The organism is Bradyrhizobium sp. SSBR45G (assembly GCF_030159255.1).
Taxonomy (GTDB): domain Bacteria; phylum Pseudomonadota; class Alphaproteobacteria; order Rhizobiales; family Xanthobacteraceae; genus Bradyrhizobium.
Window position 1 is genome coordinate 57,672 of record NZ_BSCT01000030.1, and the last position, 52,749, is coordinate 110,420.

The following is a 52,749-nucleotide window of genomic DNA, read 5'->3' on the forward strand; positions in this document are numbered from 1 at the left end:
TTTGGATCAGGTCGCCTCGCTGGGCCCGCAGATCCTCGCCGGCCAGGTCCGCGGCCGCACGGTGGTAAGAATATCCTGAGGATGTTCAGACTTTTCAAACCATGATGCTCCATTGTTCCTTCCGTAGTCAAAAGAAGACTAGTAAGTGGTTGGTCTTCATAAGCTTTTTTTGACGGCGGGCCGCTGTGCCGTAACTTCCGTGGCTCCTTCTTACGGCACTCGTCTGAAACGTTCCGGACCTTTGGCGTAAACCATTGAATATCTTTTGTGCGAACATCGCACGGAGCCGCCGGAATCCTTGCCCAATTCCAATGATTTAAGCTATAGTAACGACACGGCGCGCCGTCGGCGGCTACCGACGACGCGCCACTTTCAAGCAATCACCTTGGTGGTTGCATGGTCATCACCTCCTAGGTCCGGGGCCTGCCGTGACTGCCCCGGTTTTAGACGACGGCCCAGCTAGACCATCATGACCGGCTTGCCCGGTCTGCCTCCTGCACCGGTGCCACGGCCCGAATGCAGAAAGGATGAGAGAGCGATCCTAGAACCGACCTAGGCCCTTCTTGGGTTGGCCCCCGGTGAGACGTTGGCCCAGATACCAAGATGTGCGTCCTTACACCTATCGCTCAAACTCTTTGCGGCGGGCTCTTTGTCCGCCGCAACTATTTCAACATGTCCTCCATCACGGACGAGGTGGGTCCGGAGCTTTTTTCGGGATTCCAATAGCGACTCTCGTCATCCTTTTTGAGATCGCCTTCGGCGACTAGACGAGCAATCGCGTTGTAGAAATTCCCTGACCTGCTTGAGATCAAGTCGGCATTGACTCCACGGTTGATGAGAGCCTGCCGGATGTCCCTGGGCTTACGGATCTGGCCGTCGGCCATCAGGGTCTTGATGAGCTTGCGAAGGTTCGCAGCGTCGCTGTCCGTTTCGGATGTACCTGTCGGGCCAAGCAGTACAGCAGCTGCGGTGACCTTCTTCTCCAGTTCTTCCAGCTCCTGATTGCTCTTGAAAATTAGCTCGTTCAATTCGGCAATGCGCTGCTTCCACCGAGTTACGTCGGCGGTGAGCATTGCGTGGTATCCACTTGAAGGTGTTTCGAGCATGGCCTTTTGATCTCTGGCTGCTACATCTACAACACCTCCTCTTTTTTGGGAAGGGGGGTGTGGGAAAAGAGAGGGAAATCCCTGGAAAAGTACCCGCTCTGTTCCTGCTTCTAGCGGTAAAACTACCGAAAAAATCTTAAAACGGCTGAATTTTTGGAAATGACAGAGCTGCTCCCTAAAACAAACTGTGCTTTCACATCGTGTGAACAGTGTGGGTCGTTAAGGGAAAATTAACCAATTTGTGCTAGCCGCCCACGCCTGTTCCACGTAAGGTCGTTGGAAGGGCGCTTTGGACACCGTCTACTTGGCGGCTTCGAGAGTGGAAGACGCCGGTGTCGTTGTGGCTTCAGTTCGATCATTTCAGCGGACATGGCCTGGAATCAAAGCGCTCCAAGCGAGCCGTTGTGCATTTGCATCACCCAGGCAAACGATGATGCTCAATCGCTCTTTTGGTTAGCGCATCGTTCATCGTTAACCGCTAGTTTCTATAGAGCTGAAAGAGCCTTCGTAACCGGGTCAGTTGTCCACCGGCCAAAGCTAACAGTCTCGTACTGTGTGGGCGCATTGTTGCCACGGTTGGTATGGTAAGCATGGGTTAAAGATACCGCCTTACCCGCTGCGTGGGGTCAAGTGGGAGTTGGAAGAATGCTCGCGCGTTTTCTGCTGGGGACCGTGACCGCCGGTGCCATGGTCGCTCCTGCGCTCGCGGGGTCGATGACGGCCGACGAGGCCCGCAAGTTCGTCTCCGGAAAGGTCTTCGCCTTCACCTGCGTCGACGGCACGCGCGGGGCTGGCCGTATTCTCGATGACATGGGCGCCACCGGTGCGGTGCAGTTCTCGGGCTCGGGCCCGGTTCGCCATATCCGTCTGCCGGGCAATACGCTGCAGATTCGCGGCCAGAACGTCTGTGCTTCGATCAAGGGCATGCCGTTCGAGCCCTGCTTCAACCTCGACAAGAAGGACGACCGCAGCTTCCGCGGCTCGGTCTCCGGCCTCGGCGCCTTTGCCTATTGTGACTTCCAGCATCAGGGCGGCGCGACCATGCTGATGGCCCGTGCGGTGGCGCGTCCGCGCACAGCCCGGGCTGCCGTCATGGCTGTGGATCCGTCGCACACCGAAGTGGCGGCGCGGGTCGAGACGCCGCGCGTGGAGCGCAGCAAGGTGGAACCCGTGAAGTCCGAGAGCGTGAAGTCGGAAAGCGCCAAGTCGGAAAGCGCCAAGGCTGAGAATACCAAATCTGAGAACGCCAAGCCTGAGAACACCAAGTCCGAAACTGCCAAGCCTGAAACTGCCAAGTCCGATGCGGCGGTCGAACTGCGTCGGTCGACCGAGTAGTTGTTAGTTACGTTTTTTGAAAAGCCGGGCTCTCATTAACATAGAGCAATATTTTAGTGCGAACCGCACGCTAGCGGTCATTGCGCCGTAGTCGTACGGTCGCTCAAATTCATGCCTCGGTAGCGACTCTCGAGCAGTGTGCACCAGGGGGGTGGCCCAATAGAAAGGGTCGGTAATGTCACTGTATTTCTTCCGTATCAGCCAGGGTCGCTATTCGGGCGCTGCTGATCAGCCTTATGAATTCGCCAACCGGGAGTCCGCCTGGAACGAGTTGACGGCCGTCTGCTCGGACCTCATCGGGGGCATCTCGAAGACGCTGCAGCAGGGCGCCGAGTGGCAGATGGAGCTGCTCGACGAAGCCAAGCAGCCGGTGTTCCGGATCCGCCTGGTCTCGGAAGCCGTCAGCTGAGCTCGGCTCATCGGGGGATGATCCGAGCCGCTGTCCGCCGGAAGCCGCAGCGCCGCTGCGGCTTGGGCACTCCACCGCTTCTGACCTGCTTCCTCGAGCCGCCCATGTTCGCTGACGCCAAAAGTCGGAGCGGCAATCGTCTTGTCGCGCCGAGCTCGCTCCGGCGTGGCATCGACGCCCGGGTTCCTTCTGTAAGTTGCAGCCGATTCGTCTCCGTCCTGGAGACGTGAGCGCCTGTGTGTTTCAGGCAATCTCCGGAGATGCTAGTTCAGGTTGTGGCATTAAGCCGTTTTTAAGCGGTTCTCTGGCATACCACAGGTTGAGACAGCCGCCGGCCGGGGAGCCTGAGATGTTCCCTCGTTGCGACCTCTCCGCGGTGCCGCGCGAGCCCGGTGTACGGATGCCGGTTTCATGACACCGCGCGAGAGCGATGGTGCGCATTTATTTTGCTTTCTCGGTAATGTTACGGGTTCCGCATTAACTTCTAAGAAGTCTGTTTCGCGCCCAATGACACCGTCAGAGCCGAAGTGAGGCTGCGGCGACTTCGCCGCCTCTCGATCCTCCGACCTCGACGCCGCACAGCAGCGCAGACCTGATTGGTCAGGCCTCCTTGACGCTGGAAGAATGCGGCGAACCGCGCAGTCAGCTGGGGTCATCGTGTCCAGAATGTCCATCCGTAAGAAGATCATCTCGGTCATCGCGTTCATGCTCGTCGCCATGTGCGGGCTTGGCGCGCTCGCCGTCACCAGTATGCAGTCGATCAACGCGAACACGGTCGACATCGCCAACAACTGGCTGCCCAGCGTGCGCGCGATCGGCGAGCTGCGCGCCGACATCAACCTGCTGCGCATCGCGCTGCGCGCGCATGTGATGGCCGACACCGCCGAGGCCAAGCAGGCCGGCGAGAAGCGGGTGAACGGCATCCTCGAAACGATCAACAAGGATCGCAAGACCTATGAGCCGATGATCACGTCGGCCGAGGAACGCGCGATCTACGACAGCTGGGTGCAGGCCTGGGAGAAGTACGTCGTCGTTGTCAAGCAGGTGGTCGAGGAATCCAACAAGAGCGTCGGGCGCGTGCCGCGCGAGGCCACGGAGCTACTTGAGAAGAATGCGGCCGCCATCGCGCGCGACGCCGACAAATATTTCATCCAGGACATCGAGTTCAACAACAAGGGCGCCGACAACGCAACCCGGCAGGCCGCCGATAGCTTTTCGCGTGCGATCTGGCTGGTCGTCCTGATCATCGCCGCCGCCGTGATTGCCGGCGTCGCGGTCGGCTTTTATCTCGTGCAGAACGTGTCGTCCGGCATCGCCTCGATCATCAAGCCGATGCAGGCGCTTGGCCAGGGCGACCTGAGTGCGGAGGTGACGCACCGCGGCGAGCCCACGGAAATCGGCGCCATGGCGGACACGCTGCAGGTGTTCAAGGAAGCGCTGATCGCCAAGAAGGAAGCTGACGAGCTCGCCTCGCGCGACGCCGAGGCCAAGATCGAGCGCGGCCGGCGCGTCGACAACATTACGCGCCAGTTCGAGGCGACGATCGGCGAGATCGTGCAGACGGTGTCGTCGGCATCGACCGAGCTCGAGCATTCCGCAGGCGCGCTGTCCTCGACCGCAACGCGGTCCCAGGAAATCTCGACGGCGGTTGCTGCCGCCTCCGAAGAGGCGTCGACCAACGTGCAGTCGGTTGCGTCCGCCACCGAGGAGCTGTCGTCGTCGATCACCGAGATCAGCCGCCAGGTGCAGGAATCGGCCCGCATGGCCACCGAGGCGGTGGACCAGGCGCGCCTGACCAACGATCGCGTCGGTGAGCTGAGCAAGGCCGCGGCGCGCATCGGCGACGTCGTCGAGCTGATCAACACGATCGCCGGCCAGACCAATCTGCTGGCGCTGAACGCCACCATCGAGGCGGCGCGGGCGGGCGAGGCCGGCCGCGGCTTTGCGGTCGTCGCCTCCGAGGTGAAGGCACTGGCCGAGCAGACCGCCAAGGCGACCGACGAGATCGGCCAGCAGGTGTCGGGCATCCAGGCGGCGACGCAGGAATCCGTCGGCGCCATCCGCGCGATCTCCACGACGATCGAGCGGCTGTCGGAGATCTCCTCGGCGATCGCCGCGGCGGTGGAAGAGCAGGGCGCCGCCACGCAGGAGATCTCGCGCAACGTTCAGCAGGCGTCGCAAGGCACGCAGGAGGTCTCGGCCAACGTTGTCGACGTGCAGCGCGGCGCGTCGGAGACGGGCCAGGCGTCGTCGCATGTTCTTTCCGCGGCGCAATCGCTGGCCGTCGACAGCGACCGGCTGAAGCGCGAGGTCGCCTCGTTCCTGCAATCGGTGCGCGCGGCCTGATCCCATGCGCCGGGCTTCGGCCTCCCCGATCCGTATTAGTACTTAGTTTATCATTAACGGAAGCTTGCGGGCAAAGCGGCACTCTGCGTCCAGCAGATGCCGCTTTTTCGTTTCGCAGCGGAACGCCGGCGGCCGCAATGGAGCGGTGGCCGGGCGGACATGATCGATGTTGCGAGACGCTCTTCTCGGAGGATCAGGACGTGTCCAAACTTTCCATCCGCTTCAAGGTCATTGCAGTCATCGTGTTTCTGCTCGTCGTCATGTCCGGCCTCGGCGTGCTGGCGCTGCGCAGCATGGGCGGCATCAACGCCCGGACGGTCGAGATCACCAGCAACTGGCTGCCGAGCGTGCGGGCGCTCGGGGCGCTTCGCGCCGACATCAACATGTACCGTCTCACTCTCCGCGTCCACGTCATGGCGCTGACGGCCGAGGCCAAGGCCGCTGCCGACAAGCGCATGGCCGACATGCTCGACAAGGTGAAGCAGGACATCCGGGTCTACCAGCCGCTGATCGCCAATGCCGACGAGCGCAACATCTACGAGGCGTGGACGCGCGCCTGGAGCAACTATCTGGTCGAGGCCGACAAGGTGCTCGATGTGTCGCGCAAGAGTGTCGGCCGGCTGCCGGATGACATCGATGGCCTGTTCAAGGGACCGGCCGTCGCGTCGGCCGCATCGGAAGAGCTCCTGGCAAAGGCCATCGACTTCAACGACAAGGGAGCCGAAGCCGCCACGCGCGATGCCGCCGACGGCTACAGCAGCACCTTCTGGATCGTGACGACGATCATTCTCGTCGCGGTCGCCGGCGGACTCGGCGTCGGCCTCTATCTCGTCCACGACGTCTCCTCGGGCATCGCCTCGATCATCAAGCCGATGCAGGAGCTCGCCAAGGGCGACCTCGACGCCGAGGTGCCGCACCGCGGTGAGCCGACCGAAATGGGCGCCATGGCCGATACCCTGCAGGTGTTCAAGGAAGCGTTGATTGCAAAGAAGGAGGCGGATGCGCTCGCCGCACGTGACGCCGAGGCCAAGATCGAGCGTGGCCGCCGCGTCGACAACATCACGCGGCAATTCGAAACGACCATCGGCGACATCGTCGGCACCGTCTCCAGCGCGTCGACGCAGCTCGAGAACTCCGCAACCACGCTCACATCCACGGCGAGCCGGGCCCAGGAGATATCGACCATGGTGGCCGCTGCCTCCGAGGAGGCGTCCACGAACGTGCAATCGGTGGCGTCGGCGACCGAGCAGCTGTCGTCGTCGATCACCGAGATCAGCCGCCAGGTACAGGAGTCCGCGCGCATGGCCTCGGAGGCCGTCTCGCAAGCGCGTCAGACCAATGACCGCGTCGGCGAATTGTCGAAGGCCGCGGCGCGCATCGGCGACGTCGTCGAGCTGATCAACTCCATCGCCGGCCAGACCAACCTGCTGGCGCTGAACGCCACCATCGAGGCGGCGCGTGCCGGCGAGGCCGGGCGCGGCTTCGCGGTGGTCGCCTCCGAGGTCAAGGCGCTGGCCGAGCAGACGTCGAAAGCGACCGGCGAGATCGGTCAGCAGATCTCAGGCATTCAGGCCGCGACCCAGGAGTCGGTCGGCGCCATCAGGGACATCTCCGGCACCATCGAGCGGCTGTCGGAAATTTCCTCTGCGATCGCGGCCGCGGTCGAAGAGCAGGGCGCCGCGACGCAGGAGATCTCGCGCAACGTCCAGCAGTCGTCGCATGCCACGCAACAGGTGTCGTCGAGCGTCGTCGACGTGCAGCGCGGCGCGACCGCCACGGGCTCGGCGTCGGCCCAGGTGCTGCACGCCGCCAAATCGCTTGCCACCGACAGCGACCGGCTGAAGCGGGAGGTTGCCTCGTTCCTGCAGTCGGTGCGTGTGGCATGATCTGCCACCAGCATTCGGCGCTCCCGATGCCGTACTAATACGTAGATCAGGATTAACGGAACTTTGCCGACAAAGCGGCAATCTGCGTCTCGGCAGTTGCCGCTTTTTTGCGTTTCGCAGCGGCCCGCTGGTCGCGCAATGGTGCTGTGGCCGGGGAGCCACGACCGGTGGCACGAGACGCTTGTCCTGGAGGACTATAGGACGTGTCCAAGCTTTCCATTCGCATCAAGATCATCGCCGTCATCGCCTTCATGCTCGTGGTGATGTCCTGCATGGGACTGCTGGCGCTGCGCAGCATGCGCGACATCAATGCGCGGACCGTCGACATCGCCACCAATTGGCTGCCCAGCGTGCGCGTGCTCGGCGCGCTGCGCGCGGACATCAACGTCTACCGGCTGACCCTGCGGGCCCATGTGATGGCGCTGACGCCGGAAGCGAAGGCCAACAACGACAAGCGCATGGCCGATACGTTGGACAAGGTGCGCAAGGACATCCAGGCCTATCAGCCGCTGATCTCGAACGCCGAGGAGCGTCGCATCTATGAGACCTGGACGCAGGCCTGGGACAAGTACACGGCCGAGGCCGACAAGGTCCTCGAAGTCTCGCGCAAGAGCATCGGGAAGCTGCCCGACGACGTCGACGCGCTGTTCAAGCCTGCCGGCGTGGCGGCGACCGCGTCGGAGGATATTCTGACCAAAGCGATCGAGTACAACGACAAGGGTGCGGAAGCAGCCACGCGCGATGCCGCCGATGGCTACAACAGCACCTTCTGGGTCGTGACCTCCATCATTCTCGCCGCGGTTGCCGCCGGCATCGGCGTGGGCTTCTATCTCGTCCAGGACGTCTCGTCGGGCATCGCCTCCATCATCAAGCCGATGCAGGCGCTCGGACGCGGCGATCTCTCCGCCGAGGTGCCGCACCGCGGCGAGCCCACGGAAATGGGCGCCATGGCGGACACGCTGCAGGTGTTCAAGGAGGCCCTGATCGCCAAGAAGGAAGCTGACGAGCGCGCGGCACACGACGCCGAGGCCAAGATCGAGCGCGGCCGGCGCGTCGACAACATCACCCGCCAGTTCGAGGCCACGATCGGCGAGATCGTGCAGACGGTGTCGTCGGCCTCGACCGAGCTCGAGCATTCGGCCGGCGCGCTGTCATCGACGGCGACGCGCTCGCAGGAGATCTCGACCCAGGTCGCGGCGGCCTCCGAGGAAGCCTCGACCAACGTGCAGTCGGTCGCCTCGGCCACCGAGGAGCTGTCGTCGTCGATCACCGAGATCAGCCGCCAGGTGCAGGAATCCGCGCGCATGGCCTCCGAGGCCGTGTCGCAGGCGCGCCAGACCAATGATCGCGTCGGCGAATTGTCGAAGGCCGCGGCCCGCATCGGCGACGTCGTCGAGCTGATCAACTCCATCGCCGGCCAGACCAACCTGCTTGCCTTGAATGCCACCATCGAAGCGGCGCGTGCCGGCGAGGCCGGCCGCGGCTTCGCGGTGGTCGCCTCCGAGGTGAAGGCATTGGCCGAGCAGACCTCCAAGGCGACCGGCGAGATCGGCCAGCAGATTTCCGGCATCCAGGCTGCGACGCAGGAATCCGTCGGCGCCATCCGCGACATCTCCGGCACGATCGAGCGGCTGTCGGAAATCTCCTCGGCGATCGCGGCCGCGGTGGAGGAGCAGGGCGCCGCGACGCAGGAGATCGCGCGCAACGTCCAGCAGGCCTCGCACGGCACGCAGCAGGTGTCGTCGAACGTCGTCGACGTGCAGCGCGGCGCATCGGAGACCGGCCAGGCGTCGACTCACGTCCTCGACGCCGCCAAGTCGCTGGCGACCGACAGCGACCGGCTCAAGCGCGAGGTGGCCTCGTTCCTGCAGTCGGTGCGTGCGGCTTAGCCGCTAGGCCGCCGGTGTGGCCGGCGGCGGCGCCTGCTGCTGCCGCCGGAACAGCACCTTCTGGTACAGCCAGCCGATCGCGACCAGCACGAGGCCAAGGCCGATGAAGGACAGCGCGCGCCAGACCCCGGTCAGCGCCGACATGTCGACCAGGAAGGCCTTGAGGATCGTCAGCGCGATCACGATCGCCGATGCGAGGCGCGCACGCTGCGACGACACGACGATGCCGATGCCGAGTAGCAGCACGCCAAAGGCGAGCCAGGCGATCGAGTAGGTGTACTGCTCGGCCGCGCTGGTCGGCCCGCTGCTCAGGTCCGGGCCGTGATAGATCCGGCGGATCTCCAGGCTGACATAGGACAGCACCAGGACAAGCGCGCCCGCGGCCAGCGTGTTGCCATAGGCCGGCGGGCGGCGGCCTGCGACCGCGTAGGACAGCAGCAGCATCAGCACGGCCGGGAACGCGTAGGCCAGGATCAGGATGTTGAGGAGGCCGCCCTTGATCGCGACGTCCGAGATCATCGGGTTCTCCAGCACCAGCAACCCGACCACGGTGGTGCCGCCGGCGATGCCCGTCAGGATCACGGCGCTGAAATTGTGGACGATGCTGCCGCTGCGCTCGCGCAGCCGCTCCAGGCCGATCGCCAGCGCCAGCGCAACGCAGACGTCGAGCCCGATTTCGGCGAGCGACGGCACCGCCAGCATGTCGCCGTCATTGACGGCGTGACGGATCTCCAGGAACGCCAGCAGCGTCGTGAACAGGATCGCCGCGGCCTCCACCGCACGCAGCGGCGCATCGTCGCCATGGCGGCGCATCAAGTAGCTCGCGCCCCAGAACGAGGCCGCCGGCACGCCATAGCCCCACAGCAGCCAGTTGAAGATCGGCGTGGTGCCGACATCGGCGCCGACGATGCGCGGATCGTGACCGATCCGGAGCACCACGAGGCCGGCGAACACCGCCGCCAAGGTGCGCAGGAACGGGATCGGCCGGCTCTGGAAGACCCAGGCGGTGCCCAGCGACATCAGCGCCAGCGCGATCGTCAGCCAGCCCTTCTCCAGCGCAAAGGTCAGCGCCAGCGCCAGGGCTGCCAGCGTGCCGGTCGCGAACAGCGCGATCGAGGCGCCGAGGCCCGGCCGTTCCTCGCGCCGGGTCAATGCCTCGGTTGCGGCGGCAAAACCTGCGGCGAGCACGACCGCGAGGATCGCGAACGGAATCGAGCGGTCGAGATGGGCGATGCGCGCATACAGCGCGACCAGCAGCGCCAGCGGCGTGAACACGCCGGCCGCCGACCACACCACCGGCACGATCGCGTTCTCCGAGCGTCCCTGCGCCAGGAAGCCGGCGCTGCCGAAGCCGAGCGCGAAGATCACCGCCGTCACCAGATGCCACGACACCGAGGCGCCGAGCGGGTTCGGGCCCATGCCGGGCAGCGCGCCGCCGGGCAGCACCAGCAGGTCCGGATTGTCGCGCAGCGCCCATTCGGCGAACACCACGAACACCGTGGCGGCGGCCGCGGCCACTGCGCCGGCCGCGCTCGGCGCCCGCCAGGCGACCGCAAGCGTTGCCGCGACCAGCCCCGTGAAGCCGATCAGCGCCAGGCCATCATGGAAGCTCGACAGCACGACCAGCATGCCGCCGAGCAGATAGACCGCGAGCCCGCCTGAGGAGATCGGCTCGACCTCGTCATTGTCGGCCGCGGGCCCGAACATGAAGCCGCAGACCACGATCAGTGCGGCCAGCGCAAAGCCTGCCACGACGTGGAAGACGTGCGGCGCGACGGTCTCGACGGCCATGTCGAGGCCGGGCAGGGTCCACAGGAACGACAGCCCGATCGTGGTCATGGCGAGCCAGCGCCACAGCCGCACGCGAGCCAGCGCGAAGGCAGCCGCCGTCACGATCGCGAGGTAGATGTAGAGCGCCCAGTAGTTCGGTTGGCCCGTCGACACCAGCACGGGTGTCGTGAAGGCGGCGACGAGGCCGAGCCCGGCCAGCGCCGGGCCGTGCAGCAGCGCAGCGGCCAGCGTGCCCAGCGCGACCACGCCGAGCAGGACGAAGGCGATCGCGGGCGGCAGGAAGTCGTACAGCGCGTAGGACGCGTAGACGGTGGCGAAGGCCACCGCTGTGCCGGCCGCGGTCAGGATCGCCGGGATGTTGGCGATCGGCAGCGCCGCGATCTGCGAGATGCTCTCCTTGCGCCGGGTCCATTCGCCGGCCGCGAGCAGCGCGGCGGCGAACAGCGCGCCGAGCGCGACGCGCACCTCGGGGCCGACGAGGCCAGCCTCGATCGAGTAGCGCACCATGAAGAAGCCGCCGAGCGCGAGCGTCAAACCGCCGATCCACACCACCCAGCGGGTGCCGATGCGCTCCTCGAAACCGGCGGACGGTTGCGGCACGGGAGGCGGAGGCGCGAGCGGCGGCGGCTGATCGGCCGCCGCGTCGCTCGCCATCGTCGCGGGTTGCAGAGCAGGCTCGGTCACTTCCGGCAGCGGCGGCGGCATCGGCGCAGCCATGGCAGGCTCTTCCAGCGGGCTCAGTGGCGGCGCTGCCGGCACTGGCGCAATGACCGCCGGGCGCGCGGCTTCGAGCCGGTCCAGCCGGGCCTGCAGTTCGGCCAATCGATCGGAGATTTGACGCGCGTATGCGAATATTGCGAACGCGACCAGCAGAGCGATCAAATCCAGGTGCGAATCGAACATCACGCGGGGAAATCCTGAAACAATGGCGCCGGCAGGCGTCACGGGTGGAGGGATGGCGCCGGCTTTCGGGTGGGCGCAGCGAATCGACCGCCGGCACCGACGTGCCGTCACGATGGCTGCAGTTCCTTGAGTGTCAAACGCGGCGCGGGAAGTTCAAGCGGCGCCGGTATGCTGCTACGCGGCGCAGCCGCAATTTGAGCGGCTCACTCCAGATCGATGCTGAAAGGCTGGCTGTCGACCATCATCGCGCCGGGCCCGATGGCGTCCAGCGCGCGGACCATGCGGCCCTGCCGCCCGAGCGCCCGGTCGGCGAGGCTGACGATCAGGCGGTTCGGCGAGGCGATCGGCGAGGCCTGGCGGATCGCCCAGGCGATATCGAGCTCGTCGCGGTGCGGATTGAGCGCGCAGGCGGCCGCGAAGGCGCTCGCGGTCGAGCGGCTGATGCCGGCATAGCAGTGGATGACCAGCGGCGCCGCCTGGTCCCAGCCGCGGACGAACTCCAGCACCTGCGTGACGTGCTCGTCATTGGGGGCCATGAAGCCGGGAAGCGGCTCGGCGATGTCGTCCACCGACACCCTCAGATGGTTCTCCGGCCGGATGGTCTTCGGCCGTTGCACCTGCTCGACATTGGCCATGATGGTCAGCACATGGCTGGCGCCGGTCAGGCGCACGGTGTCGGGCAGGGCGGCGAGTGAGCAGACATGGATCATGACAGGCCTTTGGACGTCCGCTTATACGAACGGCGGCCAAAGGGCAAAAGCGCGTTTTGGAGGTCTGCCGTCGCGCTGGCGCATGCGCGCCGCGACTCTCAGCGGGTGTTCTTGAGCTGCCGCAGCTCCTGGCGGACCAGATGGGCCTTGCCCTCGATCTCGGCGTTCAGCCGCTCGAGATGGTCCAGCACACGCTCCCGGCTCGGCGAGGAGACCTCGACCGGCTTCTCGGACCATGGACGGCGCACGAACAGGGCCACCATGGCGACGGCCAAGGCGGTCAGGAGCGGAAAGCTCAGGGCAACGAGCTGGTGCGTGGTCATCGAAGACCTCCCAGGATCCACTGACCCAGCAAATGTAGGAGCACTCCGGTGACAATGCAAACGACGCCTGACCCATAGATCAGGCCCGCCGGGGTGCTCGGCGGCAGCACGCCGTAGACGAACTGGGCCAGCGGCACGAACGTGCCGGCGGTGACGATCGCCGTGGCCAGCGTGTTCATCCAATTGGCCGCCAGCCTCAGCCGTTCGTTGCGGCGCTCGTCCGGCGTCAGCGGCATGGCGTCACGACCCCAGCACGAGGTTGAAGCGCGTCAGGAACCGTTTCTCGGCCTTGGCGGCGCTCCACGGCGTCAGGTAGTCGGTGACCGTGGCCTCCGGCAGGCCGGGGTCGCGGCCAAACAGGCGTTTGGCCTCGCTCTCGGCGAAGCCGGCGAGCCGGGTCGCCTCGAGATAGGCGGCGCCGCGGTCGGCGGCCTTGATCTGGCGCTCGATCTCGGGCGCGAGCTCCGCCGGCAGGCCGAAGCGGATGTGGATGGCGCCGAGCAGCCGCTTCTCGACTGATTTGTAGCTGCCGCCGAGCACCGCCTTGAACGGCGAGATCATGTCGCCGATGACGTATTCCGGCGCATCGTGCAGCAGCGCCGCGAGCCGCAGCCGCGCATCGATGTTGGGTTTTCGCGCACGCATCACGGTCTCGACCAGCAGCGTGTGCTGCGCCACCGAGAAGATGTGCGTGCCCGAGGTCTGGCCGTTCCAGCGCGCGACGCGCGCCAGCCCATGGGCGATGTCGGCGATCTCGACATCGAGCGGCGAGGGATCGATCAGGTTGAGGCGCCGGCCGGACAGCATGCGCTGCCAGACGCGGTCGTGCCCGCTCGCGGGCGTCTTGGTCGTCATTATTTGATCTTGAGGCGCGGGGTGCGGCGCTGGCCGCTGCAGGTCTCATGGCAGAAGCAGGTGACGAGGTGGTCGTTGACCATACCGGTCGCCTGCATGAAGGCATAGACGATCGTCGGGCCGACGAACTTGAAGCCGCGCGAGGACAGCTCCTTGGACATCCTGATCGACAGCGGCGTCGAGGCCGGTACGTTCGCGGTGGTCTTGAACGCATTGACCTTGGGCGCGCCGTCCATGAAGTCCCACAGCAGCTTCGAGAAGCCTGGCCCCTTGTCCTGGATCTCAAGCCAGGATTTCGCGCTGAGAATGGCGCCCTCGATCTTGGCGCGGTTGCGCACGATGCCGGCGTCGTTCATCAGCGCATGGATCTTCTTGTCGGAGTAGCGCGCGATCTTGTCCGGCTGGAAATCATCGAAGGCGCGGCGGAAATTGTCGCGCTTGCGCAGGATCGTGATCCACGACAGCCCGGCCTGGAAGCCGTCGAGGATCAGCTTCTCATACAGCGCGCGGTCGTCATATTCCGGCACGCCCCACTCGGTGTCGTGATAGGCGACATAGAGCGGATCGCTGCCCGGCCAGGGGCAGCGCGTCAGACCATCGGGATGGACGACAGCGGCGCGGCTCATGACGGGGGCGTCAGGCGACCGTCTGCTTCGGCGGCCCCTGCAGGGCCTCGAGATCGGCGATGCGCAACGTGAGGCCGCCCGATGTCAGCGGCGTGCCGGCCTCGATCGCTTCCGCGGCCCGGTCGATCCGCAGCAGCGCCATGCCGCGCTGCTGCGCCGCCGAGCCCATGGTGCCGACGGTCTTGTCGCCGGCCATGATCGGCGTGCCCGGCTCGGGGCTCGCACCGTCGAGCACGACCTGCGCGGTGCGCGTGCGCGTGGTGCCGCGATGGTGCATGCGGCTGACGACCTCCTGGCCGACATAGCAGCCCTTGCCGATGTCGACACCGTGCAGCCGGTCCATGTTGGTCTCGTAGGGGAAGGCGTCGCCATACATGAAGTCGAGGCCGCCGCGCGGCACGCTGCAGCCGATGCGATGCGCCTCATAGGCCTCCGTGTCGACGACCTCGGCGCCGAGGCGCGCAGCGATCGCCGCGAGCTCTTCCTGCGGCGCAATGACGCGCGCGCCAAGCAGCGCGTGGCGCGGATCGGTGAAGCTCGATTCAGGCATCGTGCCGACGGCGCCGTCCCAGACCGCGATCACGCCGAGCTGGTCGGAGAGATTGCTGACCGTGACCTTGGCCCTGAGCTTGTAGACGTTGAGCTTGTCGGTCAGCGCCTGCGCCAGCGCGCGCGGGCAATCGAGCAGGAAGCGCTCGCTGACATCGCCTGCGGGCGCTTGCGCGACCAGGAAATCAACGATGATCTTGCCCTGCGGCGTCAGCAGCGCACCGAACCGGGCTTCCCCGGGTGTGAGCTTGCCGACATCGGTGGTGAAGAGCCCGTTGAGGAACTTGCGTGCATCGTCGCCGCTGACCTGGACCACGCCCCGGTCGTCGAGAAACGTCGCTTTCATTCGAAAAACCTCTTGCGACAGGCCGCACTGAAACGTAAGCCGCCCTGGCATAAACCACAAGGCTGAAACGCCCCCGCGCGGTGGCTTCATTCTAAAGATTGAGACATCAGCGCCCTGACAGGCCAGCAAATGGGCAGGCGCGCAGCATGATCGATCTGCCTTGGGGTGATCAGGAGAATGAAATCCTATGAGGGGTTCATGAGCCAGCGGTTCCAAGTGATTCTGAAATCCGGCACCGTCGTCAATCAGGACGGCGAAGGCGTCCGCGACATCGGCATCTCGGATGGACGCATCGTGGAGATCGGCGATCTCGGCGCGGCTTCCGCCGCCGAGATCATCAACTGCAACGGCCTGCACGTGCTGCCCGGCGTGATCGACACCCAGGTGCATTTCCGCGAGCCCGGCCTGACCCACAAGGAGGATCTCGAAACCGGCTCGCGCAGCGCCGTGATGGGCGGCGTCACCGCCGTGTTCGAGATGCCCAACACCAATCCGCTGACCGTGACCGAGGAGGCGTTCACCGCCAAGGTCGAAGCCGGCCGCCATCGCATGCATTGCGACTTCGCCTTCTTCATCGGCGGCACCCGCGAGAACGTCGACCAGCTTCCCGTGCTGGAGCGCGCCGAAGGCTGCGCCGGTGTGAAGGTGTTCGTCGGCTCCTCCACCGGCTCGCTGCTGGTCGAGGACGATGACTCGCTGCGCCGCATCTTCCAGGTGATCCGCCGCCGCGCCGCGTTCCACGCCGAGGACGAATATCGTCTCAACGAGCGCAAGGGTTTTCGCGTCGAGAACGATCCGCGCTCGCACCCGGTGTGGCGCGACGAGGAGGCGGCGCTGCGCGCCACGCAGCGTCTGGTCAATCTCGCGCATGAGACCGGCAAGCGCATCCACGTGCTGCACATCTCGACCAAGGAAGAGATCGCTTACTTGCGCGACCACAAGGACGTCGCCACCGTCGAGGCGACGCCGCACCATCTCACCTTGGCCGCGCCCGAATGCTACGAGCGGCTCGGCACCTACGCCCAGATGAATCCGCCGGTGCGATCGGCCGACCATCGCGAAATGATCTGGTGGGGCGTGCATCAGGGCATCGTCGACATCCTCGGCTCCGACCATGCGCCGCACACCGCCGAGGAAAAGGCCAAGACCTACCCGGCCTCGCCCTCCGGCATGACCGGCGTGCAGACCCTGGTGCCGATCATGCTCGACCACGTCAACGCCGGCCGCCTCTCACTGCAGCGCTTCGTCGACCTCACCAGCGCAGGTCCGGCCCGCATCTACAACATCGCCCGCAAGGGCCGCATCGCCGCCGGCTACGACGCCGATCTCACGATCGTCGACCTCAAGCGCAGCGAGACCATCACCAACAAATGGGTGGCCTCGAAAGCCGGCTGGACGCCCTATGACGGCGTCCGCGTCACCGGCTGGCCGGTCGGCACCTTCGTCCGCGGCCAGCGCGTGATGTGGCAGGGCGAACTGCTGACGCCGGCCACGGGCGAGCCGGTCAAGTTCATGGAGACGCTGCGGCCGTAACCGCTGCAGGCTATCTGCTCCGTCATTGCGAGCGCAGCGAAGCAATCCAGGGCTCAGCAAGCACTCTGGATTGCTTCCGCCTTCACTCGCAATGACACGGAGTACGCGACTGCAATGTCGGTGCTGTAGGGTGGGCAAAGGCGCGCTCGCGACGCTCATACGACAAGCTCAGCCCCCTCGCGCGCCGTGCCCACCATTCGCCTCCGAGCGCGCTGATCGACGGTGGGCACGCAACCGCCCTGCGGGCGGCTGCTTTGCCCACCCTACGGACTGCCTTCATTTGCGAAGCCCAGCCTTCCTCCGACGCCTGCATGAGCGCGCGCGAGCGTCACGACAGGAGGCTGGTGGCGCGCGGCCCGGTCAAAGGGGGATGCGAATGTCTGCTGCTAGCGCCGACGCGGACGTTCGCGAGTAACTCGGGCACCTGGCCTCTTGACCCGATGCAGACGTCCAGTGCCTCGACGCCCTTGGCCAGTCAGGCCCAGGCCGTGATAAGCTCTCTCTCAGGAGCGCGTCATGATCGACATCGCCAAGGAAGCTTCAGCATACCAGATCGAGCTCTTCCAGATGATTGGGGAGTTCTGGGGGCGCGCCACCGGCATGCCCCCCGAAGAGTTTTCCCCCATTGAGGGCTTCGGCGATGCGGTTCGTAAACGGGGGCGCGATTTCCAGCACCGCGTGGAGGACGCATTCACTTTTGCTGACACACAGCTCCGCACTTTTTACGCCCAGAACGGAGTGAAGGCTTACAGGCTCGCTTCGCGCCTCGGCGGCACCAAACTCGTCCTCGGTGGCGCTTCCAATTTCGGGACGAGCCAGCTGGCGAGCACCCGCAGCACGCTCCTCTATGCGGATACGGTCCTCATTCCCGATCCTCTCTACCCTTGGCTAGAGGATGCTCGCCAACACGAGAGATTTCGGCTTGTTAGACCTCTTCAGGCGGCCCACGCTATCTTGCATTTGAGGCCGCTCATCGATGCTAACTTGCCCCACTGCCCCCTGTTCGTCTTTCCGAGCTTCGAGAAGTCCCTAGAACGGGAAGACGACGCCACCAGGAAGGGTATCGATCAGCTCGTTGTGGATGTGCTAACCCACTTCGTCGATCCAGGCATCGGCTCTTTCGAGGATGCCCACGTCTTTGCTAACACGCACACTGACGACTTCATCCGGGCAGTGGAACGAAATGCGCTCTTCGTGCCGCCGGAGGCAAATATCGGCGAGCCGGTCGCACAATCCCTGCAGCGATATGACCACTTCGTTAAGACGTGGAGGACTGCTGAATACATCCAGATGTACAGGCGTGCGCCAGTGGGTTCCAAGGTGCTCACCGGGATCTTCGAGCGCCTGACGCCCAACTTCCACCTGTTCGAGAACGCCGAGGAATTGGGCGCCCACCCCTTGCTCAGCATCGAGCAGCAAGGCCACTATTTCAAACTAGTTTCCGAGGTGAATGCCGATCGCCTCTCCAGATTGCGACTTCTTGACGAACCAACCCGTCGTCAATTGGCGGCTCTTTCCTCCGAACGGCTGGAATGGCTGAACAATATTCCCGTCGCCGTGCTCGCCGAGCTTCGGGAGGACAGCGAACACGAAGTCTTCCGCAAGATGCTTGCTACTGCCATCAGCAACCTTCATGCGTCGGCGCTTGAAAACGTCGACAAAGTGGCCGCCGAGATTTGCCGAGAAATCGACTCTGGCATCGCCAGATACAATCGCTCGGTTCGTGAGATAAATGACAAGTTCAAGGCAAGCACCGCGCAAACAGCGGTCGGTGTCGTTGGTGCAGGTTTCGGTCTCCTTGTTCCCGCCTTAGCACCATTCCTCGGTTCAATCGTCCCATTGGCCGCCCTCACCAAACTCGGCCACGACGCGCTAACTCGCCACATCGAACTCAAGAAACATTCCCGGTCGCTGATCGGCGTGTTGGCCATCGCCAAGGACATGACGGACCAGACGACATGAACTTGGCGGCAGGAAATGCCTCATCCCTGGTCTCCCGACCGGCGCCACCGATCGTCCGCTCCCGAGGGCCAATGGCCGGAGGGCCGTTTTGCCCCCTCGCGGCCCTATGCAATGTGTTACGTTTATGGTGGCAATTCATATGGCCCTGGCCCCGCAGGATTGTTCGCATGAAAAAACTGATCCGCTTCAGCATTGAGCCCGGTCCCCCAGCCGTGTTCGTCAAGACTTACAGCGATGGGACGACTGACCGCGTGACGGTCAATAATCAGGCGGAATACAAGGAACAAGAAGAGCTGTGCATCGCTGAGATGATGTCCCCACTGAAGCACAATTGAGGTTCGTCCTCCGACGAAGGCCTGCTCGCCGTGCTGCATGGCGGAGGCTCGTTAGTTCCGCTTGTGGCCATGGCTGCCGACTTGCGGCGCTGCGGCAAGTCGCCTGTTAACCGGGGTACACCGGCCATAGCGCCACCCCATTCCGGAGAACAGCCTATGGCCCGGCAGAGAAAGGCCGTCGGGCCATTGGGCTGTAACGCACAAGAGCCCCCGTCACGGGATTTGTGCTATCTAGGGTAGCGTCTATACCTATTGAACGACTGCTGGGGGGAGGCCATGGCTAAAGCCTACGACGATGATCCGGAAGGCGAGAACGATGTGATCATTCCTCGCCACGGTCAGGATCTTATCGTTGAACCTGACCCACACAGTTACCAGGCGGTATTCGCGCCTCTCCGCAGTGTCGGGTTGGGGGAAGTCCTGACAGTGTTGACGCTGCTCTACGTCGGCACGATTGCAGCATTCAATGCTGCTTACTTCGCAAGTATTCCAGGGAGTTTCGTTGAGTTCTTTTCACTGACCGACCTCATTCAGACCAATCTACCTATCATCCAATATTTTGTCTCGTTGTTCATCACGTATACGGTGATCGGTACGGCCGTAAATTTCGTCAGTGCAATGACGGAAGTCGATTTCCGTCAAAAAGCTCGCGATCTAATCGAGCCCATTATGATCAAATACCACCTAGAAGGTCAGCGCTTCTGGATAGCGCTTGTTATAGCCATTGCAGCGTATTGGATATTTGATGGCATTTTTCAAATCACGGGTGTTACCTACTTCACGGCATTGATGCTGCCGACCTTCATATTCCAGGGAGCTTTGCTCTATTTCTTCTGGGTCGGGTACAAATACAAGCTTTTGCCTGCTCGACAGCTGGCGCTCGGAGCATTCGTCGGATTATTTGTCTGTTCGAATAACGCCGGTTACGCTTGGCTTAAGAGCCAGATTGCAGACCCATCACATATCCAGGCAATTCAAGACAAGGACGGCAACTGCCTTGACCGCAACATCCTCCGAAACTCCGGAAGTGGCATCCTACTCTACAATCCTTCGATGACGCAGTACGAGTTTCGCAACAAGGATTCGATCAAGACCATTTTCCAGAAGCAGGGATGCGTTTAGTTCGTCCCAAGCGGCTCTTTGCAGTTATGTCGGCTTGTGGCCCTTAGCGGATATTCTTCGTCAGTCCGGTGATGTCCGCCTTCAAAAGATGAGCGGCGGCGCGATGGAGTCCATTGGTTTGCCGTTGCGCTGATAGAATGGTTGAGCCGTTACCAGGCTGGTCCGCCCGTCGGGCGAATCAGTGCGTAAGCGTGTTTGTAAGGCCGCTGTTCTCGGCTACGGAAATTCCACAAAACCTATGCGCCGAAACGGGAATTTTGCACACGAGTCAATGCGATCAGGTTGGTCAGCACGGTTTGCGGCAAAATTCGACTTTCTTTTTTCCAGAATTCATGTCATCTCTCCCTCCATCCCGCCTCAACGAGAGGGGCGTACGCGCGGTCGTCACGAGACGCGAGGCGGGGAGGCGGTGGACGTGTCGGGTTGCAGCGTGGCTTTGGCTTGCGCGGACGAACAATCTCGATGCGGACGTGAAGTCGTGTGGTCCTGACCTCCCGATGCCGAGGTCAAGCCTGTCGTCGGTGCGAGAGCAGGGGCGCGGGTGATGGGGGCAATCAAGCCGGTCCCCAGGGAGAGCACGAAAGAAGCGTTAAAACCATCGCGCAGGGAAGGCTGGGCTCATCCGGCTGCACCTGTGGTTCCTGCCCCGTGCACTTTTGTTCGCACGGGGGCCATGGGCGTCAGCCGACGCCCAGCCTTCCCTGCGCCCTCGATTGAGTGAGGGACGAACGTCAATCATCGCTCGGACGCATTGCGCCGCGAGGACGAGGATGCGTGCCTAAGGCTGTTTGTCATCTGTGCAGATGATCGCCGATGTCGGCAAAGCGCTGATGCAGTCGTGATCACAGCACGATTCAAAGTTCGAGCGGTAGGGCGGGCAAAGCAGCCGCCCGCAGGGCGGTCGCGTGCCCACCGTCGAGAGGCAGGCTCGGAGCGCGATGGTGGGCACGGCGCGCGCGAGAGCGTCGCATCAATCACGCAGTATAGGCGCGCCTTTGCCCACCCTACAAACTGCGACTAATTCTGAGCGCTACAGCCAAGTCCGCAGATGTCGCGACACCCACCGCTGTCATCCCCGCGAAGGAGGGGATCCAGTACTCGCCGACAGTCGTGATCAACCGAGACGTCACGGCGTACTGGATGCCCGCCTGCGCGGGCATGACACCGAAAATGTTGCGCTTGAGTATGTCTACAATTCGGGTGTCTATCGCGGCTCGTCGTCGGCTCGCCGGAGGCGAGACCCGGTGGCGGGCATGACGGCCGCGTTCGCGGCTCGCCTATTGCGTCGCCCGGGACAGCGAGAATTCGCCGTTGCGCACGCGCTCGGGCATGCCCTCGACGAAGGCCGCGACGGCGTCCTCGCCATAGGTGCCGACGAGCTCGGCGAGCGCCGCGAACAGGCTGGCCTGCGCCAGGCAGTCGCCATCGACGCCGTCATGGCGCGCTTCGGCCCAGGCTTCGTTGAGATAGCTGAGCGCGGCCTGCTTCTGCTCATGGTCGGGCAGGACGGCGGGGAGGGCGCTGAAGGTAACCGGAAAGCTCATTGAATTCAGTCTGGCGGGGCCGCAGGGCGCAAGGAAATCCGAACGCGGGCGCGCCGGACGAGAGAGGTCTATCACGGAGCAGCCCGCCGCCTAGGCCAGTTCTTTAGGAAAGGTTAACGGGGTTCATGCAAACGTGGATAACGCCGGTGAGCCGTTAACCCTCCAGCAAACGCCTCAGCAACCCCGGTAAACCCCTTGGGCCCTCAATTGGCGTAGCGCGCGGTGAGATCGCGCGAGATCTTGGAGCCCTCGTCGATGTAGCGGCGGATCGCGACCATCGCCGCCGGCGTGCAGGTCCGGTAGGTCTGCTGGAAGCCGTTATAGCCGCGGTTGAAGCCGGCGATCATGCGGGCGCGGCGCTCGCCCGCAGGCGTCTCGGCATCGATCAGCGCCTGCATCTGGTTGCGCCATTTGGCGCCCTCGTTGCTGCCGCAGATGCCGCGGAGGTAATGCAGCGTGCCGAGGATCTCGGCCAGCCGCTGCAGATCGCCGTCGAACGGCGCAGCCGCATCCTGCGCCCGCGCAGGGGCGGCGGCGCAGGCCAGCACGAGCATGAGGACGGCCAGAAGGCGGGTGGGGATGATCGGACGCACGATCGTCATATGCCTTTGCCGGGCGGCGGACGCAAGGCGGGCCTACAGCAGGGCGCGGGCGGCGGCGATGATGTCCGGGAGCCCGTCGGTCACGGTCAGTCCGTCGAGCGCATCGGGAGCGCGCCACTGGGCGTCGTCGAGCTCGTCGTTGAGCATGGGCTCGCCGGCCTGCCAGCGCGCGGCAAAGGGGAGGATCAGGTAGTGGCCGCCACCGCCCTTGCCGCCATGGCTGGCGGGCAGCACCTCGCGCCAGCCGGCGAGGCCGATGACCGCGATCGTGAGCCCGGTCTCCTCCATGACCTCGCGCGCGACGGCCTCCTGCAGGGTCTCGCCGAACTCGACCCGGCCGCCGGGCAGGGTATAGACGCCTTTGGCCGGCGAGCGCGCCCGGCGCACCAGCATGATCCTGCCGTCGCGAAAGATCGCGGCGCTGACGGCGAGCTGGGGATGGCGGGGCGGGATGGCGTCGGTCATGGGAAACGGCTCCAGCAGGGATCCGCACTGTAACGTGAAGACCGCCGCGATGGCAGCCGGCTCAGAAGCTCGCCATGATGGCGTCGACGGCGTCGACCTCGTCGACTTCCGACACCGGTTCTGGATCGAACTCGATGTCGCCGTTGATGATGCCGCCGGCCTGCGACACCAGCGGCTTGACCCAGCCCGCGGCCTGTTCGGCGAGCTTGGCCTTGGTCGAGTCCTGCTTGGCCTCGCGCATGGCGGTGCCGACCGCGAGCAGGATGTCGGTCATGGTCTTGGTGAGGTGGTCGAAGCGGTCGCGAATCGCCGGCTCGGTCTGCTCATAGGCCTCGATGACCAGGTCGCGGGCCTTGAAATTGGTGTGCGTGAAATGTTCTGGATAGGTCAGGGGCGTCCACGCCAGGAAGTCCTCGGCGCATTCCGGGATATCGGGAATCATTTCGAGCAGCATGACCGCTTCGTTGAAATGATTCAGATAGTCGGTGGCGAGGCCGGTGCGCGGATTGATGTTGGCGGCGCGCAGAATTGCGGCGCGCGCCGGATCAATGGCGCTGCCCGCCGGTCGTTGGGTCGTGCGATCGGAAGGCACGGATTGGGTCGCCGCTGCGGTCATCCGCTGCAGTCTTCTCAACCCCGGTTAAAAGGTGCTGAACACACGACGATTTGAGTGAGATTATGTGTGGACGCTTCGTGATCACTTCACCACCCGCCGCGCTCAGGCAGATCTTCGGCTACGAGGAGCAGCCGAACTTCCCGCCGCGGCACAACATTGCACCGACGCAGCCGATCCCCGTAATTCTCCTGGATCACGACATCAGGCATTTTCGCCTGATGCGCTGGGGCTTCATGCCGGCCTGGGTGAAGGATCCCCGTGGTTTCACGCTGCTGATCAATGCACGTTCGGAGACCGTACGCGAGAAGCCCGCGTTCAGGAATGCGATCCGGCGGCGCCGTGTGCTTGTGCCCGCTGATGGATATTACGAGTGGCAGATCATCGATGGCCGCAAGCGGCCGCTGTTCATTCATCGCAGCGATCGCGCGCCGTTCGGCTTCGCGGCGCTGGCAGAGACCTGGATGGGACCGAATGGCGAGGAGGTCGACACGGTCGCGATCGTGACGGCGGCCGCGCGCACGGACATGGCCACCCTGCATGACCGTGTGCCGGTGACGATCAGGCCGGATGATTTCTCGCTCTGGCTCGACTGCCGCAATGACGACGCCAGCGACGTGATGCACCTGATGGTCGCGCCGGAGGAGGGCGAGTTCGCCTGGTACGAGGTGTCGACGCGCGTCAACGCCGTCGCCAATGATGACGACCAGCTGCTGCTGCCGATGACCGCGGAGATGCGTGCCGCCGAGGACGCGCAGCGCAAGCCGGCGAAGAAGGTTGCATCGCGCAAGACTTCAACTGCGCCCGCGGATGACGGGCAGGGGAGCTTGTTCTGAGGGATCCATCGTCAGACGAAGATCGTCAGCGCCGCGCGCTGCAGCAGCATGATGGTCTTGGCATCCTGGATGCGGCCGTCGTCGATCATCGCCAGCGCCTCGCCGATGCCGACCTCCAGCACCTCGATCTCCTCGCCCTCATGCGCGAGCCCGCCGCCGGCGCTGACGCGCATCTCGGGCTCGTAGGCTGCGACGAAGAAGTGGATCTTCTCGGTGACGACGCCCGGGCTCATGAACGCCTCAAATACATACTTGACGTCGTGCAGGCGGAAGCCCGTCTCCTCCTCGGCCTCGAGGCGGATGCGCTCCTCCGGCGAGGCGTCGTCGAGCAGGCCGGCGGCGGCCTCGATCAGCAGATCGTCGTAGCCGTTGAGGAAGGCGGGGTAGCGGAACTGCTTGACCAGGATGACGCTGCGCTGCGCGAGGTTGTAGGGCAGGATCGCCGCTGCATTGCCGCGCTCGAACACGTCGCGGCTCTGCATCTGCCATGTGCCGTCGTCGCGCCGCCACTCGAACTTCGTCGAGGTCAGCGTGCCGTAATGGTCGGACAGCACGCGCCGCTCGTGGACGCGGATGCGGTCGGAGATGCTCATGCTGGGCCTCTATTTCATGCCGGGCGTCGGCGGGCGGCCGTCGAGCCATTTCGAGAACACGACGCTGTCCTGCACGGCATAGTCGAGCGCCTGATAGAATTCCTGCACCTTGATGTTGTCGCCGCGCACCATCAGCATCAGCTTGGCGATGCCGCGCGCCCGCAGCCAGTCCTCGGCGGCGGCCATGATGGCGCGACCATGGTCGCGGCCGCGATGCTCGGGATCGACGCTGACGTAGTAGACCCACCCGCGATGGCCGTCATGGCCGACCATGGCGGAGGCCGCGATGGCGCCGCCGCTGCGACCGACCAGCACGGTGGAGCTGTCGCCGCGGCGGGCGAGCGCGATGTCGGCGGCTGGATCGTTCCACGGCCGCGTCAGGCCGCAGCGCTGCCACAGCGCGATGATCGCGGGCACGTCGGCACCAGTGATGTCGGAGATGGCGAGAGCGGGAGCAGTGTTCATAGCAGGGGCGCGAACCTAGAGAACCTTGCCGGGGTTCATGATCCCCAGCGGATCGAATTGCGCCTTGATCGCGCGCATCAGCGCGATGGCGGTCGGGTCCTTCACGTCCGGCAGTTCGTCGCGCTTGAGCACGCCGATGCCGTGCTCGGCCGAGATCGAGCCGCCCATACGCAGCACGATCGCGAACACGACCGCATTCACCTCGTGCCAGCGCGCGAGGTAGTCCGCGGTGTCGGCGCCGACCGGCTGGCTGACATTGTAGTGGATGTTGCCGTCGCCGAGGTGGCCGAACGGCACCGGGCGAGCGCCGGGCATCAGCTTCACCACGGCCGCATTGGCCTCCGCGATGAAGGCCGGCACCGCGGCGACCGGCACCGAGATGTCGTGCTTGATCGAGCCGCCTTCCGGCTTCTGCGCCCAGGAGATGTCCTCGCGCAGCTTCCAGAACGCCATCCGCTGGGCGAGGTTTTCGGCGATCGCGGCGTCATCGACGATGCCGGCCTCGAGGCCCTGCTCCAGGATGGTCTCCAGCGTGGCGCGCGCATCGTCGCGCGACGACGACAGCTCCATCAGGACGAACCATGGATGCGGGCCGGACAGCGGCGCGCGGTTGCCGGCGACATGACGGATCGAGAAGTCCAGCGCGATATGGGCGATCAGCTCGAAGCTGGTCAGGCTGCCGGCCGCCTCGCGTTGCGCGATCGCAAGCAGCTTCAGCGCATCCTCGGGCGACTTCAGCCCGACGAAGGCGGTCTCGATCGCGCGCGGCTTCGGGAACAGCTTCAGGCTCGCCGCGGTGATGATGCCGAGCGTGCCCTCGGCGCCGATGAACAAATTGCGCAGGTCGTAGCCGGTGTTGTCCTTCTTGAGCTTCGACAGCGCGTTCAGCACCCGCCCGTCGGCCAGCACCACCTCCACCCCGAGCGCCATCTCGCGCGCGACGCCATAGGCGAGCGCGGCGGTGCCCCCGGCATTGGTGGAGAGATTGCCGCCGATGGTGCAGCTGCCTTCGGCGCCCAGCGACAGCGGGAACAGGCGATCGACCTCGGCAGCCTTCTGCTGCGCCACCTGCAGCACGACGCCGGCCTCGGCGATCATGGTGTTGGAGGCGGTGTCGACGTCACGTATCTTGTCCATGCGCTTCAAGGACACCACCACCTCGCCATTGTGCGGCGTCTGGCCGCCGACGAGGCCGGTGTTGCCGCCCTGCGGCGTCAGCGCGATGCGGTGCGCGCTGGCGAGCTTGCAGATCGCGGCGACCTCGGCGGTCGAGCCCGGGCGCAGCACCAGCGGCGAGCGGCCGTGGAACAAATTGCGCTCCTCGGTGACGTAAGGCGCGACATCGCTCTCCGCGGTCAGCGCGTGGCGCTCGCCGACGATGGCGGCGAATTGCGCGATCAGTTCGGGGGGCAGCGGCGGCAGAGCAGGCGGGCTGATGTTCATGGTCGGTCGCTTCCAGTGTTATCTCGGCGCGGCGGCGCGGCGCAGCCGGTCGTTGATGGCCTCGCCCAGTCCGTCGTTCGGGATCGGCATCACCGCAATGCTGCGCGCTCCCTTGGCATCGAGGTTGCGAAGATAGCCGAAAAGATGCGTCGCCGCCTCTGCCGGATCGGCCGAGGGCGACAGGTTGAGGATCGCGGCGGCCTGTCCGGCCCCGGGCAAGGTCGCGGCACCGAAGGCGAGCAGCGCCTCGCCGGGGTAGACCTCGGTCGCCTCCAGGCGTACGGCGGCGCGCGGGGCATAGTGCGAGGCGAGCATGCCCGGCGCCAGCGGCTGCTCGGCCGCATGCGCCTCTGCGGCGGCGGGCCGGGCCAGGGGCCGGCCGAGCACCTGCTCGATCGCCTCGCTCGGAACCCCGCCTGGGCGCAGCAGGGTGGGCTGATCGAAGCAGCCGATGATGGTCGATTCGACCCCGACGTCGACCGCGCCGCCGTCGAGGATCAGGTCGATTCGCCCCGTGAGATCCGCCGCGACATGCGCCGCCGTCGTCGGCGATACGTGGCCGGAGATGTTGGCGGAGGGCGCCACCACGGCGCCGCCGAACGCCGCGAGCAGCGCCCGCGCGACCGGATGCGAGGGAATGCGGATCGCCACGGTGTCGAGGCCGGCGGTGGCGAGATCGGCGACGGGGCATCCGTCCACCTGCGCGACGACGAGGGTCAAGGGGCCCGGCCAGAACGCCGCGGCGAGACGCTCGGCCGCCTCATCGAATCGGCCGATCCGCCGCGCGGCGGCGAGATCGGCGACATGGGCGATCAGCGGGTTGAACGCCGGTCGTCCCTTGGCCTGGTAGAGCCGGGCGATCGCCGCGGCATTCGCCGCATCGGCGCCGAGGCCGTAGACGGTCTCGGTTGGAAACGCCACCAGCCCGCCGCGCGCGAACGTCGCCGCGCCCGCCGCGATTCCGGTGGCATCGGCGGGCAGGATCATGGTCTCGATCGCGATGGTGTCTGGCGGGGGCATCACGGGTACGGGGCGGCGGTGGCTTTGCGCGCCCGCTATAGCGGGCGGGGGCGTTCGAATGAAGCGCGCAAATCGACCGCTGAAATGCGCTGGCGCCGTGGCCGCCGGACAAAGTCCCATCACCTCAACCAGTTAACCCATCCTCTGGCGCCCTGCGATTTCGATGCGATTTCCTGCATGCTGCGCTTGCGGAGACGCAGACCCGAGGCTATAAGCCGGCTTCCCAAGTCGGAGCGTGGCTCAGCCCGGTAGAGCACTGCGTTCGGGACGCAGGGGTCGCAGGTTCGAATCCTGCCGCTCCGACCATTTCCTGCGTGACAGCTCACGCATTTCCCGATGTCACCTTGCACTTGCTACGCTGGCTCAGCGTAGCCCGATCAGGCGAGGTGTTCCCGACATGACAGCGCGCAATCAACGGAAGACGCCGGCTGCGCGGCAGACCGCGACCGCGTGGCGGCACGCCAATGTCGGCCGGCTGCTCAACAATGCCGTGAGCCGGTTCGAGTCGCGCGTCCTTGAGCTGATGGCCGCGAGCGGCCATGGCGGGACGCGGATCGCCCATGTCAGTCTCACCCGCAATCTCGACGTCGAAGGCACGCGGCTGACCGAGCTCGCGCGGCGGGCCTCGATGAGCAAGCAGGCGATGGGCGAGCTGGTCGATCAGTGTGCGGTGCTGGGGCTGGTCGTGCGCGAGGCGGATCCGAACGACGGGCGCGCGCGCCTCGTCCGCTTCACGCCGGCCGGCCTGAAATGGCTGCAGGCCTTTGGCGATGCCGTCGACGTGGCGGAGTCCGAAATGCGCCAGGAACTCGGCAAGGCGACGATGGACGCGATCGTGCAGGGCCTGTCTGCCTATGGCCAACGCTTCGATCCGCTGGAGGAGGATAGATAGTCAGGCTGCTTGACTATTCGGCCCGACGCCGTAGCATTCCCGCACATTGCGAGGGAGATGCGCCGTGACCACGCCCCTGACCGCCTCCGTCCTGATCGTCGGCGGCGGGCCGTGCGGGCTGATGCTCGCCAACGAGCTCGGCCGGCGCGGCGTGTCCGCGATCCTGATCGACGAGAAGCCGGGCACGGCCTTCAACCCGCAGGCCAATGCAACCCAGGCGCGGACCATGGAGCACTACCGCCGGCTCGGTATTGCCGACGAGATCCGGCGCGCCGGCCTGCCGGCGGACTATCCGACCGACGTCGCCTATTTCACCCGCTACACGAGTTACGAGCTGGCGCGCTTCCAGCTGCCATCGGCAGCGCGTGCGACCGAGCTGGTGAAGGGGATGTCCGGCTCGTGGAGCGCGGCCGAGCTGCCACACCGGGTGTCGCAGAAATACGTCGAGGCGATCCTGCGCCGGCATGCGCAGGCGCTTCCCGGCATCACGCTGCACTACGGCCATCGGCTGGTCGGCCATGCCGCCGATGACAAGGGCATCACGGCCGAGGTCGCGGGTGTCAGCGACGGTGCGCGCTTCCAGGTGAAAGCAGATTTCCTGATCGGTGCCGATGGCCCACGCTCGGCCGTCCGCCAGTCGCTCGGCATCTCCTATGGCGGCACCACAGGCGTGCAGCGCGATTTCATGGGCGGCCGCATGCTCGCGGTGTATCTGCGCGCGCCGCAGTTCTACGCCAGCGTGCCGCATGCGCAGGCCTGGATGTATGTCTGCTTCAATCGCGACCGCCGCGCCTTCATGGCCTCGGTGAATGGAAGCGACGAATTCGCCTTCCACACCCAGCTCCGGCCCGGCGAGGATGAGAGCGCGATCACGGCCGATGACGCAAAGGTCGCATTCCAGCGCGCTTGCGGTGTGGCCATCCCGTGCGAGGTGCTGTCGCATCTGACCTGGACCGCCGGCCACGCGCTGGTCGCCGACAGTATGCAGCGCGGCCGGGTGTTCCTCGGCGGCGACGCGGCGCATCTGTTCACGCCGACCGGGGGGCTCGGCTACAACACCGCGATCGAGGACGCCGTCAATCTTGGCTGGAAGCTCGCGAGCGTCGTCAAGGGCATCAGCCCGCTGTCGCTGCTTGATAGCTATGCCGCGGAGCGGCGTCCGCTGGCGCTGCGCAACACCGACTATGCGCGCCGCTTCGCCGATTCGCTCGGCCTGTTCGCCGCCGCGCCCGAGATCGAGGACGCGACCGATTCCGGAGCCGAAGCCCGCCGCATCGCCGGCGCCTATCTCGATCAGCATGCCCGCGCCGAGTTCAACATCCCCGGCATCACCTTTGGCGGGCGTTACGACGGCTCGCCGATCATCGCGGCGGATGGGACGCAGCCGCCGCCCGACGCCGCCAATGTCTACGTGCCCAGCGCCTGTCCCGGCGGCCGCGCGCCGCATGCCTGGCTGGCGCAGGGTGTCTCGCTCTACGACACGTTCGGCTTCGAATGGACGCTGTTGCGGTTCGAGGGCTGCGACGTCGATGAGGAGTTGCTGCACGAGGCGGCGGGGCGGCTGCGCGCGGACGTGAAGGTCGTCACCCTGCCGCGCGCCTTGCGCGATCTCTATGAGGCCGATCTTGCGCTGATCCGTCCCGATCAGATCGTGGCCTGGCGCGGCCGTGCGGCGCAAGCCGGTAGGCTGGGGCACGTGCTGGCGCAGGCGCTCGGCTGCGGTCCGCGCGCGGCCATCGACCCGCAGTGAGGGACTGCCGTTCGCCGTCCGTAGCCAATCCGGCTGTGGCATGTCACATTGGCCGGCACATGTCGGTAGAATGGGGCTGTGCGTGATCAGGTATCTTTCCGTCGTCTTGATGCTGATGGGCGTTGTCAGCGCAGCGCCGGCGCAGTCTCAGACCGTCCGCGCGAAGGAGTTCGCCGTCGGCCAGATCTGGTCGATCAAGTCTCCGACGCCGACGACGACAAAGATCGGGATCGGCCGCATCGAGACCCAGAACAAGCGTGTGATCATCCACATCTGGGCCTTCGACGTGCCGTTCACGGCGGCGGGCCCCGGTGCGCCGAAGACGACCAGGATCGCGCATATGCCGTTCGACAGGGCTGCTCTCGCGGCATCGGTCGATCAACTTCTCAAGGAGAAGGCGGCCGTGAACCCGGACCTGGACGCCGGCTATCAGCAGTGGCAGACCGCGAACGGTGGCGTCTTCACGATCGGCGTGGCCGAGGCGATCTCCGTTTCATTCGGCGCGTTGCAAGGCGCGGGATCGGGCGAGCGGCGTCCCAAAAACCTGAACGCCAAGAACTAAGCGCGCAAGAGTCGTTGAACACCATGTCCCTCTCGGCTGTCGAACTCTGCGTCCACGGTGCGGCCTGCGGACTGTTTGTTCTGGCAGCCGGCCTGACCTGGCGCGATCGCCGCCGGACCCGGAGCGGGCCGTTGACCGCGGCGGTGCTGCTGGGCGCGGCGGCAGCCGCGGTCAATGCGGTGCCGGGGTTCTGGCAGGCTGCCGCCGTTTGGCGGGCGCCCGTACTGGCGCTGGCGGCCGGCAATACGGTCGTGTTCTGGCTGTGGGCGAAGGCCGTCTTCGACGATGAATTCACCCTGCAGGCCCGGCACATGGCCGTATGGGCGCTGTTCGTTGCAGGCGAACTGCTGAGCGCCTACGGTCCCCTGCTGTGGCCGAGGCTCGATCGGGTCGGCGACCTTGCCGACAAAATGGTGCAGATCGCGGGTCTCGGGCTGGCCGTGCTGGTGGTCGCGCAGACGATGGCGAATTGGCGCGGCGACCTCGTGGCGGGACGGCCGCGCCTGCGCGTCGTCGTCCTGCTCGGCAGTGTGACGTTCATTGCGATCGATGCCATCTACGGCGCGGGCCTCGGCGCGACCATGATCGCGCCGGATGCCATGTCCATCATCCGTGCCGGCGGGCTTTGCGCGCTCGCAGCTCTTGCGGCGTGGAGCCTGCTGCAGGTCGCGCCGGCCGGCACAGCCGCCAGCTTGCTGCCACGCGGCGAAGGCGAACCAGAAATCGCGCCTCCGTCGCGAACGGCCGACAAGGACGTCAATCCGCTGCTGCTGAAGCGCCTCGGCCAGCTGATGACCGAGGCGCGCATCTTCCGGCAGGAGCGGCTGACCATCGGCGCGCTGGCGGCCCGGCTCGCCGTTCCCGAGGAGCAGCTGCGGCGCGCCATCAATGACGGCCTCGGCTATCGCAACTTCAGTGCCTTCATCAATCACCACCGGCTCGAAGAGGCCAAGGCCGCGCTGGCGGATCCGGGCCAGCGCGAGGTCCCGGTGCTGACCATCGCGATGGATGCCGGCTTCCAGTCGCTCGGTCCGTTCAACCGCGCCTTCAAGGCCGCGACCGGGCTGACGCCGACCGAGTACCGGCGCAAGGCGCTCGATCTGCCGCCGAGCGAGGCGCCGGACGTGGCCGATCGAAAAATCGGCTAGCCGAAGCCGGGAATTCGGCGAGCCGGGGAGGTGGCTGCGATGCAGTCTCCGGTGACGCAGCCTCAGCTGCCTCTCGTCCGGAGACGTCCATGACCCCCCGCATATCGCGGTCCCGCGCCCTGCAACTCCTCTCCACGCTGATGCTGCTGCTGTCGCTCGCGCGGCCCGCGGCGTCAGGCGACCTGTCTCAGCCCGCCGATCCGGAGGCGCTCGGCGTCTCCTCGGCGCAGCTGGCGCGGATCGCGCCCTGGTACCAGGCGCGCTTCGACGCCTTCCCGCCGTCCGAAGGCCTCGTTCCCGGCGCCGTCGTCGCCGTCGCCAAGGCCGGCAGGCTGGTCTATCTGCAAGCGATCGGCTTTCAGGACCGCGCCAAGACGGTGCCGATGCGGATCGATTCGATCTTCTGGATCGCCTCGATGACCAAGCCTGTGACCAGCGTCGCGGCGATGATCCTGGTCGATGACGGCCGGCTCGATCTCGATGCGCCGGTCGGCCACTATCTGCCGGAGCTCGCCGACATGCAGGTCGGGGTGCGCAGGACCGACCCCGCCACCGGGACGACAGCGTATGGCCTCGAGCCGCCGAAGCGTCCGATGACCGTGCGCGACCTGCTGCGGCACACCTCGGGCCTGATCTACCCAGAGCTGGATTTCGCCTATCCCGCAGGGGGCCTTGCCGACCCGAATGCCGATGCCGGCATCCGCATGATCCACATGCTCTATGGCTGGAAAGCCGTGTACCGGCGCGACCGCACGTTAAAGGATTTCGTGACGAGTCTCGCCGCCCTGCCGCTCGCGCATCAGCCCGGCGAGGTCCATGAATATGGCTGGAGCGTCGACGTGCTCGACCGGGTCATCGAGGTCGTGTCCGGTCAGCCGCTCGATCAGTTCATGCAGGACCGCATCTTCGCTCCGCTGCACATGGTCGATACCGGATTCGTCGTGCCGAAGGAGAAGCTCGACCGGCTCGTCGATGCGCCGATGCCGGAGCGGCCGCCGATCTGGGACGTCACGACGAAGCCGAAGCTGTTCGCCGGCGGCGGCGGGCTGGTCTCGACCGCGCCCGACTATCTCCGCTTCTGCCAGATGCTGTTGAATGGTGGCCTGCTCGATGGCGTGCGCGTGCTCAGCCCGGAGGCCGTGAAGGCGATGACGACCGATGCGTTGCCGGCCGACGTCAGGATCTTTGGCGGCGAGGAGGTCGGGCCCCGGGCCGGAACCACGTTCGGCCTCGGCTTCGCCATCCGCACGGATCCGGTCTCTAGCTGGCTGCCCGGCAAGCCCGGGAGCTTCGCCTGGGCCGGTTACTGGGGCACCTATTTCTGGATCGATCCCGCGGAGCAGCTGATCGGCGTCGAGATGATCCAGGCGACGCCGGGCAGCAAGGCCCGCGCGGCGCTGCGGCCCGGCGGCATCAATCGACTGGTCTATGCGGCGTTGTCGGCTCCGGCTGCGTCCGAACCCAAGTCGCCGGCTGCGCCTTGAGCCTTTGTGATCGATCTGATTTGGCTCGCTGCTCTCGCATCAGTCGCGCCCGAGACATTGCTGCGGGCTGCCGACCAGACGGTCCGAGATCCGGCAGCGGTGCGCGGACCAGCGCCGAGATCTGCTTCGGCACGTTGTCGTCCGAACTTCACGGCCAAAGCATGGGAGCAGGCTCATCGGCTGTGGCGCGGTGGACATTAGGAACCATCGTCACCGGCGGCTCTTGCAGTGAAACGCATCCAGATCCGGAGACGATGATGATGACGATCGCCACCACGCAGAGCCGAACTCGTAGCACCCGACCGGTTGAAACCTTCATGACCGCATGTGCGGTGAGCTTGCTGATCGCCGGCGGCGCCGTTGCAGCGCCGAAGGCGCAATCCGCGGCCAAGGACCAGCGCTTCATGACGGACGCGATCGAAGGTGATCTGTCGGAGGTCAACATGGGCAAGCTGGCGCAGCAGAAGGGCCAAAGCGACCAGGTCAAGCAGTTCGGCCAGGCGCTGCAGCAGGACCATGGCGAGCACCTGCAGAAGGCGCAGCAGCTCGCCAGCCAGAACGGGATGAAGCTGCCGTCAGAACCCAGCAAGAAGCAGCAGGCCATCTACAACAAACTGGAAGGCCTGTCGGGCAATCGTTTCGACCAGGCCTTTGCGCAGGCGATGGTTCGCGATCATCAGGAAGACATCAAGAAATATCAGAAGGAGGCGGCGGCGAACTCGCCCTTGTCCGACTTCGCGCAGCAGACCGTGCCGGTGCTGCAGAAGCACCTGGACATGGCGAAGTCACTTGGCAAGTGAAGTCAATGAAGTCACTTGGCAAATGACGGCCAGCGCGCGCTGAGCGGCGGTCGTCGAGCGTCAGTGTCTTCCCAGGCTGCGCCGTCCACGGGCGGCCAGCGTCCGCGCTGCGAAGTCCGCCCCCGCGTTGCGGAGCGGCAGCCGTCTTGCTAGCTTTGCTCCAGGTGGAACGGAGCAAGAGGCTGCGGTGACGGAAACGGAGAAGGCTGCGCAGGTGGTGGCGGCGCTCAAGTCGGCCCAGGCTGCGGCACCGGATGCCGCATTGCAAATGCTGAACGGCCTGATGGGGCTGGTGCGCAGCCCGAGCGCGGAGCAGGCGCTGGAGACCGAGGAGGCGCGCTCGTCGGCGTTCATGTCGATCTGCGAGGTCGGCAAGGCGTTGCACCGCGGGCAGCCGACGGAGGCGTTGTGGCCCGCGGCGGTGTCGGCCAGCGAACGCTGGCTGGCGCTCGCCAAGTAACTTGCAAAGTAACTCGCCAAGTAAGCCGTGCCGCAGGCTCCCTCATTGCATGAATGACGAACGTCCCACGGCCGGCGCGCCTGGCTGGCGCGCGATGCGCCCGGACGATCTCGCAGCGGTCGATGCCGTGGCGGCGCGCGTGCACCCGGACTTTCCCGAGGATGCGGCCGTGTTCGCCGAGCGCCTGCGTCTTTATCCGCAGGGTTGCCGCGTGCTGGCTGCTGCCGATGGTGAGGTGGTCGGGTATGTCGTCAGCCATCCCTGGCATGGCGGCCAGCCGCCGGCTTTGAATGTCCTGATCGGCAGCATTCCCGCGCCGGCCTCGACCTACTACATCCACGACCTTGCTTTGCGTCCGGAGGTCCGCGGCAGTGGCGCGGCGTCCCGGATCGTCGACGCCTTGATCGGCCATGCGCGCACACGCGGCCTCACATCGCTCTCGCTCACCGCCGTCAACGGCTCTGTTGCGTTCTGGCGGAAGCAGGGATTTGTCGTCGTGGCACCTCGCGTCGACGGCACCATGAGTAGCTACGGCGAGGATGCGCGGCAGATGCGGCTTGATCTCGCCTGAACCGGCCGCCGGATCCGAAAGGGGCATCACGACGGAAGCGGCCCGGTCGTCGACCGGGCCAGGGTCTCGTGAGCAACCTATTCCGGCGCGGTCGTGCCGTTGGCGAACGGCACCGGGGTTTTTCCGATCATCCGGGTTAAGCCGTGCGATGTCTCATCGTCGAAGCCATCTCAGCGCAGGCCGAAGAATGACAAGACGGCAACGATCACCACGATCAAGCCTACCAGATAAATTAGTCCGTTCATGATGTCCTCCTCCATGTGAGACGCTCGGCCGTATAAGTGACGGCGGCGTACAATGTTCCGTGCCTCAGGCGGTGAGCCGTGGTGGAGGAGCGATGCTGCGGAGCGCCATAGAGGTGCCGCTTGCCGGACCAGTGACCGGACACGACGTCGAACCGCGGCGTCTCGTGCCGCACGCATCATCCGGCTTGGCGGCAGCTCATCAGCTGCCGCCGCTGTTGCATCACGGGATAACCGATATCAGTCGCAACGGCCCGAAGCGGTCGCCACCTTGGCGGCCATCGTCGAACGTCGCTAGCGGGGATAGTAGCCGCGCTGGCGTGCAAAGGCGTAGGCCGGGTTGATGCCACAACCGGCATCCGTGCCGGAGGCGGACGCCTGGCACTGCTGATAGGTGGAGAATTGGCAATTGCCCGGATAGCCCCAGATCCTGCCCTGCAGGCAGAACCGATCTTGTGCCGCGGACGCGGGCGAGATCGCGGCAAAGCCGGCGAGGACGGCGGTGGCGGACAGTGAAGCAAAGAGCAGGCGGCGCATGCGTTTATCCCTTGTTGAAAGACATCGTTGCAACGCGGGGGCGCGCAGGCCCGTTCCTCGCGTGCAACATTAACTGTTGTGTCGGCGCCACGCCGATGCGTTCATTCGCAGGCGAGTATATCGCCCGTCGTCCTGGTCCGGGCGAGTTTTCGGAACATTCGCGGAGACCTTCGGTTGCCTCCCGCGGCAACAAACGGATACGCGCGATGTTCGGTCGATCCAGGAACTCGGATGCTGCATCTCGGGATGCGGCGGGCCTGTCCGGCGCGGGCCGCATGCGCGGGTCCGGCACCGGCGGCATGCTCGCGCTGTTGGGACTCGCGGTGCTGATCCAATATCTCGACCGCCCCGAACGGAGTGGAGGGCAGGGGACGCGCGCTTCCGAGGATGGTCATGGCCGGCTGGCCGGCTCGCCGTCCGAGAGTCCGGCGCGCGGATGGAAGGATGTGCTGTATCGCCTCTACGAGAATGTCGGCGAGCACCGCATCGTCACGAGAATGTCGGCGAGCACCGCATCGTCGCGCTCGCCGCCGGCATGACCTTCTACACGCTGCTGGCGATCTTCCCGGCGCTCGCCGCGCTGGTCGCGATCTACGGACTGTTCTCGGATCCCGCCAGGATCACGGGGCAGGTCGAGCAGCTGCAGGGCCTGCTGCCGGGCGGGGCCATCGAGATCGCCCGCGACCAGCTTACGCGGGTCTCGGCGAATGGCAGCCAGGCGCTGGGCGTGACCTTTCTCGTCAGCCTGGCGATCTCGCTGTGGAGCGCCAATGCTGCGATGAAGTCGCTGTTCGATACGCTCAACGTGGTCTATCGCGAGCGGGAGACGCGCGGCTTCATCAGGCTGAACGCGGTGTCGCTGCTGTTCACCGGCGGCGCGATCCTGTTCGCGCTGCTGGCCATCGCCGCGATCGTCGTCGTGCCGGTGCTCCTGACCTATCTCGGACTCTCCGACGCCGCGGATCTGCTGCTGCGCATCGGCCGCTGGCCCGCGATCTTCGTCTGCGTCGCGCTGGGGCTGGCGTTGATCTATCGCTACGGCCCCGACCGTGAGGAGCCGAAATGGCGCTGGATCAGCTGGGGCAGCGCGCTCGCTGCCGCGCTGTGGCTCGCCGGCTCGGCGCTGTTCTCATGGTACGCCGCCAATTTCGGCAGCTTCAACGCAACCTACGGCTCGCTCGGCGCTGTGATCGGCTTCATGACCTGGATCTGGATCTCCGCGATCGTGATCCTGATCGGCGCCGAGCTCGATGCCGAGCTGGAGCATCAGACCCTGCGCGACACCACGACAGGCGGAGACAAGCCGCTCGGGACGCGCGGTGCCACCATGGCCGACGCGGTAGCGCCGTCGAGCTGATCTTGCCGTCGGTCGCCACAGGTCTTTCGTTGACGGCCGGGTTCCATGGGAACCCGATGCGGTTTCTCCGTGTTCGTTGTCTGACGCCGCAACGTCCGCCGGCCCTGCTGCGTCGGCGAACGGCGCATTGCCCTTTGCCTCAATTCATCATGTCGGAGCATTTGATGACGGAGCGCGTTGACGGCAGGCAGGGTGGCGCGAGGCATGTCCCGCGCATCTCCACCGGAAGCGAGGGACTCGACGACATCCTCGGTGGCGGCTTGGATGCCAATCGGCTGTATCTCTACGAGGGGAAGCCGGGGACCGGAAAGACCACGATCGCACTGCAGTTTCTGCTCAAGGGCAGGAGCCTTGGTGAGCGTGTGCTCTACATCACCCTGTCGGAGACGAAGCGCGAGCTCGAACTCGTCGCCGAGCGGCACGGCTGGTCGCTGGCCGGCGTTGATGTGTTCGAGCTGGTGCCTCCCGAAACGACGCTCGATCCGGAGCGGGAGCTCACGGTGTTTCATCCAGCGGAGGTTGAGCTCAGCGAGACCACCGGCCTGATGTTCAAGGAGGTCGAGCGCATCGATCCCGCCCGCGTCGTGATCGACAGCCTGTCCGAGCTCCGGCTGCTGGCGCAGAGCCCGTTGCGCTATCGCCGCCAGGTGCTGGCACTGAAGCACTTCTTCGCCAAACGCAACTGCACGGTCATCCTGCTCGACGACCTCTCGTCGACGCAGGACGACCTGCAGCTCCACTCGGTTGCGCACGGCGTTGTCATGCTCGAGCAGCTGGCGATCCAGTATGGCGCCGAGCGCCGCCGGCTGCGCGTGATCAAGATGCGCGGCATCGCGTTTCGCGGCGGCTTCCACGATTTCACGATCGCCGAAGGCGGTTTGAGGATCTTTCCGCGCTTGGTCGCGTCGGAGCATCACCGCTCATTCCTCGGCGAGTTTACCTCGAGCGGCAACGCCGAGCTCGACCAGCTGCTGGGCGGAGGGCTCGAGCGCGGCACCAACGCGCTCCTCATTGGTGCGGCGGGTGTCGGCAAATCCTCGATCGCGCTGACCTACGCCATCGCGGCGGCACGGCGTGGTGAGCACGCCGTGTTCTTCGCGTTCGACGAGGGCCGCGGCACCGTGGAGGCGCGGGCGCGCACGCTGGGCCTACCGCTCGAACGCTACATCGAGTCCGGTCGGCTCCGGTTTCAGCAGATCGATCCCGCCGAATTGTCGCCGGGAGAGTTCGGCGCCATCGTGCGGCGCAGTGTGGAGCATGACAATGCCCGTGTCATCGTCATCGACAGTCTCAACGGCTATCTCAACGCGATGCCGGACGATCGCTTTCTCATCCTGCAGATGCACGAGCTGCTGAGCTATCTCGGGCAGCAGGGCGTGCTGACCGTCCTGGTGCTGGCGCAGAACGGCCTGGTCGGACCGATGGATACGCCGCTGGACATCAGCTATCTCAGCGACGCGGTGCTGATGCTGCGCTATTTCGAAGTGGCGGGCACCGTGCGTCGCGCGCTGTCTGTGGTCAAGAAACGCAGCGGCCGCCACGAGCACACGATCCGCGAGTTTCGCCTGAGCGGCTCCGGAATCACCGTTGGTCCGCCGCTGACCGAATTCAGCGGCATCTTCCTGGGCAATCCGCGCTTTTCCGGCGCCGGCATCGCCGAGATGAGTACGGAACATGAGCACTGAGTCCGATCAGCGCGTGCTTGTATTCGCGCCGATCGGGCGCGACGGTCCGGCATCTGCGGAGCTGCTGCGGAGCACCAGGCTCGACACGCAGGTCTGTTCCAGCCTGGCGGAACTGATCTCCGAGCTGAGCTCCGGCGTCGGCGCGGTCGTCGTGGCGGAGGAGGGCCTGTTCGCAAAGGACACCGCCCCGCTCATGCAATGGGTCGAGCGGCAGCCAGCCTGGTCCGACCTGCCGTTCATCGTGCTGACGAGCCACCGTGAGCAGCCCGCCGTCGTCGCTTGGCGGCGCAATCTCGTGCGCGCGTTGCGCAACGTCTCGCTGTTGGAGCGCCCGATCCAGCCGATCACGCTGATGAGCGCTGTGCAATCGGCGATGCGGGCGCGGCGCCGCCAATATGAAATCCGCGCCCTGATCCAGGCGCGCGAGCAGGCCGCGCACCAGCTCGAGCGGCTGGTGGAGGAGCGGACGCGGGCGCTCGCGGAATCCAACGAGCATCTTCGTCTCGAGATGGCCGAGCGCGCGCGGGTCGAGGAAACGCTGCGCCAGGCCCAGAAGATCGAGGCGATCGGCCGGCTGACGGGCGGCGTCGCGCATGATTTCAACAATCTGCTGATGGTGATTTCCGGCGGTTTGGACATGCTGGACCGTCAGGCCGATCCGGTGCGGCGCCGCCGCCTGATGGACGGCATGATTCAGGCGGCGCAGCGCGGCGCCAGCCTGACACGGCAGCTGCTGGCGTTCTCGCGCCGGCAGGAGCTGCGGCCCGAGCCGGTCGACATCGCCCGGCAGATCGGCGGCATGCGTGAGCTGCTTGATCGTAGCCTGCGCGGCGACGTCCACGTGCAATTCGATTTTCGCGATGCGCTCTGGCCCGTCGAGGCCGATCCTGGCGAACTCGAACTCGTGATTCTCAATCTCGCCGTCAATGCGCGTGACGCGATGCCGAGCGGCGGCACCATTTTGGTGCGCGGAGAGAACCTGCCGAACTGGCGAGATGACGAGGTCGCCGGCGACTATGTCCGGCTGTCGGTGATCGACACTGGAATCGGGATGACGGAGGAGGTCCGCGCGCGCGTGTTCGAGCCGTTCTTCACCACGAAGGATGTCGGCAAGGGCTCGGGCCTCGGGCTGGCCCAGGTCTACGGTTTCGTCAAGCAGTCGCGCGGCACCGTCTGCATCGACTCGGAGCCCGGTCGCGGCACCACGATCGCGCTGTACCTTCCGAAATCCGCGCGCGCCGCGCCGGTGAAGCAGCAGCATCTCATCGACCTCCATCGCCCGCGACCCCGCCACGGAGAGGGACGTATTCTGATGGTCGAGGACGACGACGAGGTGGCTGCGCTGGTGAGTGAAATGCTGCGACAGCTGGGCTACGAGGTCACGCGCGCATCGAGCGCGGTCGCGGCGCTGGGCGCGCTGGCGGATGGACGCACGGTTGATCTGGTGTTTTCCGATGTCATGATGCCCGGCGGCATGAACGGGGTCGAGCTCGCGCGCGAAATCCAGAGACGACGGGGCGATATGCCGATTCTGCTGACGAGCGGCTATTCCGGAGCGGCGGTGCACGCTGCGAAGGAGGCGGGGGTGCGCATTCTCTCCAAGCCCTATCGCATCGACGAGCTGGCCGTCGCAATCGACGCGGCCAAGGCCGAAAGCGGGTTGCCGCAGGCGCGCAGCTCGTAAGACGAGCAATCATCGCTGCGCCGGGCTGCAGCACGCGAGATCGATCCGCTCCGTCGCACGCATGCAACTCAGTCCTGCGTTTTTCACCGACCGGGATTTGATTTGTCGCAACGGTGGCAGCTGCTTTCGCTGGAATACTGGTCACCAGCAGAAAGGAGTTGAGTCATGTGGCTCACCAAGGACGACTTCCGCATCAAGGCGGAGAATTTTGATCTCTCGAACGGCCTGAACATTCTTCGCATCATTTGCGGTTTGTTTCTGTTTCCTCATGTTGCCGGAAAATTCGCAGCCGGAGCGGTGTCGGCGGCGACTGCGGGCTTCTTCGCCAAGGCCGGCTTCCATCCGCCGGAGGTCTGGGTCGTGATCGCGGCGGCGTCCGAAACCGCGGCCGGCATCGCTTTGGTGCTGGGCATCTGCACCCGCTTTGCCGCGCTCGGCGCCACGGCGCTGCTGCTGTTCGCCGTCTATGCGCTGCAGGTCGTGAAGGGTTTTGGCTGGACCTGGAACACCGGCGGCTATGAGTACCCGGTGTTCTGGGCGATCACCTCGCTGGCGGTGGCGATCGAGGCTTGGAAGGTGCATCTTGCCAAGGCCAAGCCGCGCGTCGGCGCCGTGCCGGCGAGCGCTGCGGCCTGACCAACGGCCGCGCATGGCAGCGGCCGGTTGCGAAAACCTATGGTGAAGAAGGAGAGCCGCCCCCGGGGCGGCTTTTGCTTTGCGGGCGGTCATGCTGAGCGTCCTGGCCAACCGGCATCCCGGCGCGGCGATGGCGCGATTGGCAACCGCCCGTCATGAGGCTATGGCCATGCGTGGCAGCCACCTGGGCCGGGACCTCCTCTCATGACGCCGACGTGTCGCATCCACATCACCGGCGCGTCCGGCTCGGGCACCACGACGCTCGGCCGCGCCGTCGCCACGGCGCTTGCCATTCCGCATCACGACACCGACGACTATCTCTGGCAGCCGACCGAGCCGCCTTACGTCGAGCTGCGCCCGCCCGAGCTGCGGCTGCGCCTGATGCACGAGATGTTCATCGCCCGCGGAAAATGGGTGCTGAGCGGATCGCTGCAGGGCTGGGGCGATCCGCTGATTCCCTGCTTCGACCTCGTCGTCTTCCTGACCACCGCGCGTGAGCTCCGGGTGCAGCGGCTGCGCGCCCGCGAGGCCACGCGCTATGGCCACGACGCGGTGGCGCCCGGCGGCGCGCGGCATCGGGACATGGAAGAGTTCATCGGCTGGGCCGCGGCCTATGATGAGGGCATGGTCAGCCGCACGCTGGCGAAGCATCAGGCCTGGCTTGCCGCGCTGCCCTGTCCCGTGCTGTGCCTGGATGGCGGCGGTGTGCTGGCTGAGCTCGCGGCGCGTGTCGTGTCCGTAACGCGGGCGCAGTGACCCGGCGCAGCCGGCTGCTGGAAGAAAGTTCGAGACCGATGTCGGATGGCGCAAGGGCCGGTCGTCCTTGAAGGAGGCCATGGAGGACCGACGGAATGACAGCCCCAGTGACAGCCCCGAAGATCGTATCGCAGGCCGAATGGATCGAGGCGCATCACGCTCACCTCGCCAAGGAAAAGGCGTTCACCCGGCAGCGCGATGCGCTGGCCGAAGCCCGGCGCGCCCTGCCTTGGACCAGGGTCGAAAAGGACTATCGATTTCAGGCGCCGAACGGATCGGTGACCTTGGCCGATCTGTTCCAGGGACGCAGCCAGCTCATCATCTATCATTTCATGATGGCGCCGGGCGACCCTTACCGCTGTCGAGGCTGCTCGTTCCTGTGTGATCACATCGACGGCGCGAACCAGCATCTCCGGCATCACGACGTGAGTCTCGTCGTGGTGTCGCGCGCGCCGCTCGCCGAAATCGCGCCGTTCAAGTCGCGCATGGGCTGGAGCTTCGACTGGGTCTCGTCCGAAGGCAGTGATTTCAATGTCGACCATCAGGTCTCGTTCACCGACGAGCAGTTCGCCTCAGGAACGGCCGTCTACAATTTCGTCCCTCTGGCCAGACGGTCGGTGGAGCTTCCTGGCCTGACGGTGTTCACCAGGACCGGCGCCGGCGACATCTTTCGCACCTTTCAGGTCCGTTCCCGTGGCGGCGACCCGCTGATCGGCGCCTACCACTATCTCGACCTCACGCCCAACGGGCGCAACGAGACCGGACGCGGCAACATGTCCGACTGGGGTGAGACTGCACGACGAATATGAAGCGAGCAGCGGGCGAAGCTGTCACTGCGGAAACTAGGGCTCAATGCGGAGGGCGGATCAGCGACGCGCGATCCGCCGGTCCCGTCCGCGCAAGGGTTCGCGGTGCTCTCGTGTTACGTCATGCCCCGGCCGGCAACGGCTGCCCCGGGCAGTTCGTCAGCCGCGTCGGCGTGCCCACCGCGGTGCAGCCGGCCGGCACATCGGTCGTGACGATGGCGTCGGCGCCGATCTTGGCGTCGTCGCCGATCCTGACATCGCCCAGCACCGTCGCGCCCGACGACAGCAGCACGCCGCGGCCGATCCGCGGGCCGCGCCCGGGCATCGCATCCAGGCGCCCGATCGTGACGTTCTGCATGATGGTCACGTCGTCGCCGATGCTGCTGAAAGCGCCGATGACGATGCCGGTGGCATGATCGAGGAACACGGACGTGCCGATCCGGGCCGAGGGATGGATGCTGACCTGCAGCGACGTCGAGGACTCGGCCTGGAGCAGCAGCGCGAGGTCAGGCTGCCGGTTCGACCACAGCCAATGCGCGAGGCGATAAGCCTGCAGCGCGATGTAGCCCTTGTAGTTCAAGAGCGGCGGCAGCAGCGCCGTCGTCGCCGGATCATGCGCCGCGATCGCGGCGAGATCGGAATACGCAGCGGCGACGAGCGCGGGCGACGTGGTCTGCGCCTCGCGTGCGATGGCGGCGAACCGGGCGCGCGCGGCCGCACCGCTGCCGAGGCGAACCCCGATCTGATGCGCGACGACGCTGCCGAGATCGGGATGTTCGAGGATCGCAGCCGACAAGGCCTGGCCGAAGGCGGGATCGCGGGCCGCAGCGAGCTGCGCCTCGTGCCGGAGCGATGGCCAGAGTTCGGTGCGGGATGCGCGCGTGACGGCCATGGTCCTGGTGTCCGGTTGCAGACTGAGCCGGCAGCATAGCAGATCGCGGCGCGGTTCTGAACCGGACGCCTCCTGTCCGGTCGCAACCGGGCGCCGGCAAGGTTGCCGTTGGCCCGGCCCTTGCGCGCAGTCCGGAGCACAGCTTTACTATGGTGCGTCGCCGACAACAGCAAAGCGGGAAGGCGATGGAGCAGCGCTTCACCTTCGATCAGGTCGCCGATCTCTACGCGCAGTCGCGTCCGCACTACCCCGCGGCTCTGGTCGACGACGTCGTCGCGCTCGCGGCCGTGAAGCCCGGCGATCCCGTTCTCGAGGTCGGCTGCGGTACGGGCCAGGCGACCCGGAGTTTCGCCGCGCGCGGCTTGCGGATCACGGCGATCGATCCCGGGCCGGACATGATCCGCGCCGCCCGGCAGACATTGGCCGGTCTCCACAATGTCGAGCTGCGGGAGTCGACGTTCGAAGCCTGGCCGGAGGATGGCGCAAGGATGCGCCTGATCATCGCCGCGCAATCCTGGCACTGGGTGGCGCCGGAGGTGCGCTTCGCGAAGGCGGCCCGGATGCTGTCGCCGGCCGGGTCGCTTGCGGTGTTCGGGCATGTTCCGGTCGGACTCCCCGCGCCATTGCTGGACAGCTTCCGGGCGATCTGGCCTCCACCGGAAGCCTGGTACCTGCCGAGCGGGCCGTTCAAAGGCTGGTTCGACAGCTCCGGGCTGTTCGAGCCCGTCGTCCACCGTTGCTACCCGTGGACGCGGTCGTACACGGCCGCGAGCTATGTCGATCTCCTGACGACCAGGTCAGACATCCGCATGCTGCCAGCAGCCGTCCGCGACGCGCTGCTCGCCGACATCACCGCCGCGATCGTCGACTTCGGAGGCGAATTCGTGATGGATCATGAAGCCCATCTCTACCTGGCCCGCCGCGTCGACGCTGACGCAGGTGAGGAGCAGTGACGTCCATGCCGCGGGATGTGCAGCACATCCGGGCTACAGACGATCGATTTTCCGGATGCGACATTCGTCCTCACGCCATAGCTATCAACTCGTGATCCCACGACGTGTTGATCACCATCAGCACGGGTGATAACGTCGACGCATGAAGAGCATCTTCTCCATCGCGTCGGTCTTCTTCCTGAACCGTTGAGGCGGCCCCGTCTCGCGGGCGCACGACGCGACGCGGCGACTCACTGCGTCGTCGTTCAGGATCAGACCCCCGGCCAGTGACCGCGCACAGCGCGGAAAGTCGCTTGGCCATGCGATGAGAGAACCTCCATGCCCGACAATCCCATCCCGGCGGCGCAGCCGCCTGCGCTGTCGTCTGCGCAGATCGATCAGTTCATCCGTGACGGCTTCGTCAAGCTCGAGCGCGCGTTCCCGCGCGAGCTTGCCGCGGCCGGGTGCGCCATTCTCTGGCGCGACCTGCCGTGCCGCGCCGATGATCCGGCCTCATGGACGCGCCCGGTCGTCCGGCTCGGCCAATATCATGACGAGCCGTTCAAGCAGGCCGTCAACACGCCGCGTCTCTACGCCGCCTTCGATCAACTGGTCGGCCCCGGACGCTGGCGTCCGCGCCCGGGCCTCGGCACCTTCCCGGTCCGCTTTCCCCATCCCGACGACCCCGGCGATGCCGGCTGGCACGTCGATCTGAGTTTTCCAGGTCCCGACAGCAGTTCGGACGCACGGCCCGGTTTCTCCAATTGGCGCGTCAATTGGCTGTCGCAGGGCCGCGCGCTGCTGATGCTGTTCCTGTTCTCCGACATCGGCGAGCATGATGCGCCGACGCGCATCAAGACCGGCTCGCATCGCGACGTCGCGCGCTATCTGCAGCCGGCCGGCGAGGCGGGGCGCTCCGCGGATGAGTTGAGCCAGTTCTCCGCCGGCCTGGAGCGCCCGCAGGTGCTCGCCACCGGTGCGGCCGGCGACGTCTATCTCTGCCACCCCTTCCTGGCGCATGCGGCGCAGATGCACCGGGGCAGAGCGCCGCGCTTTCTCGCCCAGCCGCCGCTGCATCCAAGCGAGCCGTTGCGGCTCGATCGGGCGGATGCGGCCTATTCGCCCGTCGAGATCGCGATCCGCCACGCGCTCGGCAAAGACTGAGGCTCGGGTCGGCGACGCTGATGTCGCCGACTCCCGTCCAGTGCAACGCGGCTTGCGCGTTCGGGCGCCATGCCCGCCCCGTCAGGATCTGCGGCGTCGGCAGAGTGGCGACGCGGCCGGACTGCGGCGGGCAGGGGCTCGCCGGTGAGCTGATGCGCGTTGAGCGCTGTCAGTGCGTCGCCGGTCTGCTATCAATGCAGGATCGTTCGGGCCATGCGGGATCTTCCTGTCATGCCAAACCGTCGTCAGGTCCTGTCAGGATTGGGAGCCGCGGCCGTGTCGTCACAGATTTTGCCCGTTGCGGGACAGCAGGGGTGGGACTTTGCTTCGGCCGCGGATGGCGATGCCTTTGCCGCTGATGTTGCGCGACGGCTCGATCAGGCGCTCGCCGAGCGGCGGCTCTGGAATATCCATGGGCTCATCGTCCTCCGGGATGGAAGGCGCGTCATCGAGCGCTATTTCGACGGCCCGGATCGCGCGCGCGGCGTCGGCGACATCGGCACCGTGACGTTCACGGCGGAGACGCCGCACGATCTGCGCTCCTGCTCGAAGAGCATCGTCGCGCTGCTGTACGGGATTGCGCTCGCGCAAGGCAAGGTGCCGGCACCCGAGGCGCCGCTGCTGGCGGCATTTCCGGAGTATGCCGATCTCGCCAGCCCGGAGCGCGCGCGGCTCACCGTCCAGCATGCGCTGACGATGACGATGGGGACGGACTGGGACGAGAGCAGCCTGCCTTACGGCGATCCGCGCAACAGCGAGATCGCCATGGACAACGCGGCCGACCGCTACCGCTACATCCTGGAGCGGCCGGTGGTCGACATGCCCGGCGCGCACTGGACCTATTGCGGCGGCGCGACGGCGCTGCTGGCGCGGCTGATCGCGAAAGGATCGGGCAAGCCGCTGCACGATTTCGCCCGCGAGCATCTGTTCGATCCGCTCGGCCTCGGCCCGACGCAATGGGCCACCGGATCCGACGGCGAGCCCTTCGCCGCCTCGGGCGCCCGCATGGCGCTGCGCGACTTCGCCAGGATCGGGATGCTGATGCTGTCCGGCGGCCGGGCCGATGGCCGCCAGATCGTCCCCGCTGATTGGATCACGCGTTGCACGACGCCCGCGGTCAGCGCTGACGAGCTGCGCCGCTACGGCTATCAATGGTTTCTCCTCGACATCGGCTTCGGCAAGCCCAGAGGCTGGGCCGTTGGCCGGCTGGAGCGGATGTGGCTGGCGCAGGGCGAAGGCGGCCAGCGCCTCTACATCATCCCCGCGCTGCAGCTGGTCATCGCCGTGACCGCCGGCAACTACGAGCGCGACGACCAGAGCCTCCCGCCGACGCGCATCCTGCGCGAGATCGTGCTGGCGAGCGTGGAGTAAGAGCGGCGGTGCGGTGGAAATCGAGCGCGCTCATCGTGGGTCGGCATTGGGAGACAGAATTGAGCGACATCGTGGAGATCCAAGCCGCAGACCCACTCATGTCGGACGTCTACGCCTTGCGGCGCCGCGTGTTCGTCGTGGAGCAAGGTATCCCGGAGGATATGGAAATCGACGAGCACGATCAGGACGCTGTCCATCTCGCCGCGGTTTCCAATGGTCAAGTGATCGGGACCCTGCGCATCGTGCTCTATGGACGCACCGCGAAAATCGGCAGGATGGCTGTGTCAGCATCATCGCGCAGGCGGGGGCTCGGTCGAGAACTGATGGAGTTCGCCGCGGCCACCGCTCTTCGCCGTGGTGTTGAGGAGATCGTTCTGAGCGCACAGCTGTCGGCGCGCGAATTCTATCACCGGATGGGGTACAGCGAGGAAGGGCCAACTTTCGATGAGGTGGGCCTGATGCATGTATTGATGCGAAAGAACATGAGCCGCTGAGGTTCATGCAAGGCTTGCAATCGTCTCAAGGATCAGCGCTTCGGCGCGCGTGTGCAAGAGTCCTAGGTCAGGGGGATTTCTCGTCATGATTGCGCGACCTATTCGGTTGCGGGTTTTGTCAACGCTATCGGCACTACATGCAAGCCGACCCCCCCGAGAACGAAAGCAGCCGACAGCAGGACCTGGAAACTCAAGTGCTCTCCCAGCAGCAGCGCCGACAGCGCAACACCGAATACGGGGATCAAGAGCGCGACGGGAGAGGTGAACGCTAGCCCAATCGAGGCTATGGCTCGTCCCCACAGAATCTGTGCCACGACGAAGGATGCAATCGCGACATAGGCCACGGCCAACCAACCGGCGAGCGGCGCCTGCGTCAGTGCTTCCGCGACCCGTGGAGCATCCGGCAGCATCAACGTGCGAGCGGCCCATACAGCGGGAAGGCAGATCAATGCGCTCGCGCTCTGCAGACGGATAACTTTCTCTGACGTTTGCTTCAGCGTCAGGTTGGCCATGGCCCAACCCGCGGCCGATAGCAAGCATACGAAACTGGCGACCATTGGTGCCTTGCTTCCGCCGGTGGCCAGCACGCCGACGAGACCCGCTATGCCCAGAACGCTGCCGACAATAGTGGTCGTGCGCACCTCTTCGCCCAATATCAGGCAGCCCAAAGCCAGAGACATGAATACCTGGAACTGGAGTAGCAGCGCCGCGAGGCCCGGTGATAATCCCAGCTGAATGGCAAATGTGGATAGCAGGTATTGTCCGATGCCGGAACCGATTGTGTAGGTCAGCAGCGTGCGCGCAGACACGAGAGGCCAGCCGACAAAGGGGATCAGCGTAGCGATGACCGCAAAGCGCAATGTCGTCAACAGATATGGATCGAAGTAATCAAGAGCAATTCGTACCGCTACGAAATTGCCTCCAAAAAGAACAGTGGCGCCGAATGCTGCTGCATAAGCATTACGTTTGAGCATTACGCGTCTGCACCCGGACAGAAGAAAGGGACGAGCATCGTTGGGTCCGTGCTCGTAACGAGAAGCATGCCCCTGGCAAGAAATTCCGTCAGAGACCTGTTCGTCAAAATGTTGAAACTGTGCATTGCTGCAACCTGTTTGTATTTCGGTCTCGTCTATAAACGGATTCTTGTCGATAGCAAATATTGTGTCTGCCGTATGTCGCGTGCGCGGTTTGCTTTAGAGTTTGTCTCGCATCTCGGACATAGCGGAAAATTTACCTCGGTCCGACTCTGGGATCTAATTTTTGAAGAACGTGCGCTTGCAGTGCAGTGCTTCCTAAAGTAGATGGTCGCGTGCTCGCGGACTAGCCGACGAGAGCTTTGCAACTCATGTGGAGCGACGCTCAAGAACTCTACGGCCCGCTACGACGCTATCCTGTACAACCTTCAAGCTATCTTTCCAAAGGCTCAAAGCTTTTGACGGAGGATGCGTGGGTCTCAGGTTTGGCAAGACTCGATCGGCGAACTTCAGAATCTAGAACGGCATCCTGTTGGGCGGCAGCGGCGCGGCAGGGCAAGACGAAAGACAATCGCCATGACAATCCGAAAGATACGATGTTTCGATGATCTGCACTCCATTCCCGACAAGGGCGCGCCGATTGTAACCTTGTTTAGCGGCGGTCTCGATAGCTCGTATCTGCTGTCCTTCCTATTTGAGGCTGGATTCACGAATGTAACCGCGCTTTGTGTCGATCTCGGTGAGGGAGTCGAAGCTGGGACGCTGGAGACGACAGCGCAGCGATTTGGTGCGGAGCTTCTGATCGAAGACGGCAGGGTAGAGTTTGCTGATCGTTACGTGAAACCGGCACTTAAAGCGCACGCGAAATATCTCGACATATTTCCCGTTAGCTCGTCGCTTGCGCGCCCCTTGATCGCGCAGCGTGCAGTCAGTGCGGCGCTTGAGCGAGATGCAGTAGCCGTGCTGCACACCGCTAACCAGTCGCAAAACAGCCTGCGCCGCCTAAATACGGCAATTGCCGCCGAACTATATTCCGGGCTGTTTGGCAGCCCTTACGAATACAGTGCTCTGTCGCGCGAAGACAAGGCGAGGACGTTGGCACGGTACGGACTCTCCTATTACACTGGTCGAAAGCTAAGCGGTGATGCGAACATCTGGTGCCGGGAGTTCGAGTCGGGACCGTTGGACAATCCCGAAGATTTCAAGTTGCCGGAGGACGCATTTACGTGGTCGCGGCGGCGGGACGGCCTCGCGCCTCGCTCGATCTCGCTTGGGATCGAGCATGGCGAGCTTGTCGAGATCGACGGACAGGCGGTGGCTTTTGCGGACGCGATTGCTCAGCTGAACGAGTTGGTGGGTTCCTACGGCTTTGGCCGGTTTCTCGGACTGGAGCACCTTGACGAAGGTGAAAAAGTTCTTGAGGTTCGCGAAGCCCCGGCGGCGTTCATCTTGATGCAGGCTCTTCGGCATCTGGAAACGGCAACGTTGTCCGCGAACTCCATTATCTTGAAGCAGGCCCTGGAGAGGAGCTGGACGCTCGAAGCCGTAGAAGGACGTTGGAAGTCGGACGTAAAATTAGCCGCGGAAGCAGGCATCCTATCGCTCACGCAACGCGTAACTGGATCAGTTCGCTTCGATATCGATCATCAGTCATGCCTGCCGAGCTCAATTCGCGCTGAGAAGCCTCTTTACATCACTGACCGCGACGCCTGGGAAATTGAGAAGGCCCGGGAACGTGGGACACGCTCGCGCGCCGACTTGCTGCGAAACTATTCGGACGTCGCTCCGGAATTCACCGACCGTCTCCCCGTTATGGAAAGTGTCGCCTGATGTTGGCTGATATGAAAATCGAAGCCGCTGGCTCCCCGCTCGTCGATGCATTGACGAGGACCGGTTACTGGGCGGAACAAGGCCGAAAAAACTTCAAAGACTGGGAGTTTTACGATCCGCACAGCTGGTACGAATTCGCCAGGTGTTGGGATGATCTCCTGCTCGATGAGTACATGCGAGATGGCGGCACGTATCGCTTTCGCCGATATAGCCAGCTTCGCTATGACGCGAACGATGGCACGCTGACTTTGCTCCCCCACGCCCCCTACGAACAGTCGGCGATGGTAAACAAGCTAAACGGAGGCTTCTTGAGATACTTCGAGCCGATAGAACATCGGTTCCTGAATAACGCGTTCTTCCAAGGATTGATGCGCTGGATGGGGAGTAGCTATAGTGCAGCTTCCGATCATAGAGTCTGGAACATCAAGTTGCATCCCTACCGCATTGTCGCAACTGAGGGCGCTGGAGAGCCTAGCCCCGAGGGGTTGCATCGCGACGGTGTAGATTACATTTGCTCCTTCATGGTGCGGAAATGTAACGTCGATGGTGGTGAAACAACCGTCACCGATGCCGAGGAGAACGAGCTGACCCGTGTCACGCTCCAGATGCCCGGCGATATCGTGATCGGTGATGACAACATCACCAAACACGGGGTGAGCCCGATCCACATCATCAACAAGAAGAAGTCCGTCGCCTACCGCGACGTGTTGGTAGTCGCGTTTACTAAAGACTGACCTCCAGCAGCTGTCGAGGGCGACCGCAAGTCCGTTTCCTTCTCGGTCGCCCTCTGCGTCTCTCGTCACGGTCGGGCTGCTGCCCAGGCCGCAGCCGGTGGCGGACGCCTGCAGGCGGAGATTGCTCAATCGGCCAAGTCTAGCGTCATGAACTGATTGTGCGGGCTCGCCTGATAGCTGGCGAACGGCTCGCAGGAGACGAAGCCCGCGCTGCGATAGAGCGCGATGGCGGGAGCATGCAGCTCCGCAGTCCCGGTCTCCAGGCTGAGCCGCATATACTTCCGTGCCCGAGCTTCAGCGACAATGTGCTGCAGAATGGCGCGACCGACGCCGGTCCCCCGTGCAGCGGGGGCGGCGCGCATGGATTTCACTTCGCCATGCGCGTCATCAAGCTGCTTCAATGCACCGAACCCAACGAGCGTCTCGCCCTGCCATGCGGTCCAGAACGTCACGCTCGCTGCGGAAAGGCCGCTGGCGTCGAGTGCTTGCGCATGTTCCCCCATGACGCTCTGCAGTTCGGCCAGATGATGCGCCAACAAATTGGAAACATATGGTGCTGTCGGATCGTCTTTTCGAATTTCCACCGTGTACCTCTGTAGTTCTATGGGCGCTGCCGTGTAGCACGATACGTCGGCACGCGCCCGCAATTTGTCATCATCCATGGTGGCGTTATCGAAACCTGTTGCGTTGAAGTCCGGCCTGGAAGGGTGATTTCGTCAACTTTGCTGGACAACAGCAGATGGGCGGCGCCCGCAAATCGAACGGCGTCGTAGGCGACGGGCACCAGCAGAAACAAGTTGGACGGACCGAAGGCAGCGGCCAGGGCATGGCAATAGGTGCCGGCCTGAATTCCCATCAGTGTTACGAACCCGACGGATCGTCCCTGTGCGACGCTGCGGCTGGCGATCAGCAGCATGTCCGGGCCCGGCGTTGCCGTCAGCGCAAGCGAAGCCAGGGAAAACAGCGCGAGCGTGTGGAGATCAAGCACGTCCGGTTCACTCCGAGTCGTTCATGTCGCAACTTTAACGACAGGCGGCCGGCTTGGCCATTTTGTCCGAAGATTTCTCTTTCGCTTTTCCAGAAAGTGTGCTCTACTCCGTCCATCCTGCTTCGCCACGAGGGGCGTATCGCGATCGTCACGAGACGTGAGGCGGGGAGGCGATGGCCGCCGGTTGCCGAGAGCGTGCTTGCACGTGGACGAACGGCAGCTTGCGGACGTGAAGTCGTGTGGTCCTGGCGCCGCGATGCTGGCGTCAAGTCTTCGGCGGATGATGATCGCTGGGGGCGACGGTGGCTAGACAGCCGTACACCGGGGAGATCACGAAGTAAGCGTGAAGACCATCGCGCAGGGAATGCCGGAGTTCGGCTGAACCTGTGGTGA

The 52,749-nt window shown here is 65.0% G+C and carries 49 protein-coding genes, 1 tRNA gene and 3 pseudogenes (1 of these 53 cut by a window edge); 32 read left to right on the plus strand and 21 right to left on the minus strand.

Annotated features, from left to right (window positions below):
* Positions 1-79, plus strand: the final stretch of a protein-coding gene (acuI, locus tag QQL87_RS27595) for an acrylyl-CoA reductase (NADPH) (protein ID WP_284419576.1). It extends 908 nt beyond the left edge of the window; the window shows 79 of its 987 coding nt (coding positions 909-987); the start codon falls outside the window, past its left edge; its stop codon occupies positions 77-79.
* Between the two features lie 583 nt (positions 80-662).
* Here acuI and QQL87_RS27600 read toward each other — a convergent pair.
* Complete coding sequence (locus QQL87_RS27600) at positions 663-1,073, minus strand: hypothetical protein (RefSeq protein WP_284419577.1); 411 nt, start codon at positions 1,071-1,073, stop codon at positions 663-665.
* 678 nt (positions 1,074-1,751) lie between these two features.
* On the opposite strand from QQL87_RS27600, the gene QQL87_RS27605 reads away from it, so the two are divergent.
* The 5 genes from QQL87_RS27605 (at position 1,752) to QQL87_RS27625 (ending at position 8,971) form a co-directional block, all read left to right on the plus strand.
* Positions 1,752-2,441: a hypothetical protein gene (locus QQL87_RS27605; protein WP_284419578.1), complete on the plus strand. Its 690-nt coding sequence runs from the start codon at positions 1,752-1,754 to the stop codon at positions 2,439-2,441.
* Between the two features lie 175 nt (positions 2,442-2,616).
* On the plus strand, positions 2,617-2,850 hold the full coding sequence (locus tag QQL87_RS27610) for a DUF6894 family protein (protein ID WP_284419579.1): 234 nt from the start codon (positions 2,617-2,619) through the stop codon (positions 2,848-2,850).
* A gap of 657 nt (positions 2,851-3,507) precedes the next feature.
* Positions 3,508-5,196: a methyl-accepting chemotaxis protein gene (locus tag QQL87_RS27615; protein WP_284419580.1), complete on the plus strand. Its 1,689-nt coding sequence runs from the start codon at positions 3,508-3,510 to the stop codon at positions 5,194-5,196.
* A 200-nt stretch (positions 5,197-5,396) separates the two neighbouring features.
* Positions 5,397-7,082: a methyl-accepting chemotaxis protein gene (locus tag QQL87_RS27620; protein ID WP_284419581.1), complete on the plus strand. Its 1,686-nt coding sequence runs from the start codon at positions 5,397-5,399 to the stop codon at positions 7,080-7,082.
* A gap of 203 nt (positions 7,083-7,285) precedes the next feature.
* Positions 7,286-8,971: a methyl-accepting chemotaxis protein gene (locus QQL87_RS27625; protein WP_284419582.1), complete on the plus strand. Its 1,686-nt coding sequence runs from the start codon at positions 7,286-7,288 to the stop codon at positions 8,969-8,971.
* 3 nt (positions 8,972-8,974) lie between these two features.
* Here QQL87_RS27625 and QQL87_RS27630 read toward each other — a convergent pair whose 3' ends face one another.
* The 7 genes from QQL87_RS27630 to ygfZ form a co-directional block, all read right to left on the minus strand.
* Positions 8,975-11,665: a DUF2339 domain-containing protein gene (locus tag QQL87_RS27630; protein WP_284419583.1), complete on the minus strand. Its 2,691-nt coding sequence runs from the start codon at positions 11,663-11,665 to the stop codon at positions 8,975-8,977.
* A 203-nt stretch (positions 11,666-11,868) separates the two neighbouring features.
* Positions 11,869-12,375: a tyrosine phosphatase family protein gene (locus QQL87_RS27635; protein WP_284419584.1), complete on the minus strand. Its 507-nt coding sequence runs from the start codon at positions 12,373-12,375 to the stop codon at positions 11,869-11,871.
* A 98-nt stretch (positions 12,376-12,473) separates the two neighbouring features.
* Positions 12,474-12,698 carry a hypothetical protein gene (locus QQL87_RS27640; RefSeq protein WP_284419585.1) on the minus strand — a complete coding sequence of 75 codons (225 nt, stop codon included), beginning with the start codon at positions 12,696-12,698 and terminating at the stop codon, positions 12,474-12,476.
* Positions 12,695-12,934 carry a hypothetical protein gene (locus QQL87_RS27645; RefSeq protein ID WP_284419586.1) on the minus strand — a complete coding sequence of 80 codons (240 nt, stop codon included), beginning with the start codon at positions 12,932-12,934 and terminating at the stop codon, positions 12,695-12,697. The genes QQL87_RS27640 and QQL87_RS27645 overlap by 4 nt, the downstream gene beginning before the upstream one ends.
* A 4-nt stretch (positions 12,935-12,938) precedes the next feature.
* Positions 12,939-13,553, minus strand: a complete 615-nt coding sequence (locus QQL87_RS27650) for a YfbR-like 5'-deoxynucleotidase (protein ID WP_284419588.1) — start codon at positions 13,551-13,553, stop codon at positions 12,939-12,941.
* Positions 13,553-14,179, minus strand: coding sequence for a DNA-3-methyladenine glycosylase I (locus tag QQL87_RS27655; RefSeq protein ID WP_284419590.1), 627 nt, complete (start codon positions 14,177-14,179; stop codon positions 13,553-13,555). Before QQL87_RS27655 ends, QQL87_RS27650 begins: the two co-directional genes overlap by 1 nt.
* A gap of 10 nt (positions 14,180-14,189) precedes the next feature.
* A complete protein-coding gene (gene ygfZ / locus QQL87_RS27660; protein ID WP_284419592.1) occupies positions 14,190-15,074 on the minus strand; it encodes a CAF17-like 4Fe-4S cluster assembly/insertion protein YgfZ in 885 nt (294 codons plus the stop codon).
* Between the two features lie 198 nt (positions 15,075-15,272).
* Between ygfZ and QQL87_RS27665 the strand changes: the two genes are divergently transcribed.
* The 4 genes from QQL87_RS27665 (at position 15,273) to QQL87_RS27680 (ending at position 20,026) form a co-directional block, all read left to right on the plus strand.
* Complete coding sequence (locus QQL87_RS27665) at positions 15,273-16,607, plus strand: dihydroorotase (protein ID WP_284419594.1); 1,335 nt, start codon at positions 15,273-15,275, stop codon at positions 16,605-16,607.
* Between the two features lie 516 nt (positions 16,608-17,123).
* Positions 17,124-18,569 (plus strand): hypothetical protein, encoded by a 1,446-nt coding sequence (locus tag QQL87_RS27670; protein WP_284419596.1) that lies wholly within the window; start codon positions 17,124-17,126, stop codon positions 18,567-18,569.
* Positions 18,570-18,736: 167 nt separating this feature from the next.
* Complete coding sequence (locus tag QQL87_RS27675; RefSeq protein ID WP_284419597.1) at positions 18,737-18,904, plus strand: hypothetical protein; 168 nt, start codon at positions 18,737-18,739, stop codon at positions 18,902-18,904.
* A 276-nt stretch (positions 18,905-19,180) separates the two neighbouring features.
* The gene (locus QQL87_RS27680) at positions 19,181-20,026 is read left to right on the plus strand and encodes a hypothetical protein (RefSeq protein ID WP_284419598.1); all 846 of its coding nucleotides are present in this window, start codon (positions 19,181-19,183) and stop codon (positions 20,024-20,026) included.
* A gap of 1,277 nt (positions 20,027-21,303) precedes the next feature.
* On the opposite strand, the gene QQL87_RS27685 is transcribed toward QQL87_RS27680, so the two are convergent.
* The 4 genes from QQL87_RS27685 to QQL87_RS27700 form a co-directional block, all read right to left on the minus strand.
* Positions 21,304-21,570 (minus strand): hypothetical protein, encoded by a 267-nt coding sequence (locus QQL87_RS27685; RefSeq protein WP_284419599.1) that lies wholly within the window; start codon positions 21,568-21,570, stop codon positions 21,304-21,306.
* Between the two features lie 203 nt (positions 21,571-21,773).
* On the minus strand, positions 21,774-22,151 hold the full coding sequence (locus QQL87_RS27690) for a TIGR02301 family protein (RefSeq protein ID WP_284419720.1): 378 nt from the start codon (positions 22,149-22,151) through the stop codon (positions 21,774-21,776).
* Between the two features lie 54 nt (positions 22,152-22,205).
* A complete protein-coding gene (locus QQL87_RS27695) occupies positions 22,206-22,637 on the minus strand; it encodes an NUDIX hydrolase (RefSeq protein WP_284419600.1) in 432 nt (143 codons plus the stop codon).
* A 61-nt stretch (positions 22,638-22,698) separates the two neighbouring features.
* A complete protein-coding gene (locus QQL87_RS27700; protein WP_284419601.1) occupies positions 22,699-23,253 on the minus strand; it encodes a hypothetical protein in 555 nt (184 codons plus the stop codon).
* Between the two features lie 62 nt (positions 23,254-23,315).
* On the opposite strand from QQL87_RS27700, the gene QQL87_RS27705 reads away from it, so the two are divergent.
* Positions 23,316-24,086, plus strand: a complete 771-nt coding sequence (locus QQL87_RS27705) for an SOS response-associated peptidase (RefSeq protein ID WP_284419602.1) — start codon at positions 23,316-23,318, stop codon at positions 24,084-24,086.
* Between the two features lie 11 nt (positions 24,087-24,097).
* Here the strand turns inward: QQL87_RS27705 and QQL87_RS27710 are convergent, their stop codons facing one another.
* From QQL87_RS27710 to QQL87_RS27725, 4 genes are read right to left on the minus strand one after another with little or no spacing between them, the layout of a single operon-like run.
* Positions 24,098-24,679 (minus strand): NUDIX hydrolase, encoded by a 582-nt coding sequence (locus QQL87_RS27710; protein ID WP_284419604.1) that lies wholly within the window; start codon positions 24,677-24,679, stop codon positions 24,098-24,100.
* A 9-nt stretch (positions 24,680-24,688) separates the two neighbouring features.
* Complete coding sequence (locus tag QQL87_RS27715; RefSeq protein WP_284419606.1) at positions 24,689-25,144, minus strand: GNAT family acetyltransferase; 456 nt, start codon at positions 25,142-25,144, stop codon at positions 24,689-24,691.
* 15 nt (positions 25,145-25,159) lie between these two features.
* A complete protein-coding gene (locus tag QQL87_RS27720) occupies positions 25,160-26,587 on the minus strand; it encodes an FAD-binding oxidoreductase (RefSeq protein ID WP_284419608.1) in 1,428 nt (475 codons plus the stop codon).
* Positions 26,588-26,605: 18 nt separating this feature from the next.
* Positions 26,606-27,607: an L-threonylcarbamoyladenylate synthase gene (locus tag QQL87_RS27725; protein WP_284419610.1), complete on the minus strand. Its 1,002-nt coding sequence runs from the start codon at positions 27,605-27,607 to the stop codon at positions 26,606-26,608.
* 229 nt (positions 27,608-27,836) lie between these two features.
* Between QQL87_RS27725 and QQL87_RS27730 the strand changes: the two genes are divergently transcribed.
* The 9 genes from QQL87_RS27730 (at position 27,837) to QQL87_RS27770 (ending at position 35,274) form a co-directional block, all read left to right on the plus strand.
* A tRNA-Pro gene (locus tag QQL87_RS27730) sits at positions 27,837-27,913 on the plus strand.
* Between the two features lie 91 nt (positions 27,914-28,004).
* On the plus strand, positions 28,005-28,499 hold the full coding sequence (locus QQL87_RS27735) for a MarR family winged helix-turn-helix transcriptional regulator (RefSeq protein WP_284419611.1): 495 nt from the start codon (positions 28,005-28,007) through the stop codon (positions 28,497-28,499).
* A 64-nt stretch (positions 28,500-28,563) separates the two neighbouring features.
* Positions 28,564-30,249, plus strand: a complete 1,686-nt coding sequence (locus QQL87_RS27740; RefSeq protein ID WP_284419612.1) for an FAD-dependent oxidoreductase — start codon at positions 28,564-28,566, stop codon at positions 30,247-30,249.
* Between the two features lie 40 nt (positions 30,250-30,289).
* Positions 30,290-30,811, plus strand: coding sequence for a hypothetical protein (locus QQL87_RS27745; RefSeq protein ID WP_284419613.1), 522 nt, complete (start codon positions 30,290-30,292; stop codon positions 30,809-30,811).
* Between the two features lie 23 nt (positions 30,812-30,834).
* On the plus strand, positions 30,835-31,959 hold the full coding sequence (locus QQL87_RS27750) for a helix-turn-helix domain-containing protein (RefSeq protein WP_284419614.1): 1,125 nt from the start codon (positions 30,835-30,837) through the stop codon (positions 31,957-31,959).
* 89 nt (positions 31,960-32,048) lie between these two features.
* Positions 32,049-33,443: a serine hydrolase domain-containing protein gene (locus QQL87_RS27755; protein WP_284419615.1), complete on the plus strand. Its 1,395-nt coding sequence runs from the start codon at positions 32,049-32,051 to the stop codon at positions 33,441-33,443.
* A 134-nt stretch (positions 33,444-33,577) separates the two neighbouring features.
* Complete coding sequence (locus QQL87_RS27760) at positions 33,578-34,243, plus strand: DUF4142 domain-containing protein (RefSeq protein ID WP_284424131.1); 666 nt, start codon at positions 33,578-33,580, stop codon at positions 34,241-34,243.
* Between the two features lie 187 nt (positions 34,244-34,430).
* A complete protein-coding gene (locus QQL87_RS27765) occupies positions 34,431-34,703 on the plus strand; it encodes a hypothetical protein (RefSeq protein ID WP_284419617.1) in 273 nt (90 codons plus the stop codon).
* A gap of 49 nt (positions 34,704-34,752) precedes the next feature.
* The gene (locus tag QQL87_RS27770) at positions 34,753-35,274 is read left to right on the plus strand and encodes a GNAT family N-acetyltransferase (RefSeq protein WP_284419618.1); all 522 of its coding nucleotides are present in this window, start codon (positions 34,753-34,755) and stop codon (positions 35,272-35,274) included.
* 536 nt (positions 35,275-35,810) lie between these two features.
* Here QQL87_RS27770 and QQL87_RS27775 read toward each other — a convergent pair.
* A complete protein-coding gene (locus QQL87_RS27775) occupies positions 35,811-36,053 on the minus strand; it encodes a DUF3551 domain-containing protein (protein WP_284419619.1) in 243 nt (80 codons plus the stop codon).
* Between the two features lie 275 nt (positions 36,054-36,328).
* Here QQL87_RS27775 and QQL87_RS27780 point away from each other — a divergent pair.
* From QQL87_RS27780 to QQL87_RS27805, 6 genes and pseudogenes are all read left to right on the plus strand, one after another.
* Positions 36,329-37,410: pseudogene (locus QQL87_RS27780) on the plus strand (YihY/virulence factor BrkB family protein).
* Between the two features lie 164 nt (positions 37,411-37,574).
* A complete protein-coding gene (locus tag QQL87_RS27785) occupies positions 37,575-39,095 on the plus strand; it encodes an ATPase domain-containing protein (protein ID WP_284419620.1) in 1,521 nt (506 codons plus the stop codon).
* The gene (locus QQL87_RS27790) at positions 39,085-40,779 is read left to right on the plus strand and encodes an ATP-binding protein (RefSeq protein WP_284419622.1); all 1,695 of its coding nucleotides are present in this window, start codon (positions 39,085-39,087) and stop codon (positions 40,777-40,779) included. The genes QQL87_RS27785 and QQL87_RS27790 overlap by 11 nt, the downstream gene beginning before the upstream one ends.
* 165 nt (positions 40,780-40,944) lie before the next feature.
* A complete protein-coding gene (locus QQL87_RS27795; RefSeq protein ID WP_284419623.1) occupies positions 40,945-41,415 on the plus strand; it encodes a DoxX family protein in 471 nt (156 codons plus the stop codon).
* 204 nt (positions 41,416-41,619) lie between these two features.
* Complete coding sequence (locus QQL87_RS27800) at positions 41,620-42,171, plus strand: P-loop NTPase family protein (protein WP_284419624.1); 552 nt, start codon at positions 41,620-41,622, stop codon at positions 42,169-42,171.
* A 95-nt stretch (positions 42,172-42,266) separates the two neighbouring features.
* Positions 42,267-43,017: pseudogene (locus tag QQL87_RS27805) on the plus strand (DUF899 domain-containing protein).
* Positions 43,018-43,098: 81 nt separating this feature from the next.
* On the opposite strand, the gene QQL87_RS27810 reads toward QQL87_RS27805, so the two are convergent.
* Entirely contained in the window at positions 43,099-43,869 is a 771-nt protein-coding gene (locus QQL87_RS27810; RefSeq protein ID WP_284419625.1) for a serine acetyltransferase domain-containing protein, read from the minus strand.
* Between the two features lie 185 nt (positions 43,870-44,054).
* Between QQL87_RS27810 and QQL87_RS27815 the strand changes: the two genes are divergently transcribed.
* From QQL87_RS27815 to QQL87_RS27830, 4 genes are all read left to right on the plus strand, one after another.
* Positions 44,055-44,822: a class I SAM-dependent methyltransferase gene (locus tag QQL87_RS27815; RefSeq protein WP_284419626.1), complete on the plus strand. Its 768-nt coding sequence runs from the start codon at positions 44,055-44,057 to the stop codon at positions 44,820-44,822.
* Between the two features lie 318 nt (positions 44,823-45,140).
* The gene (locus QQL87_RS27820) at positions 45,141-45,965 is read left to right on the plus strand and encodes a phytanoyl-CoA dioxygenase family protein (protein WP_284419628.1); all 825 of its coding nucleotides are present in this window, start codon (positions 45,141-45,143) and stop codon (positions 45,963-45,965) included.
* 276 nt (positions 45,966-46,241) lie between these two features.
* Positions 46,242-47,336: a serine hydrolase domain-containing protein gene (locus QQL87_RS27825; RefSeq protein WP_284419630.1), complete on the plus strand. Its 1,095-nt coding sequence runs from the start codon at positions 46,242-46,244 to the stop codon at positions 47,334-47,336.
* A gap of 59 nt (positions 47,337-47,395) precedes the next feature.
* The gene (locus QQL87_RS27830) at positions 47,396-47,830 is read left to right on the plus strand and encodes a GNAT family N-acetyltransferase (protein ID WP_284419632.1); all 435 of its coding nucleotides are present in this window, start codon (positions 47,396-47,398) and stop codon (positions 47,828-47,830) included.
* 98 nt (positions 47,831-47,928) lie between these two features.
* Here QQL87_RS27830 and QQL87_RS27835 read toward each other — a convergent pair whose 3' ends face one another.
* Complete coding sequence (locus tag QQL87_RS27835; protein ID WP_284419633.1) at positions 47,929-48,804, minus strand: EamA family transporter; 876 nt, start codon at positions 48,802-48,804, stop codon at positions 47,929-47,931.
* 576 nt (positions 48,805-49,380) lie between these two features.
* On the opposite strand from QQL87_RS27835, the gene QQL87_RS27840 reads away from it, so the two are divergent.
* Positions 49,381-50,634 (plus strand): argininosuccinate synthase-related protein, encoded by a 1,254-nt coding sequence (locus QQL87_RS27840; protein WP_284419635.1) that lies wholly within the window; start codon positions 49,381-49,383, stop codon positions 50,632-50,634.
* Entirely contained in the window at positions 50,634-51,368 is a 735-nt protein-coding gene (locus QQL87_RS27845) for a 2OG-Fe dioxygenase family protein (protein WP_284419636.1), read from the plus strand. Before QQL87_RS27840 ends, QQL87_RS27845 begins: the two co-directional genes overlap by 1 nt.
* A gap of 125 nt (positions 51,369-51,493) precedes the next feature.
* Here QQL87_RS27845 and QQL87_RS27850 read toward each other — a convergent pair whose 3' ends face one another.
* Both QQL87_RS27850 and QQL87_RS27855 read right to left on the minus strand, forming a co-directional pair.
* On the minus strand, positions 51,494-51,952 hold the full coding sequence (locus QQL87_RS27850) for a GNAT family N-acetyltransferase (RefSeq protein ID WP_284419637.1): 459 nt from the start codon (positions 51,950-51,952) through the stop codon (positions 51,494-51,496).
* Between the two features lie 149 nt (positions 51,953-52,101).
* Positions 52,102-52,356: pseudogene (locus QQL87_RS27855) on the minus strand (LysE family translocator); the annotation flags it as partial.
* Between the last annotated feature and the right edge of the window lie 393 nt (positions 52,357-52,749).

Bases quoted from the DNA above. Each gene is read 5' to 3' on its own strand.
- QQL87_RS27600 (WP_284419577.1), bottom strand. From the start codon at position 1,073: ATGCTCACCGCCGACGTAACTCGGTGGAAGCAGCGCATTGCCGAATTG.
- QQL87_RS27605 (WP_284419578.1), top strand. From the start codon at position 1,752: ATGCTCGCGCGTTTTCTGCTGGGGACCGTGACCGCCGGTGCCATGGTC.
- QQL87_RS27610 (WP_284419579.1), top strand. From the start codon at position 2,617: ATGTCACTGTATTTCTTCCGTATCAGCCAGGGTCGCTATTCGGGCGCT.
- QQL87_RS27630 (WP_284419583.1), bottom strand. From the start codon at position 11,665: ATGTTCGATTCGCACCTGGATTTGATCGCTCTGCTGGTCGCGTTCGCA.
- QQL87_RS27635 (WP_284419584.1), bottom strand. From the start codon at position 12,375: ATGATCCATGTCTGCTCACTCGCCGCCCTGCCCGACACCGTGCGCCTG.
- QQL87_RS27640 (WP_284419585.1), bottom strand. From the start codon at position 12,698: ATGACCACGCACCAGCTCGTTGCCCTGAGCTTTCCGCTCCTGACCGCC.
- QQL87_RS27645 (WP_284419586.1), bottom strand. From the start codon at position 12,934: ATGCCGCTGACGCCGGACGAGCGCCGCAACGAACGGCTGAGGCTGGCG.
- QQL87_RS27650 (WP_284419588.1), bottom strand. From the start codon at position 13,553: ATGACGACCAAGACGCCCGCGAGCGGGCACGACCGCGTCTGGCAGCGC.
- QQL87_RS27655 (WP_284419590.1), bottom strand. From the start codon at position 14,179: ATGAGCCGCGCCGCTGTCGTCCATCCCGATGGTCTGACGCGCTGCCCC.
- ygfZ (WP_284419592.1), bottom strand. From the start codon at position 15,074: ATGAAAGCGACGTTTCTCGACGACCGGGGCGTGGTCCAGGTCAGCGGC.
- QQL87_RS27665 (WP_284419594.1), top strand. From the start codon at position 15,273: ATGAGCCAGCGGTTCCAAGTGATTCTGAAATCCGGCACCGTCGTCAAT.
- QQL87_RS27670 (WP_284419596.1), top strand. From the start codon at position 17,124: ATGATCGACATCGCCAAGGAAGCTTCAGCATACCAGATCGAGCTCTTC.
- QQL87_RS27675 (WP_284419597.1), top strand. From the start codon at position 18,737: ATGAAAAAACTGATCCGCTTCAGCATTGAGCCCGGTCCCCCAGCCGTG.
- QQL87_RS27680 (WP_284419598.1), top strand. From the start codon at position 19,181: ATGGCTAAAGCCTACGACGATGATCCGGAAGGCGAGAACGATGTGATC.
- QQL87_RS27685 (WP_284419599.1), bottom strand. From the start codon at position 21,570: ATGAGCTTTCCGGTTACCTTCAGCGCCCTCCCCGCCGTCCTGCCCGAC.
- QQL87_RS27695 (WP_284419600.1), bottom strand. From the start codon at position 22,637: ATGACCGACGCCATCCCGCCCCGCCATCCCCAGCTCGCCGTCAGCGCC.
- QQL87_RS27700 (WP_284419601.1), bottom strand. From the start codon at position 23,253: ATGACCGCAGCGGCGACCCAATCCGTGCCTTCCGATCGCACGACCCAA.
- QQL87_RS27705 (WP_284419602.1), top strand. From the start codon at position 23,316: ATGTGTGGACGCTTCGTGATCACTTCACCACCCGCCGCGCTCAGGCAG.
- QQL87_RS27710 (WP_284419604.1), bottom strand. From the start codon at position 24,679: ATGAGCATCTCCGACCGCATCCGCGTCCACGAGCGGCGCGTGCTGTCC.
- QQL87_RS27715 (WP_284419606.1), bottom strand. From the start codon at position 25,144: ATGAACACTGCTCCCGCTCTCGCCATCTCCGACATCACTGGTGCCGAC.
- QQL87_RS27720 (WP_284419608.1), bottom strand. From the start codon at position 26,587: ATGAACATCAGCCCGCCTGCTCTGCCGCCGCTGCCCCCCGAACTGATC.
- QQL87_RS27725 (WP_284419610.1), bottom strand. From the start codon at position 27,607: ATGCCCCCGCCAGACACCATCGCGATCGAGACCATGATCCTGCCCGCC.
- QQL87_RS27735 (WP_284419611.1), top strand. From the start codon at position 28,005: ATGACAGCGCGCAATCAACGGAAGACGCCGGCTGCGCGGCAGACCGCG.
- QQL87_RS27745 (WP_284419613.1), top strand. From the start codon at position 30,290: ATGTCACATTGGCCGGCACATGTCGGTAGAATGGGGCTGTGCGTGATC.
- QQL87_RS27750 (WP_284419614.1), top strand. From the start codon at position 30,835: ATGTCCCTCTCGGCTGTCGAACTCTGCGTCCACGGTGCGGCCTGCGGA.
- QQL87_RS27755 (WP_284419615.1), top strand. From the start codon at position 32,049: ATGACCCCCCGCATATCGCGGTCCCGCGCCCTGCAACTCCTCTCCACG.
- QQL87_RS27770 (WP_284419618.1), top strand. From the start codon at position 34,753: ATGAATGACGAACGTCCCACGGCCGGCGCGCCTGGCTGGCGCGCGATG.
- QQL87_RS27775 (WP_284419619.1), bottom strand. From the start codon at position 36,053: ATGCGCCGCCTGCTCTTTGCTTCACTGTCCGCCACCGCCGTCCTCGCC.
- QQL87_RS27785 (WP_284419620.1), top strand. From the start codon at position 37,575: ATGACGGAGCGCGTTGACGGCAGGCAGGGTGGCGCGAGGCATGTCCCG.
- QQL87_RS27790 (WP_284419622.1), top strand. From the start codon at position 39,085: ATGAGCACTGAGTCCGATCAGCGCGTGCTTGTATTCGCGCCGATCGGG.
- QQL87_RS27795 (WP_284419623.1), top strand. From the start codon at position 40,945: ATGTGGCTCACCAAGGACGACTTCCGCATCAAGGCGGAGAATTTTGAT.
- QQL87_RS27800 (WP_284419624.1), top strand. From the start codon at position 41,620: ATGACGCCGACGTGTCGCATCCACATCACCGGCGCGTCCGGCTCGGGC.
- QQL87_RS27810 (WP_284419625.1), bottom strand. From the start codon at position 43,869: ATGGCCGTCACGCGCGCATCCCGCACCGAACTCTGGCCATCGCTCCGG.
- QQL87_RS27815 (WP_284419626.1), top strand. From the start codon at position 44,055: ATGGAGCAGCGCTTCACCTTCGATCAGGTCGCCGATCTCTACGCGCAG.
- QQL87_RS27820 (WP_284419628.1), top strand. From the start codon at position 45,141: ATGCCCGACAATCCCATCCCGGCGGCGCAGCCGCCTGCGCTGTCGTCT.
- QQL87_RS27835 (WP_284419633.1), bottom strand. From the start codon at position 48,804: ATGCTCAAACGTAATGCTTATGCAGCAGCATTCGGCGCCACTGTTCTT.
- QQL87_RS27840 (WP_284419635.1), top strand. From the start codon at position 49,381: ATGACAATCCGAAAGATACGATGTTTCGATGATCTGCACTCCATTCCC.
- QQL87_RS27845 (WP_284419636.1), top strand. From the start codon at position 50,634: ATGTTGGCTGATATGAAAATCGAAGCCGCTGGCTCCCCGCTCGTCGAT.